This window comes from Nitratiruptor sp. YY08-10, assembly GCF_016629565.1.
Lineage (GTDB): Bacteria > Campylobacterota > Campylobacteria > Campylobacterales > Nitratiruptoraceae > Nitratiruptor.
The window spans coordinates 1-57067 of sequence record NZ_AP023057.1 but is presented as its reverse complement, the minus strand read 5'-3'; the positions used below and the strand labels follow the sequence as shown (position 1 = coordinate 57067).

Below are 57067 nucleotides of genomic sequence, written 5' to 3'. Positions count from 1 at the left end.
CTCCTCTTTTTGAAAGCGGGAGGAGAATTTTAGCGCTACCGAACCTTTTTGATCTTTTCCAACCACTCTAAAAGCCGCTTTTCATATCCGATACCGCTACTTTCGTAAATCTTGAGTGGTTTTGTCGTATACGCCTGTTCCACCCATCCTCCATAATCGTGCGGATATTTGTATCCAAGAAATTTGGGTGGTTTGAGATATTCTGGAATGGGATAGATCTCTCCATCCTCAACCATTTTCATCGCTTTGTTGATCGCTTTGTAGGCAGCATTGGATTTTGGAGAAGATGCAAGATAGATAACGCACTGGGACAAAATGATTCTTGCTTCAGGATAACCTATGTGCTTTACAGCTATCATCGTAGATGTGGCAAGATTGAGCGCATTGGGATTTGCATTGCCGATATCTTCACTGGCAAATATCACAAGCCGTCTTGCAATAAACTCCGGAGGCTCTCCACCTTCGATAAGTCTTGCTAAATAGTATAGAGCAGCATCTACATCGCTTCCACGTATACTTTTGATAAGTGCGCTTGCCAATGCATAATGGGTCTCTTGCGTACTGCTTCCTTCATGATAGCTTGTAGGCGCTAAAGAGCGAAGCAGCTCTATCGTAATATTTTGTTCAATTACAGCAGCTTTTGTCAAAAATTTCAAAAGATTTCTTGCATCACCCTGGGAGATGCGGATGAGGTACGCTTTTGCCTCTTCATCAATGAAGCACCGCTGCGTTTCACATACCCGCTTTACCAACTCTTGCAACTCCTCATCGCTTAACGGTTTAAACTCAAAAAGCATTGAGCGGGAACGGATAGCGGCAGTCAACGAAAAAAAAGGATTTTCGGTACTTGCTCCCAAAATGAGCGCCTCCTCTTTTTCCATGATTGGGAGCAAAACCTCTTGCTGATTTTTGGAAAGTCTATGGACTTCGTCGATAAACAAAATTGGCTTTATAAAACTTCCTTTATAACGCTTTACAATGTTTCGTATCTCTTCTATTTTGAGACTTGTGGCATTGAGTTCGAAGAAGTCACTCTCATACAGATTTGCGACAATTCGCGCAAGGGTAGTCTTTCCTGTACCGGGAGGTCCATAAAAGAAGGAATGGGGCAAGGCTCTTTTTTTTAAAAGTGTCAAAAAGGGGGCTTTGGGAGCAAGGAGATGTCGTTGTCCCACAAACTCATCTAAATGTTTGGGGCGGTATCTATCCATTGACTACTTTGATATAGAGGTTTCTTTGCTCTCTTGGTCCGTCAAATTCACAAAAAAATATCCCTTGCCACTCACCAAGCATCAGTTTGGCATCGACAACAGGAATACTGACGCTATTGCCGCAAAGAGCGCTTTTTAAGTGGGCATCCGCATTGGAGCCATGGGCATATCGATCGCTTTTTGGCACAAGTCGACTCATGTGCGCTAGATAGTCTCGTTGCAGATTTGGATCGACATTTTCAAACAGTAAAACACCTGTAGTCGTATGAGGTGAGTAGACGATGCAGTTGCCATTGCTCACACCACTCCGAATGACTGCTTCTTTTACAATCTCCGTGATTTCGATCATCTCCGATTTATGACTTGTTTTTATCTGAATTGTTTGCATTCAGTTCCTTTAAAAATTCTCGAAGTTTTTCATACTCTTTTTTACTCAAATATCTTGTTTTACCCGTTGGCAGGGCGTTGAGTTTGATCCAGCCATATTCCACTCTTTTTAAGTCTACCACATCTTTGCCAAAATGCGCAAAGAATCGTCTTATTTCTCTGTTTTTCCCTTCAGTCAGCGCAACTTTGAGTTTACTGAAGGTAGGGGCGTTTTTATCGATTCTATAAGCAAAAAAGGGTGCAAACTTCATAGAAGTAATGTTGCTTTTCTCATGGGCCCCGGCCGTTGCGTTCTCAAGCTCTAATCCTTCACGCATCGCCTCTTCCATTTTTGGGGTCACTTCTCCTTTGATCTTCACGTTATATACTCTTGGAATATCGCTTTCCATGAGAGCTTGGGCAATCTTTGGAGAATCTGTAAGAAGTAAAAGCCCCTCGCTTGCAAAATCGAGCCTTCCTACCGGAATATAGTGGGCAAACTTTTTAGGCAAAGAGTCATAGATCGTTTTTCGCCCCCTGTCATCCTTTTTGGTTACAAGCTCCCCTTTTGGTTTGTTGTAGACAATGACTGTATAGTCCACTTTTGGTTTTATAAGCTTGCCTTTTACAAAAACCTTATCACCCTCTTGTACATCATAAAATGGCTCTTTGACAACTTGACGATTCACTTTGACAAAGCCCTCTTGTATCAGCCTATCGGCTTCACGCCTGGAGTAGGTCGTATTGTGTGAAATATATTTATTGAGTCTCATTTGATTCCAGCCTCTACCAAATCATGAATATGAAGTACTCCTTGTACTGTACCATTTTTTGTGACAGCCAACATCTGTATCTTATGCTGCTCAATGAGTCGCAGCGCGTCACTTGCCAGCATATTTTCATCTTCGATTGCCTTCGGGTTTTTTGTGGCAAACTCAAATGCCGGAGTTTCTAGGGAAAAATGATCGCTCATCAACGCTCTTCTCAAATCACCGTCACTCAAAACTCCTACCAGTTTTCCTTCCCCATTTTTGATCAAAACATTGCCAAGTTTTCCTTCGCTCATAACAACAATAGCCTCTTTCAAAGGTGTCTTCTCATCGATGATTGGAAGATTTTCGGTTCGCATCAAATCTTTCACCTTCACATAGAGTCTTCTGCCCAAACTGCCTCCTGGATGAAAAGAGGCAAAATCTTTCACCTGAAAATTTCTCTTTTTCATCAAACATACAGCCAAAGCATCACCCAGCGCCATTGTCAGGGTTGTCGAAGCGGTAGGGGCGGCCTGCAGCGGGCATGCCTCCTTTTCAACGGCAATCGATATAAACACATCACTATAACGCCCCAAAGAGGAGTCGGGGTTTGAACTCATACCAATAAGAGGTATATCAAAACGTTTGATGTGGGGAAGTATTTTGATAAGTTCTTCGCTCTCCCCGCTGTAGCTAATAGCCAGAACGCCATCCTCTTTGCCGATCATTCCAAGATCTCCATGCAAAGCCTCTGTTGGATGGATAAAAAAGCTTGGCGTTCCGGTGGAAGCGAATGTAGCAGCAATCTTGCTGCCCACAAGGCCGCTTTTACCAACCCCGGTAACGATAAGCTTTCCTTTGATATTGTAGATCAGCTCAACCGCTTTATCGATATTGTCTGCAATTCTCTTTTGTGCATCCTGCAAAGCTTTGGATTCAATATCCAAAACCTCTTTTGCTATTTGGGCGTAAAACATATCCTTCCTCACATGATAAAAAGAGTTGGAACGATTGTCGGATATTTTTTGTATTTTCTAAAAATATGCTTTCGAACAACCTGTCGAAAATCGTTCTCCAACTTCTTCGGAGCCTCGACAAGTTCCGGTTTATTCATCAAAAACTGCTCAAGGAGCGTACTGATCTCTTTTTCGAACTCTTTATCTTTTTTATCTGCAACAAGTCCAAAACTGGAGACTTTTGGTGGCGTGATGAATTTTTTCGTATCTTTTGCGATTTGCGCCACAATGATCACAATCCCTTCTGTTGCCATTTTTTGCCTATCGATCACCACATCGCTTTCAATCTCTTCATTGAGCTGATTATCGATATAGGCTTTTCCTGTTTTGACGGTTCCTACTTTTTTCATATATTTTGGGCTCACCTCAATCTGATCTCCGTCACTCATGAGGTAGATATTGCGTTCTGGAATTCCACATTTGACAGCCGTCTCTTTATGCTTCATCAAATGATTATACTCTCCATGCACCGGCAAGAAAAATTTTGGCTTCACAAGACGCAGCATCAATTTTTGCTCCTCCTGGGCCGCGTGTCCTGAGACATGAATCTCGCTAAAATCTTGATACGCCACCGTTGCACCACATTTTTGGATAAAGTTGATAAGGCTTGAAACACTTCGTTCATTCCCCGGAATCGCTTTGGCCGAGAGAATAATCGTATCGCTTGGTTTGATTTTCACATGACGATGCTCGTTTGTCGCCATTCTATATAACGCACTCATCGACTCGCCCTGGCTTCCTGTCGTTACGATCAAAATCTCATCATCTCTATATTTGCCAAGTTCATGCGGCTCGATGAAGATATTTTGGGGCAATTTCACATAGCCAAGCTCCATAGTGATCTCTAAATTTCGCTCCATAGACCGTCCGATAATACAGACTTTTCTTCCATATTTGATGCCGTGCTCAATGGCTTGATAGACTCTGTGGATGTTGGAGGAGAAGGTACTCATCAAAACACGGCCTTTGGCCCTGGAAAAGAGCAGATCAAATGTCGGACCGACACTCGCTTCCGATTTTGTAATCCCGGGATTGTGTGAATTGGTAGAATCAGACAGAAGCAATAATACGCCTCGTTCTCCATAGTATGCAAGTCTATGCAAATCTGCCGGATATCCGTCTATCGGTGTATGATCTATTTTGAAATCTCCCGTATGGATGATAGTCCCCGCTTCCGTCGTTATTGCCAAAGAGCTTGCATCGATGATGGAATGGGTCATATGCATCCACTCTACTTCAAAATCTCCAATCTTGATCGGCTTTCTTTTTTCGATATAGCGAAAATAGCTTTTATATTTACTCATACCATGTTCATCAAATTTATTTCCAATCATTCCAAGGGGAAGGGGAGTACCGTAAATTGGAAACTGCATCTCTTTAAAAAGATAGGGTACTGCACCGATATGGTCCTCATGGGCATGAGTGATGACAATCCCTTTGATTTTGTTTTTAATCTGTCGAAGATAGGAGAAGTCCGGTACCAAAATATCCACACCATGCATATCTTCTGTTGGAAAGCTCATTCCAACATCAATTACAATAGCGCTTTTTTCCGTCTCAAAGACGGTGATATTTCCTCCAATTTCTCCAAGTCCCCCCAAAGGAGTGATTTTCACTTTGGCATTACTTTTTGTATTTACCCTAGGAGTCAAACGACTTTGCTGCATCCGTTCATTGGCAGCCAGGGCTTTTTTTATGTCTTTGTAGACACCCTGGTTGTAGTTTTGATTTCTACGCTGTTGATTTCGTTGTTGATTACCGTTTTGTTGGTTGTTTCTGGGTTGTTGCTCCATCTATCTTCTCCTTTAACATTTCATATAGCCGGTGATAGATAGATGTGTTAGCTTCATGAGGTCGAATATTGGAAGCAACACCCAGTGTCTGGAAGAGTTGTTGGAGTAGCTCCTTAGGATAGTTTTGCGCAAGATTTTTCAAAAGAGTTTTCCTGGGCTGTTTAAAAGCTATTTTCAAAAACTTCTCAAAACCCTCATCTTCCAATGAAGTATTTTTTTTGATCAAAATAACAGCCGAATCCACTTTCGGAGGAGGAGTAAAAGAGTCTGGTTTGACAACAGTAACTCTTTTGACTTCTCCCACAGAATCTGCCAGAACAGAAAGAGCCGAAAACTCTCTTTGGCCCGGTTTTGCACAAAACTTATCCGCTACCTCTTTTTGTAGCATCACCAATATATTTTTACAGTTCCGATCTCTCAAAGCTTTTAAGACAATATTGGTCGCTACATAATAGGGTAGGTTCGCTACAAGATCATACTCTACATCCACAAGATGCTGCTTCCATCGATCCAATACATCTCCGCATCGAAGTTCCAATGCACCTTTTTCAAGATATTTGTGGAACTTCTCTTGCAATAACGTACACAGATCAGGATCGATCTCAAAAGCTATCACATCTTTCTTCTTCAATAGCTCTTGCGTCAAATCACCTAATCCAGGCCCAATTTCTACCACCGCATGGTCTGTGCTGGGCATCGATTGGATGATTTTGTTGACTACGCTTTTATCTTTTAAAAAATTCTGCCCGTACTTCTTTTTTGCCGCAATTTCCAAAGATTGTATCCTATCATTGATAAAGAATGGATTAAATATAGCGCGTTTATATTAATATGTCAAATATATTTACGGATCTGTACATATTATGCCAAAATCCTTTAAGGTCTCTTTTACAGGACACTCTTCGCAATTTGGTTTTTGCGGTTTACATAGTATCTGCCCAAATGATACAAGAACTTTGTTGAGTCCTTTTTTATCTTCTTCTTTCAATATCTTTTCGAGTATTTTGTCCGTTTCTTGTGGATTTTTCGTATGCACCAATCCCCATCTGTTGCAGATACGATGCACATGGGTATCAACCGCCACATAAGATTTTCCAAAAGCGTTTTCTAGGACTATTTTAGCCGTTTTAGGCCCAACACCTTTTATGCTTGTCAGCGCTTCAAGGGTATTGGGAACATTTCCACCAAATTTTTCTATCAACTCTTTCGAAATTGTATGTATACTCTTTGCTTTTTCTCTATAAAATCCCACGGGATAGATCGCTTGTTCGATTGTTTCACGTGAAACATTAAGCATATCATATGGATTGTCTGCAATAGCAAAAAGTCTATGTGCTGCATCAAAAGTTACTTCATCTTTGGTGCGAAAACTCAAAACCGTAGATATCAAAATGGTAAACGGAGTGCGTTTGTACCTATAGCTTTGTGAAAGCCGCTTTGCGGGAGCGTCCCACTTCTTATATTCATCACGCAAGATTTTGATAATTTCTTGAAACTGCTTGAGTGTCATAAACGTAGTATAATATACAAAAACTTATAGAAGGTATATTGACAATGCAAGAATACTTTGCAAAACGTATCATTCCATGTCTCGACGTAGATAAAGGACGTGTTGTTAAGGGAGTCAATTTTGTAGGACTTAAAGATGCCGGAGATCCAGTTGAAGTTGCGAAACGCTACAATGAAGAGGGAGCTGACGAAATAACCTTTCTCGATATCACCGCAACCTATGAAGAACGGGACACTATCGTTCACATTGTCGAAGAGGTGGCAAAAGAGGTATTTATCCCCCTTACGGTCGGAGGCGGTATTCGAGAATTGGAGGATATTTATAAACTTTTGGCAGTAGGATGCGATAAAGTGAGCATCAATTCGGCTGCCGTCAAAAGACCGGAATTTGTCAATGAGGCTGCAAAGCGTTTTGGAAGTCAATGCATCGTAGTAGCAATCGACGCTAAAAGAGTAGGTGATAGTTGGCATGTTTTTACTGCTGGTGGCAGACATGACAGCGGCAAAGATGCAATCGAATGGGCAAAAGAGGTTTATAATAGAGGAGCCGGCGAGATACTGCTTACCAGTATGGATGCAGACGGAACAAAAGCGGGATATGATCTGGAACTTACACGTGCTATCAGTGATGCTGTTGAAATACCGGTCATTGCCAGCGGGGGAGCAGGAACGATGGAACATATCAAAGACGCCTTTACAAAAGGGCATGCAGATGCAGCACTTGCTGCAAGTATCTTTCACTTTAAAGAGATCGATATCATGGAGTTGAAGCAGTATCTGCAAAAGGAAGGGATACCGGTAAGATTATGATCGTATGTGCTGGAAAATCAGAAATATTCCCCTTTGCTTACCCGATAGGAGTTGGGCTTATCGAATCAAGCATCAATCTTACGCGGCTCGCTCTCTTTGACAAACCGGAGTTTTTGCTTTTTATCGGTTCTGCAGGTAGTTATGGCAAATATGACATTTTTGACATAGTCCAAAGCAGGGGAGCTTCGCAGATTGAGATCTCTTTTTGGGAAAAAAAATCATACACGCCGATAGATAATGTAATAATGAGTGAAGGATTGAATGTTTCACATGAAACAATCATCAATTCATCAAACTATATCACAACAGATAGCTCTTCTTGGAACTATTTTCAAAAAGCAGGAATCGGCTTAGAAAATATGGAGTTTTTTTCCGTTTTGCAGGTATCAAAAGAGTTTGAAATACCGGCAGCTGGTATTTTCGTCGTGACCAATTTTTGTGATACGAATGCTCATGAAGCATATAAATCGAATATACGTGAAGCTATGAACATATTGGAACGTTTTATCAAGGAGAAATTTCGAGTATGAAAAATATTTTAGATCTCACCAAAGAAGAACTGCAGCAAGAAGTAACTCCAAAATTTCGTGCAAACCAGATATATCAATGGATCTATCAAAAAGGGACCAAAGATTTTGAGAGTATGAGCAATCTTCCAAAATCGATGCGCGAAGAACTGAAAGAAAAATTCACTATCACTCCACCAAAGATCCTCAATGTAGAGGTAAGCAAAGATGGAAGCAAAAAGTATCTGTTGGGACTACAAGATGGCCATACAGTGGAAAGTGTACTGCTTCCTATGAAGAAAGAGGAGAGAGATGAAAAGGGTAATATCCTCAAAGAAGCACGCTATACTGTGTGCGTTTCAAGCCAGGTAGGATGCAAAGTGGGGTGTGAATTTTGTCTGACTGCAAAAGGTGGCTTTGTCCGCAATCTAACTCCCGGTGAAATCGTGGGACAGGTATTAACTATCCGAGAAGAGAACAATATTCCAGTAAACAGAAGAGTCAACATTGTCTATATGGGTATGGGTGAACCCTTGGATAATCTTGAAAATGTCGCAAAAGCGGTCAAAATATTTAGCGATGAGCATGGAATGAGCATCAGTCCAAGACGCCAAACAATCTCGACAAGCGGCCTCGCTCCAAAGATCAAAAAATTAGGGGAAATGAATCTTGGCGTACTCCTTGCAATCAGTCTTCATGCAGTGGATGATGATCTGCGACAAAAATTGATGCCAATCAACAAAGCGTACAATATCGAAAGTGTCATTCAAGCTGTCAGAGAATTTCCAATCGATCAAAGAAAACGAGTGATGTTTGAATATCTTATGATCAAAAATCTCAATGACGATTTAAAGGCAGCAAAAAAACTTGTCAAGCTTCTCCATGGTATAAAAGCAAAAGTGAATCTCATCTATTTCAACCCGTATCCAGGAAGCCCTTTTCAAAGACCAGAACCAAAGGACGTAGAAGCTTTTCAAAAATATCTTTTGGATCATGGCGTGCTGTGCACTATTCGGGAATCAAAAGGGCTTGATATCAGTGCAGCATGTGGACAATTAAAGGAGAAAAGTCATGGATGTACCCTTTAAAAATTATGAGCTGATAATGGCACTGATACTTATTATAGCTGTTATTTTTATGGTAGTGGCATTCGTGAAAATCACTATAGAACATGAGGAGCATAAAGATGACAATGCTTGATGATGCGATGATACTTATCATTGCTGGAACCGTTCTAGTAGGCCTTATAGGCTTCATTGTCGTTACTTTTAAAGGGAAAAAGTGAACATTGCCATTTTTGAAGCGGATACAAAGTGTCAAGAAGTTTTTCAACAGCTGGAAGCAAAAATCGATTTTTATACACAAGACATCAACCACGCAGTGCACGAGAAAAAAGCGTATGAAGCGATCAGTATCTTCGTACATTCCAAAATAGATCGGTCTGTTTTAGAACTTCTCCCCTCTCTTCACTACATCCAAACACGATCCACCGGATTTGATCATATCGATTTAGAAGAGTGCAAAAAACGAGGCATTATCGTATCCAATGTTCAAGGATATGCAGGACCTCCTGTTGCAGAATTTGCTTTTTCGCTTCTGCTCAATATATCACGAAAGACAGATATCGCTATTGCAAGAGCCAAAGAGGGCAGTTTTGTCTATAAAGATCTTTTGGGATTTGAGCTCTTTGAAAAGAGATTAGGGATCGTAGGACTTGGAACGATTGGAAAGCAAATGGCTCGAATTGCCCATGGATTTGGGATGAATATCCAAGCCTATACTCGTCATTACGATGAGGCTTTCTGCTCTCAATACAATATTGAAAAAAGCAATTATGACAAACTCCTTCAAACCAGTGATGTTGTCATGTTTGCCGTTCCTCTGACACCTCAAACCTATCATATGCTGGATATCCAAAAAGCGAAACTCCTCCAACCTCATGCGGTCGTGATCAATGTTGCAAGAGGCGAAGTGATCAGTAGAGAAGCTATTGAGTATCTTAGCGATCGTATTTACGGAATAGGGCTCGATGTATTTGAGGGAGAAAAAGAGCTCTTGAAAAATCCAACTTCCGACTTTTTACAACTCATTCAAAAATCAAATATCCGCTACACTCCCCATATGGCCTACTATACAAAAGAGGCATTGGAAAGAATTAGAAAAATATCTGTCGAAAATATGAAACGTTTTATGGAGAATAAAAAGATTTTACACCGTATAGCCTAAGACAATATAACAAAACAAAAGCGTTAAAAAATTCACGTAACCCATAAGGACGCTTTAGCGTTTGTAATTTTTAGCTCTTGAGAAGTGTCCAGAATTTGTTCTTTTGTTGAATTTATTTAGTCAAACTGGTTAAATACTCTTGTAAAAAATCTCTATTTGAGACAATTTTATATTGTGTATCCTTGTAGGTAAATTCTACTGTATGCGCATGTAGCATCAATCTTTTCGCACCTGTTGCGACAACGCGTTCTCGCTCATCCATCAGCCCATCTAAATACCGTATGGAATCTTCAGTAGTAGGGCCATATATCGGATCACCCAGTATTGGATGTTTCACGTGAAACAAATGGATGCGGATTTGATGCTGCCTCCCGGTAATCGGTATCGCCTCCACGAGAGTAAACGAGCCAAACTGTTTCAAAGGATTGATGATAGTTTTGGCATATTTGCCATTTGGATCAATTTTCACTTTGAGTTTGATTTTCGAATAGTCTCTGTTGAGCGCAATTGGCTCTTCGATCACAAGTTGCTTTTCGATATTTCCTCGCACCAATGCCAAATAACGTTTTTGGATCTGCTTATGTTCAAACATCTGCTTAAGTGCTTTTTCTGCTTCCTTGTTTGTACTGGCAAGCACAAGACCACTCGTCTCTTTGTCTATTCTATGGACAATATTTGCTTGAGGACCGTATCGATAGCGAATCTCATCGATCAATGTATAGTGTGTATTTCTATTTCTTGGATGCACCATTATCCCGCTTGGCTTGTCATAAAGTACAAAATCTTTTGTTTCAAATATCGGCTCCAATCCCTTCGTGACAGGCTCAAATACGACAACCTCCAACTCTCCCTCTACGACTGCCGATTTATCCGTTATGAGTTTTCCATTTTGATAGATTTTTCTCGTATCGATCATTTTTTGGGCTTGTGATTGTGAAATATTGAATGAACGCATCAGCAGAAGGAAAAGTTTGATTGGTTTATTAGTTTTTATTATTTTTCGAATAAACGGCAAGCTTTTCCTTTTAATCATTTCAGAAGTTTTATTTTGATAGCATTATAATAAATTTAAAGAAGCTTTTTTCATGAAAAAGGATGGCAATGGTAGAGAGATATGCGCGAAAAGAGATGGCTGAGAAGTGGACGCAACAGGCGAAATATCAGACGTGGCTCGATGTGGAGCTTGCTGCTGTCAAAGCATGGAACCGACTGGGACTCATTCCAAAAGAGGATATGGAAAAGATTTTAAAAAATGCAAAGTTTGATGTCAAAAGAATCGATGAGATTGAAAAAGAGACAAAACATGATGTCATTGCATTTTTAACAAGCGTAGCAGAGTCTTTGGGACCAGAGTCGCGCTGGGTACATTACGGAATGACAAGTTCTGATACGATTGACACAGCAGTGGCTCTTCAGATGCGAGACTCATTGAAGCTTATTATCGAAGATGTGAAGATGGTGATGGAGTCTATCAAAAAAAGAGCCTTTGAGCATAAAATGACACTAATGGTGGGACGAAGCCATGGAATCCATGGAGAGCCTATCACTTTTGGGCTCGTTTTGGCGATCTGGTATGACGAATTTGCAAGACATCTCAAAAACCTCGAAGAGACTTTAGAAGTGATAAGTGTTGGAAAAGTAAGCGGGGCCATGGGGAACTTTGCCCATGCACCAATGGAACTTGAAGAGTATGTGTGTGAAGAGTTAGGTCTGAAGCCGGCACCTGTCTCCAATCAAGTAGTTCAACGAGACAGATACGCTAGACTCTTTACCACAATGGCACTGGTCGCTTCCACTATCGAAAAGATTGCTGTCAATATTCGACATTTCCAAAGAACAGAAGTGTATGAAGCAGAGGAATATTTCAGTAAGGGGCAAAAGGGAAGCTCAGCAATGCCACACAAACGAAATCCGGTTTTGAGTGAAAACCTCACAGGTCTTGCACGTCAAATCCGCTCTATGGCAATCCCGGCACTTGAGAATGTGGCCCTTTGGCATGAGCGAGATATCAGCCACTCTTCAGTAGAACGCTTCATTCTACCAGATGGGTTTATCACCCTCGATTTTGCCTTGCATCGACTCAATAACGTTATTGCCAATCTTGTGGTCTATCCAAAAAATATGATGAAAAATCTCAATCTAACAGGTGGACTTGTCTTTAGCCAAAGAGTACTGCTTGAACTTACCAAACGAGGTGTAACACGAGAGGATGCATACAAAATCGTGCAAAGAAATGCCATGAAAGTATGGGAGCAGATCCAAGAGGGGCATGCACCAATCAATGAACGGGGAGAGAGCCTCTTTTTACAGTACCTTTTGGAAGACAAAGAGTTGACCCAAAAAATTAGCGAAGAGGAGATACGAAGCTTTTTTGATTATAGCTACTATACAAAAAACGTGGATAGAATCTTTGCACGAGTTTTTACAGAGGAGGGTTAATGATCCGCGTCGTCAAAAGAAATGGTCGAGTAGAACCCCTCGATATCACAAAAATCCAAAAATATACCAAGGCTGCCTGTGAAGGACTGGAAGGGGTAAGCCAAAGTGAACTGGAAGTTGATGCAAAAATCCAGTTTCGAGACGGTATCACCACAGAAGAGATCCAGCAGACTCTCATCCGAACGGCGGTCGACAAAATCGATGTAGATAGACCCAACTGGAGTTTTGTAGCAGCCAGGCTCTTTTTGTATGATCTCTATCACAAAGTAAGTGGGTTCACAGGGTATAAACACTTAAGAGAATATTTCGAAAAGGGCGAGAAAGAGGGAAGAATCATCCCGGGTCTCAAAGAAAAATATGATCTTGATGACCTCAATGACTATATCAAGCCTGAAAGAGACCTGCAGTTCACTTATCTTGGTATCAGAACCCTTTATGACAGATATCTTCTCAAAGACAGGAACAATCATCCAATAGAACTTCCCCAACAGCTTTTTATGGCAGTTGCTATGTTTTTGGCCCAAAATGAACTCGATTGCCAAAGCTGGGCAAAACGGTTTTACGATGTGATCAGCAAGTTTGAAGTCATGGTCGCCACACCGACTCTTTCCAATGCCAGAACCACTCGCCATCAGCTCAGCTCCTGCTATATCGGCTCAACACCGGACAATATCGAAGGGATTTTTGACAGCTACAAAGAGATGGCGCTACTGAGCAAATATGGCGGCGGTATAGGCTGGGACTGGAGCAGAGTCAGAGCGATGGGAAGCTACATCGACGGACACAAACATGCAGCCGGCGGGATCGTTCCCTTTTTGAAAATCACAAACGATATCGCTATAGCCGTTGATCAATTGGGTACCCGGAAAGGGGCGATCGCTGTTTATATCGAACCGTGGCATATGGATATCAAAGATTTTATCGATCTCAAAAAAAATAGCGGCGAGGAGCGCAGACGTGCCCATGATCTCTTTCCTGCCCTTTGGATCAATGATCTGTTTATGAAACGGGTTGCTGAAGATGGTATCTGGACACTGTTTGATCCATATGAGACAAGTGATCTTACAGAAGTGTGGGGAGAAGAGTTCGAAAAGCGCTATTTGGAATATGAAAAAAGAGACGATATCCTCAAAGAGCAGGTACGGGCAAAAGAGCTTTGGAAACTGATTCTAAGAAGCTACTTTGAGACGGGAAGTCCGTTTCTTTGTTTCAAGGACAACGCCAACAAATGCAATCCAAACGACCATGCAGGAATTATTAGAAGCTCGAATCTCTGTACGGAAATCTTTCAAAATACAGAACCGAACTACTACAAAGTCAAGATCAAATATGAAGATGGCAGCATAGAATATTACGATGAAGAGGATGAGATCCGCATTGATACGGGTATCGTAAAAAAAGCGAAAAAGATTTCAAGTATCGATTCGATCAACGGGAAAAAGGTTTTTATCGTCGAAAAAGAGAAAGTTGACGGGCTGACCGCCGTTTGTAATCTCGCCAGCGTGAACCTCAGCAAAGTCAACACGAAAGAGGATATCGAACGAGTTGTTCCTATCGCCATTCGAATGCTTGATAACGTGATTGATTTGAACTTCTACCCTTTGGAAAAAGTGAAAAAAACAAATCTTCAAACACGATCCATTGGCCTAGGTGTCATGGGCGAAGCGCAGATGTTGGCTGAGCACAAAATTGAGTGGGGAAGCGATGAGCACTTCAAAAAGATCGATGAGATTATGGAGATGATTAGTTACAATGCCATTCGATCCTCTTCCAATCTGGCAGTAGAAAAAGGAGTCTATCCACTTTTTGAAAACTCCAAATGGGCAAAAGGCATCCTTCCTATCGATACAGCCAACAAAGAGGCAAAAAAACTGACTCCCGATCGGGGAGGACTTTTCGGATATATCTATGATTGGAATGAACTCAGAGAAAAAGTAAAACGAGACGGAATGCGAAACGGCTATTTAATGGCTATCGCACCTACAAGTTCCATCTCCATTCTTACTGGTACAACACAGACAATCGAGCCGGTCTATAAAAGAAAATGGTTTGAAGAGAACCTCTCTGGGCTCATTCCCGTTGTCGTGCCAAACCTCAGCCCTGATACATGGCAATACTATACCCCGGCATACGACCTTGATCAACGCCTGCTCATCAAAGCGGCAGCTGTTCGACAAAAATGGATTGATCAGGGCCAGAGCGTTAATATCTTTATCCGGCTCGATAGAGCAAGCGGAAAATATTTGCATGAGATTTATACCCTCGCTTGGAAACTTGGACTCAAATCGACCTACTATCTAAGAAGCCAATCTCCAGAAGTTGTACAAGATGTAGCTGATAGAAGTATGGAGTGCTTAGGGTGTCAATAAGAATTATCCAAGGCGATATCACCAAACTTACAGTAGATGCTATCGTCAATGCCGCCAATCCGTCGCTTCTTGGAGGAGGGGGCGTTGATGGAGCGATTCATAGAGCAGCGGGACCAAAACTTTTGGAAGAATGCAAAACGTTAGGCGGTGCAAATCCAGGGCAGGCAAAAATCACCCACGGCTACAACTTGCCAGCCAAATGGGTGATCCACACACCGGGTCCTGTCTGGCGTGGAGGCACACATAATGAAGCTTCTATTTTGCATCGCTGCTACGAAAACTCCTTATGTATAGCCAGAAGCTATGAACTATACTCTATCGCCTTTCCATCTATTAGTACCGGCGTTTATGGGTATCCCATCGAAAAAGCGAGTCAAATAGCACTCTCTACCATTGATTGGTTCTTGAAAGAGTGTGCTTACTACGAAATGGAAGTTCTATGCGTGCTACATAACGCACACGATTACAATGTATATATCCAAACGGCAAAAGAGTTGGAAATCAACTATGAAGTGTAAAGAGAAGCTCACACCTTTTGAATATCACGTGATGTTCGAGCGTGGAACAGAGCCAGCTTTTACAAGTCCTTTGTACAGCGAAAAAAGAGAAGGGTTCTATCTATGTAAATGTTGCGAGACGCCTCTTTTTTCCTCACAAGCAAAGTTCGATTCAGGAACTGGGTGGCCAAGCTTTTATGAACCCATTGCACCTGACGTGGTAGAAGAATCTACTGATACGAGTCACGGAATGATTCGAACAGAAGTGCATTGTGCCAAATGCAAAGCACACCTGGGACACGTTTTTGAAGATGGTCCCCCTCCGACGGGCTTGCGCTTCTGTATCAACGGAGTCTGTCTGAAATTCATCCCAAATGCGTAAAGTAGTACTTATTACCGGTGCAAGCAGCGGGATAGGACTGGAGACTGCAAAACTATGCAAAAAAGAGGGCTATCAAGTTTTTGCAACTGCAAGAAAAAAGCAGGACCTTCAAAAGCTGGCCACGCTTGGCTTGGAACCAATCTATTTAGAACTAACCGATATTCAATCAATATACAATGCTATCGAAGAGGTCTTGAAAAAAAGCGAAGGCCAACTGGATATTCTCTTTAATAACGCTGCTTACGGCCAGCCTGGGGCTTTGGAGGATTTGCCTTTTGAAGCATTACAAAAACAGTTTGAAACCAATCTTTTTGGCTGGCATGCATTAACACAAAAAATCATTCCTGTTATGCGAAAACAGGGTTATGGACGAATCATTCAACATAGTTCCGTTTTGGGTCTTGTAGCTTTGAAATATCGCGGCGCATACAATGCAAGCAAATTTGCACTTGAAGGCTACACCGATACACTGCGCCTGGAACTTCAAGAAAGCGGCATAGAAGTCATCACGCTCAATACCGGACCGGTTATAAGTAATTTTCGCACCAACGCTCTTCAAAAATTTTTAGAATATATCGATGTGCAAAAGAGTCCTCACCAAAAAGCTTATGAAGCGGAACTCCAAAGAATGCAAGGTACAAACGATCCTCCATTTACTCTCACCAGTGAAGAGGCAGCAAAAATCATTGTGGATATTATGCAAACACCGCATCCCAAACCAAGATATCACATTACAAAAGCATCTTACATTTTATCAATCTTAAAAAGATTACTTCCTACATCACTACTGGATCAAATCTTGCAAAAAATTTAATAAACCCAACTTAGATAAACTCTATTAATGATTTTCATTTTAAATAGTTATAATTTGTAAAATTTTTACCAAGGAGCCTCATGAAACAGATAACATTGATGGAAAAGTATCCTTTATTTGTTTTGGAACTCAATAAAGAGGAAACAGTCCACAAAAGTGTTGACGAGATCATAAATTATCTCAAAGAGAAGATCGAAACTCATCCTGTAGCAGTATATATTGCTACATTTGATCACTATGCGCATACTACATCCCTTCAAGATGGCGAAATAGCTCCCAATATTCGAGCAGCAAAGAATATCGTCTTTTGTTTCGGAAAAGAGCTGCCAAAACCCGAAGTCATGGGTGTACGTCCAAGAAGCATCGGTGTTGCGGACTTAGGAGAGAAATTTGTCATAAGCTTTCTTGAAGCACCAAATCCGGTAGCAAACAATGCAATGGAAGAGTGGGTAAAAAGCCTAAAAAGATAAACGTTTTAAAAGTTCTTTTCAAATTCTTCAAGTGTAGAGTATATCTCTACACTCTTTAAAAAATTCTCATCAAAACAGTTCATTTTTTTATACTCTTTTCCTAGTAAAACGATCCGAATATCGGGTTTCAATCCTCCATATTTCAAGGCAGCAACCATAAAGATCTCATTGAGTGTACCGATACTCCCTTTTTGGGCTATAAAAAGTTCGCTTCCCTCAATCAAAAGCTCCAATCTCTCATACAGAGTCTTTGCCAAAATTTTTTTGGACAGATACGGATTTGGCGGACGATACCGATCGAATGCTTCCAAACCTATCCCGATACATTGACCATTAGCTTCATAGACACCTTTGCTTACCGCTTCCATAAGTCCGCCATATCCGCCACATTTCACAATAAATCCTTTTTTGGTCAAAAATCGACCAAGGGCAATTCCCTCTTCATATTCATACGTATCCCGATCCGCTTTCGATGCCCCAAACGTGGTGGCTACTTTCATAAGTTTTTCCTTAAATTTATTTTAATGCTAACTCAATATAATTAATTCCTAAATTCAGTCATATTGTAAAACATTTTCAAAATGTTTTGCAATGGGACTCAAGGAGCAGAACATGACATATCATCGAAAAAAGATCTACAACCCTGAATCACACGAAAGCGTTAATGATAGGAAAGTCTTTGGCGGCGATCCTACAGGGATTTTTGAGCTCAATAAAATCAAATACCAATGGGCGTATAATTTGTGGGAGATGATGCTTGCCAACACCTGGTTTCCAAAAGAGGTGGACATGACCCAGGATGCCAGGGATTATAAGCTTTTGACCGATGCAGAAAAACTGGCATACGACAAAGTTTTGGCTCAGCTCATTTTCATGGATAGCCTTCAAACAAATAACCTTATAGACAACGTCAACCCTTACATCACCGCTCCAGAGATCAACCTCATCCTGGTGCGCCAGGCATTTGAAGAGGCATTGCACTCCCAAAGCTATGCGGTGATGGTGGATTCTATCAGCCAAAACACCGATGAGATTTATGAACTGTGGCGAGAAGATCTGCAACTCAAACAAAAAAACGACTATATTGCACACGTTTATGAAGAGCTGGCCGCCAATCCGAGTGATGAAAATATCGTCAAAGCGATGTTTGCAAACCAGATATTGGAAGGTATCTACTTCTATAGCGGATTCACTTACATGTACACCCTCGCTCGAAGCGGGAAAATGCTTGGAAGCGCTCAGATGATTCGATTTATCCAAAGAGATGAAGTGACCCACCTACTCATTTTCCAAAACATGATCAATACCGTCAAAAAAGAGCGGCCGGAACTCTTTACAAAAGAGCTCATCGATGATGTGTACAAAATGTTTGAAGGGGCAGTGGATCTAGAAACCAGTTGGGGCAAATATATCACCCAGGGTCAAATCTTAGGTCTAACCGATGAAATCATCGAGCAATACATCAAATATCTTGCAGACGACAGGCTCAAACGAGTGGGACTAGAGCCGATGTACAATGTAGAGCACCCTATCAAATGGGTGGATGATTTTGCAAAATTCAATGATCAAAAAACAAACTTTTTTGAAGGCAATGTAACCAACTACTCGAAAGGTAGCCTCGACTTCGATGATTTTTAGTGCAATCCAGTGTCAAACAACGGCAGATTTTGATCAAAATCTCACACACCTCAAAAAACTGATCCAAAAAAGCGGCGACATCGTTGTCGCCCCTGAGGTGGTACTCACTGGATTTGCCTATGATCGATTTGAAGAGGCTGCCAAGTTTAGCCAAAAAGCTCTCGAAGAGCTTCTTCCACTTTCCAAAAATCGGATTATCTGCTACACCCAAATAGAAAAACGACAAGGCAAGTTCTACAACATCGCTAAAGTTTTATATAAAGAAAAGCTCGTTCATGAACAGCCAAAAGTGAAGCTTTTCAAATTTGGAGGTGAAACGGACTATTTTAGCGCCGGCAGCATGGATCAAATCAAGCTTTTTGAGATTGATGGCAAAAAATTTGGACTGCTTATCTGTTTTGAATTGCGTTTCATCGAAATTTGGCAACGTCTGAAAGGAGCTGATATCATCCTCGTTCCTGCTATGTGGGGAAAACTTAGAAAACGTCACTTCGAGCAGTTTACCCAAACTTTAGCTCTCATGCATCAATGTTTTGTCATAGCAAGCAACAGCGCCAATGCAGACATGGCAAAAAGTAGTGCTATCATCGATCCTTTTGGAATTCCTTATAAAGATGATAGAAAAGTACTTCTCAATAAACCGGTAGAGTTATCGGCTATCAAAAAAATGCGACGCTATATGGATATCGGATTATGAACATTGTCGAACGGATAGAACTACAAAAATGCCAAAAAATGGCAGACAACATCGATACGATCTTTCCACTCGAGCCTCCCATCAAAGAAGCCTTCGCCTCAGTTCGCAGAGAACTTTTTGTACCCCTTGGTTTCAAACATCATGCATACAAACTGGATGCCCTTCCTATTGCCGGGAACCAATGGATCAGTTCTCCTTTGACTGTTGCAAAAATGACGCAGTTTTTAGAACCAGTTGGAGCGGACAGCGTTCTTGAAATAGGATGCGGCAGCGGATATCAGGCAGCCATTTTGAGCCAAATTGTTCGAAGAGTCTTCACCGTAGAGCGAATCGAGAGGCTCGTACGTGAAGCAAAACAGCGTTTCAAAGAGCTTGGTATCACCAATATCCATGTTCGTTATGCCGACGGATTGCTTGGCTGGAGAGAGTTCGCTCCCTATGATCGTATCCTCTTTTCGGCAGCTATTGAAAGAGTGCCTCAAAATATTTTTGATCAATTGGACGACAGCGGCATCTTGATCGCGCCAATCATCAAAAAGGATCGTCAAGTTATCACCAGGTTTGATAAAGATGGAACGAAAGAGGAGCTTGATGAGTGTCTCTTTATCGATTCTAAAACGGGAGTGGAGTAAATCTATTTCAAATTCCTTAAATCTTTTGACTGGTATGATACATAAAAGCAAAAGGAGAAAATGATGGCTGAAAGAAAAAATGTAGATATGAGTAGCCAGGAATTCTTGGAGGAGTTGGAAAAAACAAAAAAATTTACCGATAAAGTGTGTCAACAATTTGGATGGGTTTACAATCCAAACGAAGAGGTGAATGAAGGTGTCACTATGGGCCTGGCAAGAAACAAGCTCATGTATGGAAAACGTTTTTGTCCATGCTTTATGGTGATTGAAGAGGATGGAAAATTTAAAAGCGCAGATGATCGCATCTGTCCTTGCAAACCGGCAATCGAAAAGGAGATTCCCGAAGAAGGAAAGTGCCATTGCGGGATATTTTGTACGCCAGAATATGCTGCCACACATAAACAATAAATTTTGCCAATTTTAAGTAATAAGTGTTACAATTTCATAACAAAATCACTCAAAGAAGGTCAAAATGGAGATAAACGATTTTGACAAACTTGGCATCAAAGATGTCAAGAAGGTCTATTACAATCCAGACTACGAAACACTTTTTCAAAAAGAGCTAGAACAGCAAGAAGGTGTCGAAACAACTCTTGGTGCAGTAGCAGTCGATACGGGAATCTTCACCGGAAGAAGCCCAAAAGACAAATATTTTGTCAAACAGCCTCCAAGCGAAAAATATATCGCATGGGGAGATATCAACCAGCCGATCTCAAAAGAGATCTTTGACGAACTTTTTGAAAAAACAAAAGAGTATCTCAGCGGTAAAGAGCTGTATGTGATGGATGCCTTCGCTGGAGCTAGCGATGATAGCAAAAAGGCGATTCGGGTCGTAACAGAGATCGCCTGGCAAGCACACTTTGTCAAAAATATGTTTATCCGGCCAACTGAAGAAGAGCTTCGAAACTTTCATCCCGATTTTACCCTCTATGTAGCAGCCAACCTCAAAAATGATCGATACAAAGAACATGGCCTCAATTCAGATGTCTTTATTATCTTCAATATCGAAGAAAATATAGCTATTATCGGTGGTACATGGTATGGGGGAGAGATCAAAAAAGGGATCTTTTCCATGATGAACTACTGGTTGCCGTTAGAGGGCAAACTCAGTATGCACTGTTCTGCAAACATCGGGGACAAGGATGATGTAGCGCTCTTCTTTGGTCTTAGCGGAACCGGAAAAACGACCCTGAGTGCCGATCCAAACAGACGTCTTATCGGTGATGACGAGCATGGATGGGACGACAATGGCGTTTTCAATTTCGAAGGTGGCTGCTATGCAAAAGTTATAGGACTCGATCCAGAAAAAGAGCCGGATATCTACGCCGCTATTAAACGAGATGCTCTTTTGGAAAATGTTGTTGTCAAAGAGAATGGTGAAGTCGATTTTGATGATTCCAGCAAAACAGAAAATACCCGTGTAAGCTATCCGATCTATCATATCTGCAAGCACAAAGAGGATCTTCAAGGGCCACATCCAAAAAATATCATCTTTTTAAGTGCCGATGCTTTTGGCGTTTTGCCTCCGGTAAGCAAGCTCACAAAAGAACAGGCGATGTACTACTTCTTAAGCGGCTACACTGCCAAAGTAGCTGGAACTGAACGGGGTATTACAGAGCCTGTAGCAACGTTTAGTGCATGTTTTGGAGAAGCATTCTTACCGCTTCATCCTACAGTATATGCAAAACTACTCGGAGAAAAGATCGATAAGCATGGCGTCAATGTCTATCTTGTCAATACCGGATGGACTGGAGGTCCATATGGAATAGGGCAGCGAATGAGTCTTCCTGCTACAAGAGCTTGTATCAATGCCATACTCAATGGTTCCATTACCCAAAGCGAATATGAGATCCTTCCAATATTCAATCTAGAAATTCCAACATACGTAGAAGGAGTCGACCCGGCAATCCTCAACCCAAGAAATACGTGGGAAGACAAAGAGGCCTATGATAGACAGCTTGAATATCTAGCAAAACTTTTTATCGACAACTTCAAACGATACGAAGGTTACGGAAACTTCGACTACTCAAAAGCTGGTCCACAGCTTTAATCCTCCGCCCTTTGGGCGAAACCACACTGCCACAGAAATCTTTAGTAATAAATTTAATTTAACAAAATATTAAATTCCATATATTTTGCTTATTTTCTTTTGTTGTATTATAATTTTACAAAATTTTATCTATAAGGAGACCTTATGGTATTTCCAAAAAGACTTGGTTGGATCCCGGGAGCGGTAGCCATTGCCCTTTTGATTTGGTTCACATTCTCCACCTTTGGAGCAGATAGACCTATCGGAGCATCTACGGCAATTGCCTATATGGGAGCATGGCTTTTTGATCTACAAAACAGCGAATATGGCAAAAAGATAGCAAATCCAGGCGCATGGGAAGTGATCTTTTTGATGGGTGTCCTTCTTGGCGGCTTTTTGACATCTGTATTTATTACAAAAACATTCAAGTTTCGTATCTTGCCGCCACTATGGAAAAAGCATAAAAACAGCTCACCTGCTTCAAGACTTTTTTGGAGTTTCATCGGCGGTTTTATGGTTGTTTTTGGTGCACGGCTAGCGGGTGGATGTACCAGCGGACACTTTTTGAGTGGAGCAAGCCAAACAGCCGTTAGTGGCCTAATCTTTGGTGGTGTTGTTATAGTTGTTTTGATAGTAACTGGTCGACTATTTTATAAAAATCTATAAGGAGAAATAATGAATTTCAACATCATAGAGTTTTTTTCCCATACAATCGATCTAGTACAAAAACAGCATCATGGATCTATTCTTACTATCTTTTTGATAGGTGTTGTCTTTGGAGTTATTATTCAGTGGAGCAGGGTAGATACATTCGACAAAATAGCTGGTTTTGCCATGCTTAAAGGTTTTAAAGTGCCTAAAATGCTCTTTTTGGCTATCGGAATCGCCAGTATAGGTCTCTATTTTATGATCAAAATGGGATGGGCACACTACCATGTGAAACCGATTATTCTAGGGGGACTCATTCTAGGTGGCATCATTTTTGGTATCGGTATGGCGATTTTGGGACTGTGCCCAGGAACGGGACCGGTTGCTGTGAGTGAAGGAAATATCGATGTACTCACTGGCCTCATTGGCGGACTTTTGGCAGGTGCACTCTTTAGCTATCTCTATCCGTCACTAAAAGCCATCATGGGGCCAAATCTTGGAAAACCTACTTTGGCACAGCTTGTCGGACATGACTGGTTTATATTCATTTATGGAGCTGCTCTCATTCTCATTGCCTTTTTGCTCCCAAGCCATGAGATTGAAGAGGAGGTTGGCGAAGTCTAAACCATAGGGCCATCGAAACGATGGCCTAGGATTTCTTGTTTTCTAAAAGGTTAGCAGAACCATTGGCGATCTGCAAAAGCTTCTCTTCTTGCTCTTGAGTTAAGTTTCCTTTTGCCACTGCCTCGATCAATTTTGAAGCAACTTGGGCCTGCAGCTCTTTTTGCTTCAACATCATCTCTTTTTCATGAATCTCTTCTTGCAATCGCAGTTTTTCCAGCTCAATGCGTTCTTTATATGCCTGATACCGTCTAAAAGCGAAGAAAAGAAAAAGAAGCAGGCCTATTCCTAAAATAAACAGATACCAAACCATTTTGGACTGGGTTTCTGCTTTCTTAGCCTCAGGAGCACTTACTACTTTCGCTTTTTCGATCTCTTTCTCTTTTTGAATTGCAACCGTCTTTTGCTTGATCTTTTCCACATCAACCGCTTTTTTATACTCCATGGAAGCGATATTCTCTTTGGTTTTTGCCTCTAGTTGAGCCTTTTTCAGCTCCAACCGCTCCTTTTTATCAAACACATAAGGATTTTGTTTTTGCATAATGACTTTTATGAACTGCTCTTTCTCGGCTTCCCCTGCCCAAAGAAAGAAAAGAGGAACAAAAAGGAGAAGTAATCGCATCTTCACTCCTATATGCCTATTGCTAAGGCATATAATACCATATCATCCGTTTGTAAAAACTCTCGTACCTCATCGTCATAATAAGCTCCAATACCGCTGCATCCAATGCCTAAATATTCACTTGCAATATAGCATCTGTGACCAATGAGTCCGGCTTTTTGATAGAGAGGCTGATAATTTTCTCCATGGCTTATAAGAAAAAATGTCACGGCACTTTGGCTCCCAAGAGCTTGCTCTAAACACAGATACCCCGCTTTCTTATGGAAATCCCCCTCCTTTACAAGCTCACTATTTTTATAGAGTCCTGGCTGAAGCCCATCTACCCGGTTGACTACATACCAGATATCCACTTTTTCATCACAGTCACTCGGGATAGGGCTTCGCATCCAAGAAAGAATAAACTCAAACTGCTCTTTTTTGATACACTTTCCTTCAAAATCTCGTATACTCCGTCGCTGCATCACCGCTTCTTCGAGTCTTTTTGGCTCAAAAGGAAACTTTGGAAAGCGAAAATTCGCTTTGCAGTTTTTCAAATAAAGCGTCTCTTTATATGCATCCTCTATCACACTGTTTTGCTCGAATGTTCTTGTGCCATCAACAAAAGGAAGTTTCATATCAAACGATTTTGCCTCTTTTTCCATCGGGATACCTACAACTGCACTACTTAAGAAAAACTCCCAGTTTTCAAATCCAAAAGCTTCATTCAAAGCTTCTTTATCGAAGTTATACAAAATATAGTAAGCTCTTTCAAACAAAAAGCTACTTGCTTCCAAAGCTCCAAGAGCATGGCCGGTATCAAGCAGACAGTAGCGGAAGGCTCTGTTTTTATATTTCCAGCTGGAACGGTAATAGATCGTAGAAAAAAGAAAAATAAAACCTTTGATTTGCCTCTTTTTTTCAAAGAATATCTCTATACCCTCATCCTCATGTAACGGATACAAAAATCTAAGGCCATTTTCGGCTACGCTAAAATGGTATATCCCATCCTCCAGCCCATCGACACCTCTAGATTGAAAATAGATCTCAACCGGATACAGGGCTCCGGCACTTGGAATGGTACGAAGATAGTATTCGACTCCAGGATAGACCTTTTTTGCATTGATACCACCTATTCGATAGATGAATGCGTGCAAAGGAGTATTCATATCTAGTGGCATAAAAGGGTTTGTTGTAGGATATATTTTGAAAGGAACGGGCTGTTTGGACCAGTCTAAATAGTTTGGGTTGCTGCGAACGCTCCAGTAGGAGTGTTTCGTCGATTCATGATAGATATTTGTCATAGCAGCTGTCCAAAAATTTGGCTGTCCTTTCAAAAAATGGCTCTTTGCATTCGTTGATCAAAACTTTATATTTCAAATAGTTTTGCCACACTTTTTTTGCATTTTCCACTCTTCCGAGCCTTCTAAGTTCCAGTGCCACAGAAGCATTGATAAAACCTTTTAAAACCAAAACATCGGCATCTTTGCTTTTTCTTCTTGGAAACCAGATCTCTTCGAGCACTTCATGTGCTTCGTAAAACTGCTCTTTTTTTATAAGATCAATAAATTCTTGCAAAGCTTTCATAAAAACCTTTTTTTCCTGTACTATAAGCAACTTTCCTTTTAGATACAATTATTTACAAGGTTACATCCCGTTTTTATGAAGGCTTTTAATGAAAGGGTAGAAGTATGCGGCAAGGAGTCTTAAACATATTTACTCGCCTGGGCATTGGACAAAAAGGGGAAGATGAAGTATTGGAGGCTATTAGAAAACTTTTGCAAGAATCATCCAATAACTATTTTCTCATACCCAAAGCCAAAATTTCCAATGGCACAAGCACCATTGAGATCGACCTCACACTGCTTCACGCAACGTTGGGCATCTTTGCGATAGAAGTAAAAAACTGGAAATCCCTTGAGTATATCTCGCCAACCAATGATCCATTTGAACAAGTATCTCTTTATAAAAATATCCTTTTGGGACATATCGAAGACAATTTGGGAAAAATCCCGATCAATGTGGAGTATAGAGTCGTTTTTCCCAATATCTCTAAGAAAGAGGGAGATATCTTCTTTCAAGAAAATCCTAAATACAAAAACTATTATAACCACACCTTCTTTCAAGAGGATCTCAATGATAGAGCGCTTTTTAAAAGATTTTTTCATGCAACCAAAAATTTGATTCCAAATAAAAAAGAGTTTTTGGCTATCGCATCGCTGCTTGTGGATAAAAAGAGTATAGAAAAGAAGAAGGAGAAGATTCTTCCGGTCATCACCCAAAATGAGATCATGTTTTTTGATTATAAACAGTTAAGCATCCTCAACAACTACACAGGTGGTTTTCGAATCATCAGAGGGGTTGCCGGAACGGGAAAAACAGTCATCTTGACAAATTTCATCATCAATAGAATCAAAAATGATCCCGATGAAAAAATCCTCGTTTTGTGCTTCAACAAACAGCTCAAGAGTGTCATTTCGAGTGCGTTCAATGAATCGGAACAAAAAAATGTAGCGCTTTTATCGCTGTTTGATCTTTTAAAAAGAATCGATTTTGACGAAGAGGCTGTCGGAATCGACGAAAAAGATTCCTTCAATGACAAGTTTGAAAAACTCAAAACCAAAGCTGCGACAAATGAATTTCAAAAGAAATTTCGCTTGCGTCTAGAAAAAAAGCCTATCGATCTCTTTCTATGCGATGAAACGCAAGATATGCCACCAAATCTGATGAGAGTGATCTACGAAGAGATCAAAGACTGCATCTTTTTTATAGACGAAGCGCAAAAATTTTACACCTACTCCATGAACTCCATCGCAGAGGTGTTCCATCATCCCAGCTTTCCAAAAATCTCCATGAAAGGGAGAGTCAAAAATTTAAAAAATGTCTACAGAACGCCCTCGAATATCTCAAAATGTGCTTTTGAGATCCTCTCCTACGATACAAAACTCAATGCATACTATAGAAAATCCCACTATCTTGATAAAAGTTTTTTGAATGATATCAACTTTTTATTAGCCGATGGGACGATCCACATAGGAGAGTATGAAGAGTTTTTAGATCTCAAAGAGTTCATTGCACAAAAAGAGTACAAAGATATCACTGTTCTTACCCATTACAAAGACAGGGCACAAAAATTGCAACACCAGTTTCAAAAAGGCGGGTTCAATCACATCAAAGTTATGACTTTTCAATCCATCAAAGGGCTGGAATCTGATTTGATCATTTTGCACAATTTGGATGAATTTTTAAAAATCGTTGATCAAAAAGAGTCAGACCTGCTTTATCGAAAACTCTATGTTCTGTTGACGAGAGCAAAAAAAGAGGTTGTCATCTCTTTGCCAAAAGAGTATCAATCTCCCTCACAGAAAGTTGAAAAAGTTCTTCACACACTCAAAAAATATGCATCTACACATATTGAAAATGAAAATAATGTAACCACGGCAAAACTGATTCCAACCATTAAAAAGTATAAAGAAGAAGCGGAGATGGTTGTCTTAGCTGCAGAACTTTTTAGTATCGTAGCAGGAATTTTTGCAGCTTAGGGGGCAATCACCACCCCCGTATTCGCATATGGCAGCTGTTGCATTGCCTTAGAAGCTGTGCGTACTTGCTGTTTTTGTATGAGTTTTTTCATACATTTTAAAAAGTTTCTAAGTTTTGCTACTTTTAGAAAGAACGATATAACCCCATATACCCGAAAGTAGTGAACCTATCAATACTGCAAGTTTATCGGCGTACTGATAGATCTGCGCATCTTCATAGGCTAAAGAATCAATAAAAAGGCTCATTGTAAATCCGATACCGGCTAGCACGGCAACTCCATAAAACTGCATCAGTGTACTCTCTTTTGGTAGTTTTGCAATTTTAAGTTTTACAGCCAAATATCCAAATCCAAAAACACCCAACTGTTTTCCGATGAATAGTCCAAGCATAATCCCCATAGGGACACTACCAAATAGCTCCGACATAGAAATATTTTGCAGATTCACTCCAGCATTGGCAAAAGCAAAAAGAGGCAAAATAAAAAAGTTCACCCATGGATGAAGTCCATGCTCCATCTGCTTCGTTAGCTCATATATTTTTCCATTTTTGTTGATTCGATAAGGAATCAAAAGTGCGAGTGCCACACCTGCCAGTGTGGCGTGCACTCCAGATTTTAAAACACTCACCCAAAGAAAAACTCCAACGAGGATATATGCTTCCTTGGAAATTACACGCATTCTATTCATGATAAATAGTATTGTTAAAGTGATGGCAGCGATCACCAAAGAGGTTAAAGATAACTTTGTCGTATAAAAAAGAGCTATCACGATAATGGCCCCAAGATCATCGACAATGGCCAATGTCATTAAGAAGACCTTGAGTGAAAAGGGGATTTTATTTCCCAACAAAGATAAGACTCCAAGAGCAAAGGCGATATCGGTAGCCGTTGGAATCGCCCATCCATTCAAAGCTTTTTCATCATGAAAATTGAGCGCAACAAAAAGTAGAGCTGGAACGACCATCCCACCTAGGGCTGCAATAGCTGGAAAAGTCATTTGAGAAATTTGCGATAGATGGCCATCCACGATCTCCCGTTTGATTTCAAGCCCCACATAAAAGAAAAAAACCGCCATCAATCCATCATTGATCCATAAAAGCAACGGTTTTGCGATATGTAGTGCACCGAAACGAATCTCCACTGGTGTATGTAAAAAACTATCATAAAAACTCGATAGTGGAGAATTCTCCAAAAAAAGAGCCAAAAGCGTAGCGATAATAAGTAAAATTCCTATAGTAGACTCTTTATGTAAAAGTGCAACCACTTTTCCTTTCATGACGATTCCTTATTGTATGAATGCTATACAAAATATTATCATATTATTATATAAATATATATTGATTTATTGATTGTTTTTTTGATACTATTTTGCCAAAGGAGCTGGGATGGAACGCTTTTTACAAACAAGTGGAGCACTCTACGACCAGACACGTATCAAAATATTACGGTTTTTACTCGAACAAGGGCCTAGTTGTGTTTGTGAATTGCAAAGCTCTTTGGATCTTGGCCAATCAAGACTCTCACGCCATCTTAAAATCTTAAAAGATGCAGGCTTTCTAACAAACAAAAGAGAGGGAAAATGGATCTATTATGATCTATCCAGAGAGCTTGATCCATTCCAACAATGCGCTTTAGAGGTTATCAAACAGTTGCCAATTGATCTGCCAAACAAAAGTAAGGAGTGCTCCATATGAAAAAGGTCTTGATTTTATGCACAGGAAACAGTTGCCGATCTATATTGGCTGAAGGGCTCATCAACAGATATTTTGAAAATGTCGAAGCCAAAAGTGCCGGCAGCAATCCAAGCGGTAAAGTCAATGAAAATGCTAAAAGAGTGCTAATAAAAGAGGGGGCCTGGAGCGATAGCTACCATTCAAAATCGATCGATGAGGTGATGGATGAGGATTTTGATCTTGTAGTGACCGTATGTGACAATGCAAAAGAGTCCTGTCCGGTTTTTCCTAAAAGAACCAAAGTCGTTCATGTTGGATTTGAAGATCCCGACGGCAAACCTTATGAAGCCTTTGAAAATTTGGCCAAAGAGATGAAACAAAGACTATTCCCTATCATACAAAAGGAGCTAACATGACAATAAAGATACTTGGAACCGGTTGTGCAAAATGTAAAGCACTGGAAGAGAATGTCAAAAAAGCAGTTGCCAAAAAAGGCATCTTTGCCCAGATCGAAAAGATTGAAGATATCAACGAGATTATAAATTATGGGGTGATGAGTACACCAGGGCTTGTGATCGATGAGAAGGTTGTGAGCACCGGTAAGCTTTTAACAGTTGATCAAATTGAAAAACTCTTAGGCTGATCATGTGGAAAAACTTCGTTGATACACTCATCTATCAATGGCTAGGGCTTTCTGGCAAATTTGCCGAAGCCTTTGACTTTTTTATCTATGATACGGTTAAGATTTTTACTCTATTGGTAGTCATTATCTTTGTCATCACACTTATTAGAAGCTACTTTCCAATTGAAAGAGTCCGAGACTATCTTGCTACAAAACACCCCTTAGTGGGGCATATATTAGCTGCACTCTTTGGAATCATTACACCCTTTTGCAGCTGTAGTGCCATTCCGCTTTTTTTAGGATTTTTGCAAGCAAGAATTCCTCTTGGAATTACTTTTAGCTATCTTATCTCAGCCCCTATGAACAATGAGATTGCTATCGCATTGCTGTTTGCTCTGTTTGGGTGGAAGATTACGGCTTTGTATATCGGATTTGGCCTTTTGGTTGCAATTGCAGCTGGAATCATCATAGGAAAAATAGATCTTGAAGATGAGATTTTGATCAAACCAAAACCGATAAATGCCGAGGCTTTCGAGGCTGAACCCCTTCCATTGAAAGATAGAGCCATAGAGGCTTGGTATCACACAATGGATCTGCTCAAAAAGATTTGGCTTTATGTAGTCATTGCTGTGGCCATTGGTGGATTTATCCATGGATATGTTCCGACTGACTTCATTGTCCAGCTTGCTGGCAAAGACGCATGGTATGCCGTACCTTTGGCGACTCTTCTTGGCGTTCCGATGTACTCCAATGCTGCCGGAGTTTTGCCTTTGATCGAAGTTTTGGTGGATAAGGGTATGAGTCTTGGAACGGCACTGAGCTTTATGATGGCCATTACAGCTCTGAGTCTACCAGAGGCAATGATTTTGAAAAAGATCATGAGCACAAAACTGCTTCTTATCTTTTTTGGCGTTGTCAGTATCGGCATTATGGTTATTGGCTATCTTTTTAATTGGATTTTGGGATGATTACAGCAATCACTCTTTTCTTGGTCGTTTTAATCCTCATAATCTGGCAACCAAAGGGGCTGCAGATTGGTACGACCGCTATGCTTGGAGCCATAGCTGCACTTTTGCTTGGCGTTGTAAGCTGGGGTGATGTGATAGAGGTTATCAGAATTGTTTGGGATGCAACGTTAGCCTTTATTGGTATCATCATTGTATCGATGGTTTTGGATGAGATCGGCTTTTTTGAGTGGGCAGCGCTGAAGATGGCAAAGCTGAGTGGCGGAAGTGGCACAAAAATGTTTATCTACTCTTTGATTCTTGGAGCAATAGTTGCCGCCCTTTTTGCCAATGACGGGGCAGCCTTGATTTTGACGCCTATTTTGCTATCAAAGATGCGAATACTAAAACTTGATCAAAAAGCGCTTTTTGCTTTTGTTATGGCTGGCGGATTTATAGGAGACAGCGCTTCCAATCCTCTTATAATCTCCAATCTCACCAATATCGTTACGGCTGACTATTTTGGTATCGGCTTTTGGGAGTATGCAAAAGCGATGTTTTTGCCAAATCTTTTCAGTATTGTTGCATCCATTTTGGTTCTTTTCGTCTATTTTCGCAAAAGTATTCCAAAAAAGGTGGATATAGCGCTGCTCAATAACCCATCAAGTGCCATCAAAAACCAAACGATGTTTATGCTCAGTTGGCTCTTTTTGGCTCTACTTCTTGTTGGCTACTTCATAGCAGATATCTACCACATTCCAGTCTCAATTTTCGCTTTGGGAGGCGCTTTGGTCTTTTTGGCGCTTGGAGCGCACTTCAAGGCTGTGAAACCTCTCATGACACTCAAAATTGCCCCTTGGCAGGTGGTATGGTTTAGTATAGGGCTTTATGTTGTGGTTTTTGGACTCAAAAACGCTGGACTCACCGATGAGTTGGCAAAGATGATTATGGCTTTGCAAGATATGAGCCAAACCCATGCAGTATACGGCACAGGATTTTTATCTGCACTTTTAAGCTCTATTATGAACAATATGCCAACAGTTATGGTGATGGATATAGCTCTGGATCAAGCAAACGCCCAGCACCTAGCCTATGCAAATATCCTTGGATGCAACCTTGGACCAAAAATGACGCCTATTGGCTCACTCGCTACACTTTTGTGGCTACATGTCTTGGCTAACAAAGGCGTAAAAATCGGCTGGGGAGAGTATATGAAAGTGGGACTAGTTATAACACCTCCCGTTTTAGCAGTAGCGCTGCTTGGCCTATTGTAAAACAGTGACTAAACAAGGCGAAACAGCTGCAAATTGTAATAGATAAAAATTTGCTCTTTGTCGAGCCTGTTTAGTCAACTCTTTAGTTTATGCTACAATTTTTCCAAATGAAAAAAAGACTCATAGTAAAAAAATTTATTAGTATTACTCTATTAGTTGCAACCCTCCTTGGAGTCTTCCATCACCACGATGACCTCAAACCCCATAACAACTGTCCTGTTTGCGTGTTGCAATCCAATATCTCAAGTGGTGACACTCCGATATCTTGCCAGATTATAGATATTGAAACAGTCCCTTTTTTGCCTGTAAGAACGCTTCTTACTCTAAAACTATCAAATAGACCCACTCTTCTAAAAGTTCGCTCTCCTCCTGCAATACTCTAAACACACATTTTTCTTTCTTTTTAAAAAATCATATATAGGGGAGTAGTATGAAAAAAATTTTATTAAGCTCTATTGCTCTTACATCTGTGCTTTTTGCCGAAACGGAAGTGGAAGATCTCAGAAAAATCGTATCTGAACAGCAAAAAGTGATTGAGCAGTTGCAAAAACGCTTGGACGCACTAGAAGCAAAAGATAAAAATCGACAACTTGAAGAGCTCAAGGCAAAAATAACACAAGCTACTAATACTTCGGCTGCATTCAACCAAACGAATTTTTTGCCGGATATCTCTTTTATTTTAAATGCTTCGGCAGTTGCAAGAGATGTGAAAAATTCAGAGTATATAGCCTATTCTATTCCTGGATTTATCGATAAAGCCGAAGAGGAAGATCTGGCATTTAACAAAAACAGAGGATTTAACTTCAACTATGCTGAACTGGCACTCCACTCGGCAGTGGATCCATATTTGGATGCATTTGCTATCTTTCATCTGCATCCCAATGAGTTTGAGATAGAAGAGGCGTTTGTAACAACAAGAAGCCTGCCATATAATCTTAGAGTGAAAGCCGGAAAATTCAGAAGTGACTTTGGTCGCATCAACGCAAAACATCAACACAGCTGGCACTTTGATACCCAGCCACTTGTTTATAAAGCAATGCTGGGAACTGGTGGTATCAACGATGCTGGTATTCAGCTGCAGTGGATAGCTCCGACTGATACGTATCTCATGTTTGGAATTGAGGCTATGCAAGGAAGCAATGAGAGAAGCTTTGGATATGGTGAAAAAAACAGTCTCTATGTCGGTTATATCAAAACGAGTATAGATGTAAGTGATACAACTCTCTTGGCAGGAGCCAGCATCGCCCATGGGAAAAATGTAGAGAACAAAGAGACAGATATCTATGGTCTGGATCTGACTACCAGAACCTATCTCGATGCCTACAGCTTTTTGACATGGCAAAGTGAAGCTTTATGGCGCCATAAAGAAGATGACACAACACAAGCCGGTCTTTATACACAGCTTGTCTATCAGATCAACCGAAACTACAGCTGTGGCGTTCGATACGATACACTCTTTAAAAATAGCGCCAATCAACCGGATGATCTTGATCGTTATACCGCAATGATAGAGTATAAACCCTTTGAGATGTCTCGTCTTCGGCTCCAATATAGCTATGATCGGTCCAAAATGATTGGTGGTGTCAGAAAAGATATTAATGAAGTAATCTTTTCGATCAACATCGAAGCTGGCGCTCACGACGCACATGCATTTTAAAGGATACATAATGAGAAAAATAGTTTTAATACTTTTAATTCTTACAGGAGTCTTTGCAAAAATACATGTAATAGCAACCTATGGCTATCTTGGTGAAATTGTTAAAAGAGTGGGGGGCAAATATGTCAAAGTAAACGTATTGGCCACTCCTAAATACGATCCACACTTTGTCGTTCCGAAACCCTCATTGATAGGAAAACTGAGCCGAGCCGATATGCTTGTTATCAATGGAGCCGGACTTGAAATCGGCTGGCTTCCACCGCTCTTGACAAGCGCGAATAACGGCAAAATAAATCCGGGTCGTCTTGGATTTGTCGATGCCAGCCAGGTTATAGAGCTCATCAATAAACCAAAAGCAGTCTCCAGAGCTTATGGCGATATCCACCCTCAAGGCAACCCGCACTTCAATACGGACCCGCACAATATGATCCCGATTGCGATGCTAGTAGCATCTAGACTGCAAAAGATTGATCCACTCCATGCTAAAGAGTATGATAAAAATCTTGCCTCCTTTTTACAACACTGGAAAAGTTTTTTACAAGAGTATGACGCAAAAATGGCTCCATGCAAAGGATTAAAAATTGTACAGTATCATCAGCTTTACAACTATTTTCTCAATCGCTACAAAATTGTGAGCGTTGGAACCATTGAACCTCTACCTGGCATCGCTCCAAGCTCGAAACATACCTTAAAACTCATTGCTCTTATGAAGCAAGAAAATGTTACAACCATTTTGCAAGACCCATACCACGAAAAAAAGACAGCTAGCTACATTGCAGCAAAAACGGGAGCAAGAGTTGTTATACTTCCTCACGATATAGGTGCAGTGCCCGGTGCCGATAGTTTGGAAAACTTCTACCTCCTCTATGAGAAAAGATTATGTCAGCGTTAACCATTCTTTGGCCGGCCTTTGTGCTGGCCATTTTGCTCGTTTTTATTCACGCCATTTTTGGGATAGAGATTATTAAACGAGGAGTTATATTTACTGACCTTGCTATTGGGCAGATTGCTGCTATCGGAATGGCCATAAGCGTAGCCTTTTTGAATGGAGCCTACCAAACCCCTCTTGTATTTCTTTTCGCACTCGGTGCAGGTATAATCATAGCGATTGCTACGAAAAAAGTAGCCTTTATTGAAGCATTTATCGCTCTTTTATACGCCCTTGGAATCTCGTCTATTATGCTGATTCTAGCCCAAAGCAGCGAGGGAATGGAGCTGTTTAACAAAATGAGTGCTACCGATATTTTGTTTACTATGCCAAAGGATTTAGGCAAAGCCGCTTTGATATATACTTCTGTAGCCCTTGTGATGTTTTTTGTCTATCCTAAATTTACAGGTCTACCAAAAGAGATTCTTTTTTTTTCGATGCTGGCCATCACAGTCACCTCATCGGTACAAAATGCAGGAGTTTTAGTGGTTTTTGCTTTGCTTATCGCTCCGGCATACGCAGCAATGGTTCAAAAAAAGGTACCAAAACTTCTTTTTGCCTGGGCTTTTGGCACTCTTGCAACTATTGTAGCCTTGCTTTTTTCATATTTTTTGGATCTACCAACAGGCTATGCCATTATCTTTTGCGTTGTTCTTTTTTCACTCATTTTTGTCATAGTGCGCTCGATAGATACAGCAAAAAAGTTTGATTTGTAAAACTTTTTTAGTTTATGCTCTTTCGTAATTGCTTTTTGACATTCTCAGCCACTCGAAAGGCGTTTGCATAAATGGTCCAGGTATAAGGAATGCTTCCGCCAGTTGGCATAAAAGAAGCATCACTGATGTAGAGGTTCTCTAGATCCCATGATCTGCAAGTCGGATCGAGAACAGAATGTCTAGGATCATTTCCAAATCGGCATCCACCTGCCACCAGGTTGGTGGGTGGATCATCGCTCAAAAAGTAGTAGAGCGATGTTGCACCCATTTTTTTCAGTACTTCTATCCCTTTTTTTCCTAAAAAGTTTGCAACTTCTCTGTTTCTTGGATGGGCATCCAGATAGATAGCTGCAACGTTGATCCCCCATCTATCTTTCAAACCCGGTTCTATGCCAATTTGGCAACGATCGGTAGGTAGCCAGTCATTGAACACTTCAAACTGTATTACCCGCTCATTGTTGATCTTCTCCAATCGTTTCGCCAACTGCGCACCCCAAAGAGGCTTGTTGCCATTCCACATTCTATTTTGCGCCTGCATGATGATATTGCTATGTTCAAACAGAAAATCGATCACTCCTCCCTTTTGCCGCCGATTACCCTTCTCATACACATACCACTCTTTCAAGTTTCTATTCAAAAAGAGAGCTCTATTTTGAAGTTCTGTAAAGAGATCTTCATGCATCATCTCTTTTTTCATCACTCCTCCGCCAACCCCACCTGCACTGAAAATGAGGTTTTTCCCAAGGTGGGATGAGCTGTTGGCAAGGCCATCTGGAAAGTATCTATTTTTTGAATTGAAAAGCAGTCTAACCGTCTCAATAGGTGAAAGCGCCAAAACGAAGATTGAGGCATGAATTTTATGTGATTTTCTCTTTTGATCAAAATAGTACAGCGTATGCACTCTTTTTGCATCGCTATCAAGCTTATACGCAAAAGAGTTATCTAAAATCTTCACATCTTGCAGCATAGCCTCTCGTGAACTAGATTTTGCACCGCTGCTGCAGCCATAACTTCCACAAAATCCCGAATAGACGCAGCTGTTTCTATCTCCTTTAGGTAAAGAGAGAATAGCCCTGGGAGTTTTCACGGGACAAATCTCTAACTTTCTACATGCTTCATCAAACCATTGTGCAGCGATATTCTCTTTCAAAGGAGGATAGGGCAGTCCCTCTCCACTGACTCCTACAACATGAGCAACTTTATCATAATAAGGTTTCAAATCCTCATATGCTATGGGCCAATCCTCGATATTTGCTCCCTCTAAGGCACCAAATTCCGTTTTTAACCGAAAATCGATAGGCTGCATCTTGTGAAAATATCCACTCATAAAATTGGTAGCACCTCCCACAAGGCTTCCGTTATTGAAACTCCATCCACACTCTTTGCCAACATAACGCTTACCATTTTGATAGATGACATGAAACTCTTCATCGATATTGCTTCGGTATATCCCTCTTCGAAGCGCGATCTCATCTTTACTGAAATCTTCTCTTTTGATATATGGACCTTTTTCTACTACCACCACATCAAATCCAGCTTGCTGTAAAACATAGGCTATGGGAGCTCCTCCGGCACCACTGCCTACAATGCACACATCAACTTCCACGATATATCCTCTTTGGTCTTGGAAATCCTGGTGTAAAACCGACTCTTTCCCATCCCATCCCTTTAGGATTTATGCCATAGATCGGATCACCCAGTGTTGCTTCCAGAAGTAAAGTTGTGTAATGAGTTATCATCTCTTTGCCCCAGTCATGCTCAAGGAGCTCTTCGAGTAGGTATTGTTGCTCATTCTTTGCAAGGGCATCAAAACTTTTTCTCTTTTTTTCTATAGAAAATGTATTGAGCCAAAGAAGAGATTTTTTCAAAAATTTTCGTTTTTGATTATTTAATGTAGGATGTGTAAAAATAAAATAGATGATATAGTTATGTGCAGCGTCTTGTAGTTGTTTGTCAGAATATGGAATGAGAATTTCAACAAGCGCTTGAAGTATCTTTTTTTGATCCGAAGCCAATAGTGTTGAGACTGGAACAAAAAAAGAGGCGCCACAGAGTATTAAAAAGGCTCTTCTTTTTTCCATCGATCTTTTTAATCTATTTTTTATCGCATATAGGACACTTCATCATTTTTTGATCTTTCATCTGCATAGACTCTTGTTTCATTTGCTTCATACGTGCTTTACACTCTTTCATCATCTTTTTCATCTTTTCCATACATTCACATTTTGCCATCATCATTTTTTTCATAGGCATATTCATACTTTGTGGTTTCATATTCATCATACCATCACCACATTTATTCATATTTTTCGTACTATTTTTTTCTTGCATCTTCTGCATCATTCCAGAATTACACTTATGCATTCCATTTTTATTCATCATCTCATTTTTATCCATCATTTTGCTTTCACTCTTTGGCATCATTCCAGAGCCACACTTCATTTCGCTCGCTTGCAAACCCATCATTCCTATCAAAGCCATTGCAGCTACAAATATCGTCACTCGTCTCATAACATCTCCTTTGGTTTTATTCCCAATACTATACGAAATAGAGTGTGCAATTTTCGTGTAAACATAGTACATGCTATAATTTTTGAAAAAAGAGGGAGGGGATGTGAAAAAGATAGTTCTTCTTTTCGCTTTTCTAACCGCTCTTTTAGCAAAAGAGCAGCTTTTGATCTTTGCAGGAAGTGCTAGTAAACCTGCAACTGAGGAAGCTGCCAAAGCCTTCGAGAAAAAAACGGGAGTGCATATAGATATCATCTTTGGCGGCAGCGGTTTTGTTCTGTCTCAAATGCAGCTTACAAAGCAAGGAGATCTCTACTTTCCTGGCAGTTCAGACTATATGGAGATAGCTAAAAAAAAGGGACTTGTGAATCCCAAAAGCGAAAAAATCGTAGTCTATTTGGTCTCAGCTATCAATGTGCAAAAAGGAAATCCCAAACATATTCACTCTCTCAAAGATCTGACAAAACCTGGCATTAAAGTAGCCATTGCTAACCCACAGGGAGTCTGTGTTGGAGCATACGCCATTGAGATATTAGAAAAAAACTTTACTCCAGAGCAAAAAAAGCAGTTTCGAAACAATCTTGTAGGCTATACTGGCTCTTGCGCTAAAACAGCAAATGCTATTGCACTCAAACAGGCTGATGCGGTGATTGGATGGAGAGTGTTTCACTACTGGAACCCTAAAAAAATCGAAACAATCCCTTTAAAACCCAGTGAAATTGTCCGTATAGGTTATATCCCTATTGCCATTTCCAAATATAGCCGCCATCCAAAACTAGCCCAAAAGTTTATCGACTTTCTAACTTCGCAAGAAGGGCAAAAGATTTTTGCAAAATACCACTATTTTGCAACCATCAAGCAAGCACAGCAATATATCGGTGCAAAAAAACCGGTAGGAGGCAAATACAAAGTACCTCAGGAGTGGATGCAGCGGTGAGACATATATCAGTCAGTTTTGCCATTTTTCTACTTTTTGTATATGGTGGTTTAATTGCTTCGATTTTCTATTTTTTCAGTCCTGCCGATTTTATGGAATACCTCCATTCTGACAGGATTCTTTTTGCCATTAAAACCTCTTTAGCAGCAGCAACACTCGCTACACTCTTGGCTCTTCTTATTGCAATACCGGCAGGTTTTGCTCTTTCTCGTCACAAATTTTTTGGGAAAAACATAACAGATACTATCCTTGAGTTCCCTATGGTTGTCTCTCCTGCAGCCCTTGGAGCCATTGTACTTATCTTTTTCAATAATCCTTTAGGGGAGTGGATACAAAATAATCTTATAACATTTATTTTTAGTTTCAGTGGCATTGTTCTGGCTCAATTTTTAACTGTCGTTGGCGTTGCGACCCGCTTTGCAAAAGCGGCGTTTGACGAGGTGGATACAGAGTTTGAAAATACGGCAAATACTCTTGGAGCAAACCCTTTGTATACCTTTTTTACTATCACTTTACCTTTGGCAAAAAGAGGACTAATTGCAGGAATGATTCTTAGCTGGGCAAAAGCACTTGGTGAGTTTGGAGCTACCCTCACAATTGCAGGAACGATGCCTTTTCGTACGGAGACACTGCCCATTTCTATCTATCTGCATCTTGAAATGGCAGATATCAAAGGTACAGTGACAATCATTCTGATACTTCTATCCTTTGGTCTTGGAGCACTCTTTCTTACAAGAATGCTCCTACAAAGGTTGCAAAGGTGATCGCTCTTCACAATATACATGCAACGATGGGCTCATTCACTCTCGAAGGGATTAATCTTTCAGTGCCTACTTCTTCCCATGCTCTTCTTGGTCCATCTGGAGCCGGGAAAAGCACCCTTTTGAAATTGATTCTCGGGCTAATTCATCCTCAATCTGGAAAAATCTATTTTGATCAAAAAGATATCACTGCACTCAAACCCTATGAAAGAAATTTTGGTTATGTTCCACAGCATTTGGCCCTTTTCCCCCATATGAATGTACATGAAAACATCCTGTATGGCATTAAAGCACAAAAAAAAGATGTCGATAAAAAGTTTCTCGATGAGTTGCTCACTTTGAGCCGTCTTGAACCACTGCTTCATCGATATCCATCCACCTTAAGCGGAGGGGAACGTCAAAGGGTGGCCCTTCTTAGAGCCCTCGCTATTCAACCAAAACTTCTTGTATTGGATGAACCATTTAGTGCTTTGGATATAACATTGAAGCAAGAGCTTTGGATGTTTTTGAAAAGGGTGCAAAAAGAGTTTTCTATTCCTACTCTTTTTATAACACACGATTTGGACGAAGCCTATTTTTTGGCCGATTCCGTCTCTGTGATGATCAATGGGAAAATTGAACAAACAGGTACAAAAGAGGAGGTTTTTTCTCATCCGAAAACAGTTTCTGTCGCAAAATATCTTGGATATAAAAATATCTTCAAAGCCTATACGAAAGATGGGGTTCTTTACATCCCTTCGTTGCAAACATCCTTTCAAACCAATATACGATGCGAAAAAGAGTGTGATATCCTCATTGTACCCGAAAAGATCTTGTTGCAACCTTCTTCAAAAAACTCCCTTCATGGATCAATAGAGTGGCTACAGTTCAAAGAGCATTTTCTTGGCATTTTTAAAACAGAAAATGGCGCATATGTATATATCAAAAGCAAAGAAAAAATCGATACCAACTCTATATCCGTTCCACCTTCCGCATTTATCAAACTGCATTAATTATAATTTTTATTTAAATTAAAAAATATCTTTTTGCGCTATATTTATTATAGTTTTTTATTTTTAGGATCTATCATGAACGATCGGGTCATCAGCGCTACACATGGATTTAAATCAGCGACGGGAAGTGATACTCATCTTTTTGTTTTTATTCTCATATTAGCCGGTATCTTATTTATTGTCATTGGAGGAACTCTTTTTTTCTCCCAAAAAGAGAGAAGAGAGAAGTTCAAACGTTTCTTTCAACGGCTTCAAAAAGCACGTGTAACCCATTCTGATGGGAAAAAACTATTTCATTATATGGATAAAAAATTTCATGGTCACCACTTTCTCTTTTTCAAAGAGGAAAAAATTGCCAAAAAGGCAACCAAAGCAACGGGAGTCAAAGGAGAATTTAGCGTATTTTTTCCTGAGCTAAATCAAAAAATTAAAAAGGATACGAAAAAAGGATATATGAAAAAATAGCATCAGGCCAAAGGGCCTGAGAATTATTTCGACTCTTTATAGCAGAACCACCAATCGTAGCAACTATACTCTTCGGTTCGTTTCTTCGCTGTTTCACAATCAGTAGCAGGCGGGATGATAACCTTATCGCCAATGAGTTCATTTTCCGGCCAGTTAGCAGGTGTTGCAACACCTTCGGCATCACTTTTTTGAAGTGCTTTAACAGCCCGTACAATTTCAGGAATGTTTCGACCAATCTCTTGTGGATAGTAAAGAATTGTTCTCACAATACCTTCAGGATCGATGATAAAGACTGCTCGAACAGTGTTGGTTCCTTTATTTGGATGGATCATGCCAATTTTTGCTGCCAATGTATCTGTTGCAGCTATAATTGGAAATTCGATTTCTACATCAAGTCTTTCCTTAATCCACTCAACCCATTTAATATGGCTAAATACTTGGTCAATTGACAAACCAATAAGCTGCGCACCAATTGCGTCGAAATCTTTTTTATGCTTTTGAAAACTGACAAATTCAGTTGTACATACTGGTGTAAAGTCTGCAGGGTGACTAAACAGTACTGTCCATTTTCCTTTCAAATCATCTGGTAAACTCATTGGTCCATGTGTTGTTTGGACATTGATTGATGGAAACTTGTCTCCAAGTAATGGCATTCCCATGCTCCCCTCCTTCTTATTTATATTTACTTTTTGTAAAATCTCATCGATTACCTCATCCAAAGAGCGCTTTTCTGCTTTTGCTTTTTCTTTGAGTTCATCGATACTCTCACTTACAAGGTTCATCACCTTTTTGACAACATCCACTTGAGAATCCAATATCTCTTGCAGCTTTTCATTGAATCCCATATTTTCCTCCTTTATGGGATATTTGTAATAATAGTTTACATCTTTTTACTTAATTTTTCTGCGACTTTTGTTGCATTTTAGCCGTTGAGGATTTCAACGGCTTCAAGCATCTTTAGACCTGCTTCATTGACGCTGTTTTTGCCTAAAAATTTTGCTTCTCTTGCAGCCACATAAGCCTTTTCAAAACTCTCTTTACTCAGACCACTTCGATTAATCGCCTCTTTGATATTTTCTGGCATTATACGTACCTTTTGCTCTTTCACATACATGCTTCCAGTCTCAGCAATCGCTTTGACAACCCGGTAAATTGTAGGATTGACAGGGGCCCCAAATCCTTCAGGTACTCCACTCAACGCCTCATCCATCATTTTTCCATACTCAGTCTCAATGATATGTCCGTCAGGCAAGATTTCGATAAATCCTTTTGCTTCGAGTTTATCAATGGCTTCTTTTCGATGCAAATACTCATCTTCATGTAAAGTCTTATCTAAAATATCTTCACAAGATACGCCATGGTCCGGAATCATTTTAAAAATATCCATCTCATATCGACTCATGAAAGGAAGTTTTTCGCTATTTGCAAGCTCTTCATACAATAAGCCCGAACTACTTGGCTCGTAAGTCCCAAGAATTCTCTCTTTTCTTGCTTCTTCTACCCACTCTCTGTTTGGTGAGCTAAAGATTTTATTGGAGATTGTTAAAGTTTTCACACTCCAAGAGTGGATACTTCGCTCATCGCTTTGATCTTCAATCACTCTTTGACCGTTTTCACTCACATAATAAACCGCTCTTCCTTTGCTATCGACTCCTTCAGTAATGAGTCCAAAACCTTCTAGATTGTAAAGATATTCTCTTAAATCAAAATTTTCTTCAAACCATTTCACCATATCTTTGGCTTCACCAAATTTTTTGGCAATCTCTTGCTTTTTCTTTGGCATCTCATCAAGTCGTCTGCCATACTTTTCAAGAATTTTTTTGTATTCTCTTACTTTTCTATCCACTAGCTCTTTTTTGATCTCATCAAAGTTTGCTGTCTCTTCAGGATTGGAAGTGTACTTCTCTTTCCAGATACGATCGATAGTCTTGAGTGTTTCAACTTCTTCTTTTTCAATTGCAAAAGAGCGGAGTGGTTTTTCTGTTTTGTCTTTAAAGATTCGATAGACCTCTAATGCTTTTTCTCCAGCTTTTGTCAATGTATCCACATCGCTTACATATCCCAACGCTTCAAGCTGAAGGAGTGTATCCACATCCACATCTTCTCCATCGGCTACCAAAGCGATTGACTCCAAAATAGAAAGATCCAAAACACTTCCCTCATTTGCCCATCCGCCAAGCGTTAACGTCTCTTTGACAGCCTGTCCAAGCTCAGTAAAGGTAAAGAAGTCTCCATGAGGCACTGAATATGCAATAAGTCTCATCGCTTCAAGCAAATCTTTACTGTTTCCTTCAATTGGCAAATAGTGTGCATCTGTTGGTCCCATTGGAGATTTTCTGATATACTCAGCCAACTTCGCATCAATAACAAGTTCTGGCTCAGTGATAGAGTAGGCGTTAAATAGATCAAGTGCTGCTTGCGTGAGCTCTCCATTTTTTGCAAATCCTCTTTTTTCAAGCTCCTCATTACTAACTTTTGTTGTTTTGTTTTTGCCTTTGATTGCAGCATCGATCATTGCTATCACTTCAGAGCTAACCCATTTGAAGCTCTCTTTCCACGCATCTATCTTTTCTATCTCATTTTCCACATCTGCCAATATTTGAGCTATGATCGAACCGCTATATGTAAGCTCTATTTTTGCAGGAATTGGAAATCGAACAAGACCAGAAAGATTGAGCTCTTCCACAGCCTCTTGATTCAACTTTTCTACATTGATTATTTTATCATCACTCCTATGAAGAGCTAACAATATTTTAGCTGCCTCTTTTTTTATAACCATACTATTCTCCTTTGGATTTTTTATAAAGTTTATTGGGAATATCGTACATTTTCAGCAACAAATGTAGCAAAACAGTGAAAGGGGCAAACCCCTTTCCAATGAAGATTAAGAGTTGTCGTCTTCCAGTTTTTTGATTTGGGAGCTCATCGTAAGAAGAATGATTCCATCAAAGAAAAGGCTGATTCCAACAAAAAGACCCACTAAAAACAGTGAACTAAACGGCCAACCGATTAAAAAGATCACGCCTATAACAATTGACAAAATTCCATTAAGCAAAATAAGCCACCAATACTTATTCTCTCCCTTCATCTGTCCAGACAAAGCAAAAGAGGCAAAACCATCCATAAAAAAGTAGATGGCCAAAATGATTCCAAGTGCTGCAACTCCAGGAAGTGGAAAGAAAATAACGAGTGCTCCTGTTAAAAAGTAAATAAAGGCTTTAAGCCATCCAAGCCAGTCCTTTTTATCTGTCTGCCATGTATGATATCCAATGGTAATCCCACTGAATATAAATAAAAAAGCAACGAAATAGGCTGTCGTCAAACTCATGATAGCGGGAAAGAAAATTCCCACTAATCCTAAAAGCAGAAAGATCACTCCAGCAATTTTGGAGTGCTTTTCAAAATTTTTCAGTAGCTCTTTGTTATCGAGCATATTTTGATAACCAACCATAACAGCCTCCTATAATGTCAAATCCATGACACCTTTTGCTTTTTCAATAAGCTCATGTGTCACTGTTCTGTTTTCTTCATCCAGTTTTTTCATGATTCTTGCCAAAACAAGTGTCAAACCACCTACAATCTCAGGAAGGCTCTTTTCAAGCTCCGCTTCCAACTCCAAAAGAGGAGGATAGGTTGCAAGACGCTCCAAAATATCTTTCAGCTCTATCTCTTGTTCCAGTTTTTTAAACTCATTGATCGTCTCTTCCAAGCCTTTTGTTATAGGAAGATCATATTTCCATATAACATCTCTATTATTGTATTTTGCCGCTTTTTGTCCCATTAAAAGCAAATCATACAGTTTTTGCTCCACAATATCTGTTACCTCTTTTGCATGTCCCTTTTTGATATCTAGACTCGCACCTCTTCGAAACAGTTCCTCTAAATGATGAAATCCTACTACTGCCATGGTTTTCTCCTTTATTTATTGATTTTTTTCACAGCTTTTTCTTTAAACTCTTTGAGTTTTTCCAAGAGTTCTTCAAACAGCTTCTCAGCTTTGTTTTTTCCTTTCACCTCTTTTTCTACTTTTGCGATCATATCCTCCAACATCTTGTATGTTGTATCAGAATCGCTTGTGTATCCAAGAGCTTCGGCTTTTTTCAAATCCCTTTTTGCCTCATCAAGCATTTCAAGCGCTTTTTTCTTATCTTTTTTCGCTACATCTTTCGCCACTTCCACTAAATGAATCGCTTGTAAAAGTGGAATAGGTGTGACAACATCCACCTCAACAAATGTTGCGAGTGCTTGATTGAGCACATTTTTTGCTTCATTGATTCTGTTTTCATGCAAAAATTTAGCAGCTAATTTCAATGCCGCTGGATAGGAAGCTAATGGAAGATTGACAACTTTTAACACAATTTCGCTTCGTAACGTATCGAGAATCGCTCGTGCTTCTTGGATTTTATTTTGCGCTAACAACGCCTTTGCACTAATAATCGCAGTTTTGATATCTTGCAGGGTCCCTGGAAAATCGACAACTTCGATTGCACTGTCGATTGGAATAAGTGCCGGAGCGTTGGGAGCACTCAGTACTACTTCAAGCTTTCCAATCGCATCTTCAAGATCTTTGATAGCCTTGTCTTTATTTCCTTTTTCCAGCTCTGCGAGTACTTTATTGGTCAATGCAACTGCATCAACAGCCTCTTGTACTATTTTGAGCTCTTTTTGCTCTTTTTTGACTTCTGTTTTTGCTTGCGCGACAGCTTTGTTTGATTCAGCTTTACTTGCAACAGAAGCAAAAGCACCACTGACTAACAGTGAAGCAGCTGCAAAACTCACGAAGAGTTTTTTCATTTCAACCTCCTTTATATTTTTGGTTGAAATGATTTTAATACGATTATAGAAAATTATCTGCTACTTCAGTTGCAATCGATCAATCAGTTTTGCAATGTTGTTGAGCTTGATTTTCTTTCTCTCCACTTCCAAACTGCCATCTTTCTTTAACTCTTGTATATGCCTATTCACTACATGGCGCACAGTTCCTATCAAAGAAGCCAACTCTTCGTGAGGAAGATCGTGGATGAGTTTGAGTTTCGCAGTGGATGGATCGAAATTTTTTAGAAGAAGTTTGATAAACCTGGATGAGGTATCCAAAAGGCTTAAATCTGTAGCAAGTTCTTCAAGATTTCGCATCTCGTTGGCAACATAGCGGAAAAAAAGTTTCCGAAAATCCTTGTTACTATCGATCCACTCTCGCACTTTATCGATTGGAATACGAAGGGCTTTGGTGTCTTCATACGCTTGGGTGACAACTTCATGAGGTTTGTCATCCATCAAAACAACCACATCAAACATATCACCACGGCTTAAAATCTTGATTGTCTGTTCTTTAGAAGTTTCAAAATTGAACTGATACACCTTTATACGACCTTCTATGATAAAATAGAAATAACGCATCGTATCATCACTATTCATTGCCGGCATGTTTTTATAAAATTCAACGATTTTGCCGTATCGATTGATATCGTCGATAATGAAATTTGGAACTGCGGAAAAAAGTTCTATATTGTAAGCGTTTCTATCCATCAAAACTCCAATCCAAAACTTCCAAAAGATCCCATAGTGGGATTGGTATAGCCAAACTTGGCAGCCCAGCTTTGCAGCATCAAAATATCATTTTTCGGATCAATCCCCTGTGGACAGACTATCGTACAGTTACCACAAAGTGTACAGTCCCAGATTCCGTTTTGCACCACTGCATCGATATGCTCTTTTTTTGCCTCTTCTCTTGCATCCACAACGTATCGATATGCCCTTGTCAAGGCAAAAGGACCCAAAAAGGAGTCATTGGTCTCATAGACAGGACAACTACTATAACAGCTTTGGCACAAAATGCAATCACTTTGTCTCTCAATCTTTTCTATTTCACGCTCATCGATCTCTTTTTGTTGCATTGCAAGAGGATAGGCTTTTGCGGATATAAGTCTTTTCAGAGGTTTTTCCATATCTGTTACTAGATCTCGAATAACGTCACTATTTTTGAGTGGCTCAACAAAATCACCATCATTTGGCTTATATTCGCATGCAAGCACCTCTTTCCCGTTCACTCGTACTGCACAACTGCCACACACTCCGCTTCGACACATACAAGAAAACGTAAGCGTTCTGTCTTTCTCTTTTTTTATGTATTCCAAACTCTCCAGAAGTGTCAAATCTTTTGGAATTTCATACTCCATATCGATTGATGGTGGCTCGAATTGTGGATGATATCTTTGTACCTTTATCTTCATACAGACTTCTTTTCTCGTTATTATGCAATGATATAAATAATTATAGTGCAAATTGATTACAATTATATTAAGAAAATAGATGGAGAGAAAAATGGGCGAACCTTCTTTAAAACGTGCAGTTACACTTCCTTATCTCATCTTTTATGGGGCTGGGAACATTATAGGTGCCGGAATATATGTTCTTATTGGTAAAATTGCCCAAATCAGTGGCTATTATGCACCTTTTTCATTTATACTTGCTTGTTTTGCAGTTCTATTTACGGCACTTTGCTACGCAGAACTTGCGGCCCGTTATCCTTATGCATCCGCAGAAGCGTATTATCTGGAGCGGGCATTTTCTTTACCAAAAATTTCCACTGTTGTGGGTTTCATTATCATCATAACAGGCATTCTTTCCTCTTCTGCCATAATCAGTGGATTTTATGGGTATCTTAAACCGTTACACGATATTGGAGAATTTACAACAGAATTTTTGATACTACTTTTTTTAACTGGCATTGCGATATGGGGTATCAAAGAGTCTGTAATGTTGACTACACTTTTTACCCTTATCGAAATTTTTGGTCTTTTATTGATTATTTTTTACGGTTTTGTATCGATAGATATAGAAAACATAGATTTTAAGCGCTACATTCCGCCTCTAGATTTTGATGTTTGGATTCATATTGCACTAGGAAGTTTTTTAGCATTTTATGCATTTATCGGTTTTGAGGATATTGTCAAACTCTCTGAAGAGGCGGTAGATGTCCAAAAAACTATACCAAGAGCGATTATTATTACTCTTATTCTTGTAACACTCCTCTATATTCTTGTCGCTTTTATAAGTGTTACCACATTGGATCCCCAATCTCTTGGAGAAAGTGATGCTCCATTGGATGAAGTATTCAAAAAACTTACGGGAGATAAATATCACATTCTAAGTATTATTGCACTCTTTGCTATTGTGAATGGAGTACTTGTACAGATCATTATGGTCTCAAGAATGCTCTACGGATTAGCAAAACAAAAAGCATTGCCAAGGTTTCTAGCAACTATACATCCATATACACGTACACCTATATACGCAACGATCATCACAGGACTACTCATACTTCTTTTTGCCTATTTTATAGATCTTGTAAAACTTGCAGAGCTTACCAGCTATGGCATCTTTATCGTTTTTATACTTATTAACATAACACTCATTAAAATCAAGAAAAAAGAGCCAAACTTTTCTGGATTTCAAATTTCTCTATTTATACCTTATATTGCTATTTTTATTAATGCAACACTACTGTTACTTAAACTCTTTTGGGATCTTTTGAAAATCGGCACATAAAACGCCATCTTCTTTCCAAATAATTGTATGGGCCAAAAACTTCCCATCATCTCTATTTGGATAATCTTTTCGATAATGGGCGCCTCGACTCTCACATCTTTGGATGGCTCCGACCAAAACAGCTTCGCTGAGTTCCACAATATTTCCATACTCCAAAAATCGAATAAGTTCTGTGTTGTAAAGCGGGCTTTTATCTTTGATGCCCATAAAGGCAAGCTCTCTTTGATGCTGACGAATGACAGATAAAACTCCCTTTAAAGGCAACTCTTCCCTCACTATCCCACAATTATGATACATGATCTTACTGAGCATCTCCTGGCGTTCAAAAAAATCTATCTGGTTTGGAAGAGCAAAAACTGCTTGTATAAAGTTTTGATCAATTTTTGTCCGTTCATACTCTTTTTCCTCTACGTTGTTTTGCACCGATGCAGCATTTTTTCCTGCCAATCGGCCAAGAACAATAATCTCCAGTAACGAGTTTCCGCCAAGTCTATTGGCTCCATGGAGTTTTGCATTACTGCATTCTCCAACAGCAAAAAGATTTTTAATCGATGTTTGAAGATTTCCATCCACATCAATTCCACCCATTGTATAGTGTGCAGCCGGTTTGATAGGGATTGGCTCTTTAACAGGATCAACACCTTCATAAATGATAGCCAACTTTCTTTCTTGAGGAAGATTTTTTTCAATAAACTCTTCTCCCAAATGACGAATATCCAAAAAAACCTCATTTCCTTTTTCGATCTCTTCATAGATAGCACGGGAAAGTTTGTCTCTTGTGGTCAGTTCATCAGTAAAACGCTCGCCATGTTGGTTAATCAGTTTTCCTCCAGCACCACGTGCAGCTTCACTGATTAAAATGGAGCTTTTTTTCAAGGCAGTGGGATGAAACTGAATAAATTCAAGATCACTCAGTTTTGCACCAGCTCGCATCGCAGCCGCTACACCCTCGCCATAGGATCCAACGCCGTTCGTGCTAAAGTTTTCATAAATCTTGGCATATCCACCAGTTGCCAAAATAACCGATTTTGCCAAAATCTGTTTTACCCGGGAGGTTTTAATATCCAAAAAAGTGGCACCCTTACAGACACCATCCTCTTCAATGATATTGAGCAAAAAGTGTTCATGTAAAAATGAAATACCAGCTTTCAATGCATTGTCATAAAGTGTATGTACAATCTTGAGGCCAGTATAATCTTGTGCATAGCACGCTCGTGGATACCGGGCGCCACCAAGTTTTCGCTGTGCTATTGCTGTACCATCTCTATCAAAAGGCATTCCTATAGAATCGAGCCAATGAATAATTTTAGAAGCTTCAATGCATACATACTCCACCACATTTGGATCGGCTAGTCCCTCGGAAGAAGAAAGGGTATCTTCAATGTGCGATTCAACGGAATCTGGCGCACGTAAAGCTGCGTTAATCCCTCCTTGGGCCATGGATGTCTGTGCCTGAGTTGGAAGATTTTTGGTTACAACCAATACCTCTTTTCCAAGCTCTTTTGCCATTAGAGCAGCACTAAGACCAGCTCCACCACTGCCTATTACCAAAATATCAACCATTTTTGACCTTCTCAATCTCTTCACTGTCGATTTCAATGATAGTATGGACATTGCCCCTTGGATTGAAATCGGCTACAAGACGCATATATTTTGGCTTCAGTTTATTATAGAGAGTATCGAAAATCTCGTTTGTGCTATCTTCATGGGAGATATAGCGATCCCGAAAAGAGTTGATATAGAGCTTGAGAGCTTTAAGCTCTACCACATATCCGTCCGGAATATATTCCAGATGCATCGTGGCATAATCAGGATACCCGCTTCTTGGACAAAGACAGCTAAATTCTGGCAGCGTAATTTTTATCCTATACGGTTTATCATGTTTATTGGGCCATACTTCCAAATCTTTTTGAGGATCAAACTCTTTTATCTCTTTCTCACCATATCGCATGTTTTTCTCCTATAAACTCTTTCAATATTTTATATTCCATCAATGGAGCGACTGCATATCCTTGAATATAGTCTACTCCGAGAAGTTCAACTTTTTGAGCAATCTCTTTTTTATCAATAAACGGCAAAACAGTTTGTACATCAAGCACATGCAACATATCGATCCAATATGTAAGAATTGTTCGATGCCTTTGTTCATCTAGTTTTTTTGTATACATCTTATCAAAAAAAACAAAATCTATTGCTATGTTTTGAAGGTATTCCATAGAAGTTCCCGAAGTACCGAAATGATTGAAAGCGAGGAAAAAATTTCTCTTTTTATACCATTGAACAATCTTTTTGGAAAAATAGGTATCTTTATACAAAGATGTTTCATGAAATTGGATAACAAACTCACAGGTACTCTTTTGTTGCAATCTTTCAAAAAGCTTGAAAAACTCGAAAGCAAATCGCTTGTTACGAAGAGAAAAAGGTGAGATAGGAAAACAAAAAAAGAGATGTTGCGAAGGGGAATCATTGGAAATTGTTTCTAGCAACTTTTCTGTAAGTACAAGATCAAACCGATTTTCAAGGCCAAGCCTGTTGATGATGGGATAAAATTGGCTTGGATGGATAATGGATCCGTTTTCATCTTTGAGTTTTATGATCGTTTGTATAAGATCATACCGTTTTGTATGACAATTGAATGCCGGTTGAAAAAGCAGTTCCAACTTTTTTTGATCAATTGCTCTTTTGATCTGCTGCTCAAGTTTTAAAATATCTTTTCTCTTTTTTAAGTGTCGCTCTCTCTTTTCTCCGATACAGTTGTTTTGACAATAGTAGATATCCTCATATAGTCCATCTACAATCTGTTTAAAAGTGAGGTGGTCTTTTTGTATATAACTTCCAAGGAGTTTGATTTGAATATTGTCTAAAAACATATTATCACAAGAGTCCAGAAACTCTTTTACATTGGTTTCAATATTCTCGCTGTTTGGTACAACCAGTAAAAAATCGCCGGCTTTGATACGTCCTATCGGTATCTCTTTGTAATATTTGGAAAAAAACGAATCTAAAAGATACGCAAATTTGCGAAGAATTGTATCTCCGTTCTCGATCCCATACCGCTCGTTGATCTCTTTGATATTATCAATAGAAATCAAAACGATATAGCTCTTTTCATCACTCTTTTCAACAAGTTTTTTTATATAGTTTCTGTTAAAAGTCTGAGAGATATCATCAACTATTTTTTCTCTGATTTGGGAAAAAAGCATTAAAAAGATATAGTAGACAGCTGCTATGGTCCCCAAAAAGATGATGAAAAGATCGTACCATACAGAACGTTTTTCAAAAACAACAACAAAAAAAAGAAGTCCAAAAAGAAAGAGGATAGGGAATGCTACACGAATAGAAAAGAGAAGCTTTTTCTTTCTATCCTCTTTTTGTGCATACACTTATACATCCAGATGCTTCACGTCTTTTGCGTGCTCTTCGATATATTTTTTTCTTGGCTCCACCTCATCACCCATAAAGAGACTAAAAACGTCACTGGCATGCTCTGCATTCTCTACAGTAACTCGAAGAAGCCTTCTATTCTCAGGATCCATCGTCGTTTCCCAAAGCTGTTCTGGATTCATCTCTCCAAGACCTTTATAGCGCTGAATATAGGCTCCCTTTTTGGCATTTCTTTCAACTTTTTCCAAAATCTCCATCAAATCTTTCTCTTTCAGCTCTTCAGGAACTCTATCTTCGATTTTTTCAAAAATATAGACACCCTCTACAAAATAGGGATTTGTAAAGAGTTCATCATCGATAACAATCTCTTCAAGTCCATCTTCTGTTTGCACATACAGATGAATCTTTTCTTCATCAACATGCTTATTGAGTATGTTATAGTTTTTTTGTTCTAAAAACGTTTCAATTTTTTGATAAAGTTCACTGTTATCCAATGCTGCCAAATCTCGATTTTCGATGAGGTAACGAACCACTTCGATCAAAGAGTAGCGTTTTTCTAAGTCTTTGAGTACCATTCTATAGTGCGCTACCAGTTTTAAAAAGTCTATAAGATCATACCTTCCGATGTTTACTTCACTGAGTAAGACATCGACACCGTTTTCGATCAAAAACTGATTGAGCTCCGTATCATCCTTGAGATAGACCTCTTTTTTACCCTTTTTATATCGATACAACGGAGGCTGGGCCATATAGAGATACCCTTTTTCTACAATAGGGTACAAAAACCTAAAAAAGAATGTAAGAAGCAGTGTTTGGATATGGCTTCCATCGACATCGGCATCAGTCATAATAATGATCTTGTGGTATCTCAGTTTATTTTCGTCAAACTCTTCTCCGATACCACATCCAAGAGCTGTGATGATATTTTTGATCTCTTCAGATTTTAATATCTTGTCAAGCCTCGCTTTTTCCACATTTAAGATCTTTCCCTTTAGAGGCAAAATAGCTTGGAAAACGCGGTCTCGCCCCTGTTTTGCACTTCCTCCCGCACTGTCACCCTCAACCAAAAAGAGTTCACTTATAGTTGGATCTTTACTTTGGCAATCTGCCAGTTTTCCTGGCAGTGTCCCCACACTCATACTATCTTTTCTACGAACCAGCTCTCTGGCTTTTTTGGCAGCTTCTCTTCCTCTTGCAGCCGCCAACGCTTTGTTCATGATGGCTTTGGCATCGAGAGGATTTTCCTCAAAATATTTGGTCAGTTTTTCATAGGTGAGTTTTTGTGTAATAGGCCGTACATAGGAAGAACCGAGTTTTCCTTTTGTCTGTCCTTCAAACTGCGGCTCAGGAACTTTGACTGAAATGACGGCTACCAGACCCTCTCGTACATCTTCACCGGTAATTTTGACATTTTTCTCTTTTGCATTAGCATTTTGTGCGATATAGTTGGAAATGGCTCTGGTAAGACCCGCCCGAAAACCGCTCTCATGGGTTCCGCCTTCGGGAGTTCGGATGTTGTTGACAAAACTAAAAACTTTTTCGTCAAATCCACTATTGTACAATAGAGCGATATCCACCTCTACATCATCCACTTTGTCGTGAAAATAGATGGTTTTTGTCAGTGCCTCTTTTGTATTGAGATCTTCGACAAACTGCCTCAAACCGCCTTCAAAATGGTATACCTCTTTTGTATTGACTCTTTCATCTTTGAAAGTGATAGTGATATTTGGATTGAGATAGGCAAGCTCTTTAAATCGTCTGGAAAGAATGTCAAATTTGAACTCAGTTGTTTCAAAAATCTCCTCATCTGGCCAAAACTCGATGGTTGTCCCTGTCTGTCTCGTTTCACCGATAGCTACCAGATCGGTAATTGGAACACCTCTTTCAAACTCTTGACGCCATATCTTCCCATCTCGTTTGATGGTCATAATAAGCTTTTTCGATAAAGCGTTCACAACACTGACACCCACACCGTGCAAACCGCCGCTTACTTTGTAGGCACTGTCGCCTCCAAATTTCCCACCGGCATGCAAAACGGTCAAAACAACAGTAGCGGCTGGAATCTTTTCTGTTGGATGGATATCAACCGGGATGCCCCGTCCGTTGTCGCTAATACGGGCACTTCCCTCTTTGGTCAAAGTAATGTCGATTTTGTTGCAGTATCCCGCCATCGCTTCATCAATGGCGTTGTCTACCACTTCGTAAATAAGATGGTGAAGTCCCTTGACACTGGTATCTCCAATATACATACCAGGTCGTTTTCGAACAGCTTCAAGACCTTTTAAAACCTTGATTTTTTCAGCACCATATTGCTGTTTTTCCATTATACCTCTCCGGATTTTGGGGCTTTTCGCCCCTTATAAATTATTCTATTATATCTTTTTTTCGTTTAAATTACGATTGGCATGACGATAGTGATGAAGTTGTTTTCTTTGAGTTCAAATGGAAGATCGCTGTCGTTGATACCCATAATAAATTGGTCTGAATCGATATGGGCAAGAAAATCGAGGATATATTTGCTATTGACGGCCATGACGAATTTTTCTTCAAAAGGTGTAGCTACTTCGATCTCTGTTTGTGCTTCGATATTTTCTTCACTTAAACTTCTAAAGATGATACGATCTTTTAAAAATGTGAGTTTGAGTTCGTTGGAAATGATGGTAATCTGTTTGATTGCTTCTATCATACTCTCTTTTGGGAGGGTCATTTCATAGTTGAGAGATTTTGGAATGATGCGTTCGTAGTCTGGAAATTTCCCATTGATCAATTTTGTAAAGAAAAGATAGTTTTCGTTTTTGATGATAAGATAGGTTTCATCATAAAACATACTGATATCATCTAAAAAGAGCTTTTGAATCTCGTTGATTGCTTTTTTGGGAATGATAAGATTGAAAGCTTTTTCCATAGATTGTTCGAGTGTCACTAAAGCGAGTCTTCTTGTATCGGTGGCGACAAAATTGATTTTGTCTTCTTTGATATCGATAAGAGCACCATTAAGTTCAAATTTTGGGTTGTTTGTATCTATAGCCGGGGCAATCTTTTTGAGTGAAGCTATAAATTCTCCACCTTTGATATCGATTTTTGGCAGATTGTCGATATCGGGAAATTTTGGAAAGGACTCGGCATCAAACATTGGCAGCTTAAACCGGGAATGTCCTTGCGAGATATGCAGTGTATTCTCTTTTGTTTCTAATGTTATGAGATCCTCTTTGAGTATTCGTATGATATCAAGCAGTTTTTTACCGTTTGCAGTGGCAAGTCCCGGTTTGATACAGGTAAAATCTTCCAGTGATGTTTTGAGTCCCGTTTCGTAGTCGGTTGCTTTTAGGATGAGTTGTTCATTTGCTTCTATGTAAACATGAGAGGTGATTTGACTGATGTCTTTTTTTTCCAGGAAAGGTTGCAATTGGGTAAGAACTTGTTCGAAGAGGGATTTACGGATCTCGATTTTCATACTTTTCTCCAATTTTAGGATTTTTTAATATTTTATATTTTGTTATGTTAAATTTTCCTTTTATTTTTTAAAATTCTTTAGAATCAGTAGTATTGCGGTGTGTTTTTGTGAAAAACGAAAGACAACAACAGTGTGAAGGGATTTTTTTCTGTTTTTGCTTTTTTGATTTCATCACATTTTTTCACTGTTGCTGCTTCTTATTTTATGGGCAAGTTCATCGATTTTTAGTTTGAAATTGGCATCTTTTTCGATCATCTCTTTGACCTTTTTCATAGCATGGCTGACCGAGGTATGGTCTTTCATGCCAAAAAATTGTGCGAGTGCTGGCATAGAGTTTGGTGTGAGAGTCCGTGCAAGATAGATGACGATGCGTCTAGCATTAACGATTTGGCGGCTTCTGGATTTACTTTTGATTTCGCTTGGTTTAATGTTGAGATCACTTGCTACTGCATCTACGATGTCTTTGAGCGTAATATTTTTTTGCTGCTCTTTTTTCAGTTCCCCTAAAACATTTTTTGCCAAATCCAGAGTAATTTTTTGGTTTACAAGTGACGAGTAGGCATTGAGTTTAATGATGACACCTTCGATCTCTCGGATATTGCTATCCATATGTGAGGCGATATAGTTTATGATTTCATCGTCAAGATTGATTCCGTCAAGTTCACATTTTTTCTTAATAATGGCGATTTTTGTTTCAAGTTCTGGGGGCTGAATGTCGGCAATGAGACCCCATTCAAATCGGCTTTTAAGTCTATCTTCAAGACCTGCGATTTTTTTGGGGTGCTGATCGCTGGTCAAAACGATCTGTTTTTTGTCGTTATGCAGTTCGTTGAAAGTGTGGAAAAACTCCTCTTGCGTTCGCTCTTTTCCACTTAAAAACTGCACATCGTCAATAAGCAGGATATCACATTGTCGATATTTTTCGCGAAATCGCTCGATCGTTTTGTTGCGAAGATGATAGGTGAAATCGTTCATAAATTGCTCAATAGTAGCATAGATGACCACTTTTTCTTTTTTTATATTGAAATTTCCAATGGCGTGCAAAAGGTGGGTTTTGCCAAGTCCGACACCTCCATAAATAAAAAGCGGATTGTATGCTTTTCCGGGTTTTTCTGCAACACTAAGAGCAGCGGTATAGGCAAACTGGTTGGAACTTCCTACAACAAAATTTTCAAAAGTATAGGTAGGATTGATTTTTGTGCTTGTAGTGGATGGTGTATGCTCTTTTACTTCTTGCGTTGTTACTTTTTTTGTTGCTGTTTTTTGGTTGGATGTGACGATTTCAACACTGGTTTCGATGCCAGTTTGCAGTTCAAAAAGTTGTGCAATTTTTTCTTTATATTTGGTTTTTACCCAATTGGCGACAAAAAGATTTGGTGCTTTGTAGACTGCAATATCCGCTTTGGAAGCATCTTCATCGAAAGATAACTGTTTGATATATCTTTCATACTCTATTTTTGGTATCTCTTCTTTGAGCATTTGGAGGACTTTGTCGCCAAGCATTGCTATCCTTTGTGAATATGTGAAAAATGAATATGTGAATTATTTGAAATTGTAACGAAAAAATTCGCTTTTTTGGCTAAAATATGGGCATATTGACTATGTGAATAGATGTGAAAATTATGTGAAAATAGTTTTTT

At 39.7% G+C, this 57067-nt stretch carries 60 protein-coding genes and 1 pseudogene; 32 read left to right on the top strand and 29 right to left on the bottom strand.

Translation table 11 applies throughout. The features are described from left to right. Positions 1-35: 35 nt before the first annotated feature. The 7 genes from JG735_RS00300 to nth all read right to left on the bottom strand — a co-directional run bounded on the left by JG735_RS00300 (position 36) and on the right by nth (position 6648). A complete protein-coding gene (locus tag JG735_RS00300) occupies positions 36-1211 on the bottom strand; it encodes a replication-associated recombination protein A (RefSeq protein WP_201334891.1) in 1176 nt (391 codons plus the stop codon). Continuing rightward, positions 1204-1599 carry a secondary thiamine-phosphate synthase enzyme YjbQ gene (locus tag JG735_RS00295; protein ID WP_201334890.1) on the bottom strand — a complete coding sequence of 132 codons (396 nt, stop codon included), beginning with the start codon at positions 1597-1599 and terminating at the stop codon, positions 1204-1206. Before JG735_RS00295 ends, JG735_RS00300 begins: the two co-directional genes overlap by 8 nt. Next, the gene (locus JG735_RS00290) at positions 1568-2350 is read right to left on the bottom strand and encodes a pseudouridine synthase (protein WP_201334889.1); all 783 of its coding nucleotides are present in this window, start codon (positions 2348-2350) and stop codon (positions 1568-1570) included. Before JG735_RS00290 ends, JG735_RS00295 begins: the two co-directional genes overlap by 32 nt. Beyond that, positions 2347-3306 (bottom strand): SIS domain-containing protein, encoded by a 960-nt coding sequence (locus tag JG735_RS00285; protein ID WP_201334888.1) that lies wholly within the window; start codon positions 3304-3306, stop codon positions 2347-2349. Before JG735_RS00285 ends, JG735_RS00290 begins: the two co-directional genes overlap by 4 nt. A gap of 8 nt (positions 3307-3314) precedes the next feature. Next, positions 3315-5138, bottom strand: a complete 1824-nt coding sequence (locus tag JG735_RS00280; protein ID WP_201334887.1) for a ribonuclease J — start codon at positions 5136-5138, stop codon at positions 3315-3317. Further along, positions 5101-5913, bottom strand: a complete 813-nt coding sequence (gene rsmA / locus JG735_RS00275; RefSeq protein WP_201334886.1) for a 16S rRNA (adenine(1518)-N(6)/adenine(1519)-N(6))-dimethyltransferase RsmA — start codon at positions 5911-5913, stop codon at positions 5101-5103. The genes JG735_RS00280 and rsmA overlap by 38 nt, the downstream gene beginning before the upstream one ends. Positions 5914-5982: 69 nt before the next feature. Further along, positions 5983-6648 (bottom strand): endonuclease III, encoded by a 666-nt coding sequence (gene nth / locus JG735_RS00270; RefSeq protein WP_201334885.1) that lies wholly within the window; start codon positions 6646-6648, stop codon positions 5983-5985. A 44-nt stretch (positions 6649-6692) separates the two neighbouring features. Here nth and hisF point away from each other — a divergent pair, with 44 nt between their 5' ends. From hisF to JG735_RS00250, 5 genes are all read left to right on the top strand, one after another. Then, positions 6693-7457 (top strand): imidazole glycerol phosphate synthase subunit HisF, encoded by a 765-nt coding sequence (hisF, locus tag JG735_RS00265; protein ID WP_201334884.1) that lies wholly within the window; start codon positions 6693-6695, stop codon positions 7455-7457. Further along, the gene (locus JG735_RS00260; protein ID WP_201334883.1) at positions 7454-7987 is read left to right on the top strand and encodes a purine-nucleoside phosphorylase; all 534 of its coding nucleotides are present in this window, start codon (positions 7454-7456) and stop codon (positions 7985-7987) included. The genes hisF and JG735_RS00260 overlap by 4 nt, the downstream gene beginning before the upstream one ends. Next, positions 7984-9051 (top strand): 23S rRNA (adenine(2503)-C(2))-methyltransferase RlmN, encoded by a 1068-nt coding sequence (gene rlmN / locus JG735_RS00255; protein WP_201334882.1) that lies wholly within the window; start codon positions 7984-7986, stop codon positions 9049-9051. Before JG735_RS00260 ends, rlmN begins: the two co-directional genes overlap by 4 nt. Continuing rightward, on the top strand, positions 9035-9163 hold the full coding sequence (locus tag JG735_RS09835; RefSeq protein WP_255529345.1) for a hypothetical protein: 129 nt from the start codon (positions 9035-9037) through the stop codon (positions 9161-9163). The genes rlmN and JG735_RS09835 overlap by 17 nt, the downstream gene beginning before the upstream one ends. 81 nt (positions 9164-9244) lie before the next feature. After that, positions 9245-10189: an NAD(P)-dependent oxidoreductase gene (locus tag JG735_RS00250; protein ID WP_201334881.1), complete on the top strand. Its 945-nt coding sequence runs from the start codon at positions 9245-9247 to the stop codon at positions 10187-10189. Between the two features lie 112 nt (positions 10190-10301). Here the strand turns inward: JG735_RS00250 and JG735_RS00245 are convergent, their stop codons facing one another. After that, positions 10302-11204, bottom strand: coding sequence for an RluA family pseudouridine synthase (locus JG735_RS00245; protein WP_201334880.1), 903 nt, complete (start codon positions 11202-11204; stop codon positions 10302-10304). A gap of 86 nt (positions 11205-11290) precedes the next feature. Between JG735_RS00245 and purB the strand changes: the two genes are divergently transcribed. From purB to JG735_RS00215, 6 genes are all read left to right on the top strand, one after another. After that, a complete protein-coding gene (purB, locus tag JG735_RS00240; protein WP_201334879.1) occupies positions 11291-12628 on the top strand; it encodes an adenylosuccinate lyase in 1338 nt (445 codons plus the stop codon). After that, on the top strand, positions 12628-14997 hold the full coding sequence (locus JG735_RS00235) for a ribonucleoside-diphosphate reductase subunit alpha (RefSeq protein ID WP_201334878.1): 2370 nt from the start codon (positions 12628-12630) through the stop codon (positions 14995-14997). Before purB ends, JG735_RS00235 begins: the two co-directional genes overlap by 1 nt. After that, a complete protein-coding gene (locus JG735_RS00230; protein ID WP_201334877.1) occupies positions 14988-15515 on the top strand; it encodes an O-acetyl-ADP-ribose deacetylase in 528 nt (175 codons plus the stop codon). The genes JG735_RS00235 and JG735_RS00230 overlap by 10 nt, the downstream gene beginning before the upstream one ends. Next, a complete protein-coding gene (msrB, locus tag JG735_RS00225) occupies positions 15466-15876 on the top strand; it encodes a peptide-methionine (R)-S-oxide reductase MsrB (RefSeq protein ID WP_201334876.1) in 411 nt (136 codons plus the stop codon). Before JG735_RS00230 ends, msrB begins: the two co-directional genes overlap by 50 nt. Continuing rightward, entirely contained in the window at positions 15869-16690 is an 822-nt protein-coding gene (locus tag JG735_RS00220; RefSeq protein WP_201334875.1) for an SDR family NAD(P)-dependent oxidoreductase, read from the top strand. Before msrB ends, JG735_RS00220 begins: the two co-directional genes overlap by 8 nt. A gap of 80 nt (positions 16691-16770) precedes the next feature. Beyond that, positions 16771-17160 carry a DUF6858 family protein gene (locus JG735_RS00215; RefSeq protein WP_201334874.1) on the top strand — a complete coding sequence of 130 codons (390 nt, stop codon included), beginning with the start codon at positions 16771-16773 and terminating at the stop codon, positions 17158-17160. 5 nt (positions 17161-17165) lie between these two features. Here the strand turns inward: JG735_RS00215 and JG735_RS00210 are convergent, their stop codons facing one another. After that, entirely contained in the window at positions 17166-17660 is a 495-nt protein-coding gene (locus JG735_RS00210) for an LOG family protein (protein ID WP_201334873.1), read from the bottom strand. Between the two features lie 112 nt (positions 17661-17772). On the opposite strand from JG735_RS00210, the gene JG735_RS00205 reads away from it, so the two are divergent. The 7 genes and pseudogenes from JG735_RS00205 to JG735_RS00175 all read left to right on the top strand — a co-directional run bounded on the left by JG735_RS00205 (position 17773) and on the right by JG735_RS00175 (position 23428). Further along, positions 17773-18798: a ribonucleotide-diphosphate reductase subunit beta gene (locus tag JG735_RS00205; RefSeq protein ID WP_201334872.1), complete on the top strand. Its 1026-nt coding sequence runs from the start codon at positions 17773-17775 to the stop codon at positions 18796-18798. After that, the gene (locus JG735_RS00200) at positions 18788-19495 is read left to right on the top strand and encodes a carbon-nitrogen hydrolase family protein (protein WP_201334871.1); all 708 of its coding nucleotides are present in this window, start codon (positions 18788-18790) and stop codon (positions 19493-19495) included. Before JG735_RS00205 ends, JG735_RS00200 begins: the two co-directional genes overlap by 11 nt. Next, the gene (locus tag JG735_RS00195; protein ID WP_201334870.1) at positions 19492-20127 is read left to right on the top strand and encodes a protein-L-isoaspartate(D-aspartate) O-methyltransferase; all 636 of its coding nucleotides are present in this window, start codon (positions 19492-19494) and stop codon (positions 20125-20127) included. Before JG735_RS00200 ends, JG735_RS00195 begins: the two co-directional genes overlap by 4 nt. 63 nt (positions 20128-20190) lie before the next feature. Further along, positions 20191-20529, top strand: a pseudogene (locus JG735_RS00190) (ferredoxin-thioredoxin reductase catalytic domain-containing protein); the annotation flags it as partial. 70 nt (positions 20530-20599) lie between these two features. Continuing rightward, positions 20600-22177, top strand: a complete 1578-nt coding sequence (gene pckA, locus JG735_RS00185; protein ID WP_201334868.1) for a phosphoenolpyruvate carboxykinase (ATP) — start codon at positions 20600-20602, stop codon at positions 22175-22177. 144 nt (positions 22178-22321) lie between these two features. Then, a complete protein-coding gene (locus JG735_RS00180) occupies positions 22322-22822 on the top strand; it encodes a YeeE/YedE thiosulfate transporter family protein (protein ID WP_201334867.1) in 501 nt (166 codons plus the stop codon). Positions 22823-22831: 9 nt separating this feature from the next. Next, positions 22832-23428 (top strand): YeeE/YedE thiosulfate transporter family protein, encoded by a 597-nt coding sequence (locus JG735_RS00175; protein ID WP_201334866.1) that lies wholly within the window; start codon positions 22832-22834, stop codon positions 23426-23428. 25 nt (positions 23429-23453) lie between these two features. Here JG735_RS00175 and JG735_RS00170 read toward each other — a convergent pair whose 3' ends face one another. Genes JG735_RS00170 through JG735_RS00160 form a run of 3 tightly spaced genes read right to left on the bottom strand, consistent with a single transcriptional unit; the run spans position 23454 to position 25640 of the window. Further along, on the bottom strand, positions 23454-24047 hold the full coding sequence (locus JG735_RS00170; RefSeq protein ID WP_201334865.1) for a hypothetical protein: 594 nt from the start codon (positions 24045-24047) through the stop codon (positions 23454-23456). A gap of 8 nt (positions 24048-24055) precedes the next feature. Continuing rightward, a complete protein-coding gene (locus JG735_RS00165) occupies positions 24056-25327 on the bottom strand; it encodes a SagB family peptide dehydrogenase (RefSeq protein ID WP_201334864.1) in 1272 nt (423 codons plus the stop codon). Then, the gene (locus JG735_RS00160; RefSeq protein ID WP_201334863.1) at positions 25308-25640 is read right to left on the bottom strand and encodes a DUF309 domain-containing protein; all 333 of its coding nucleotides are present in this window, start codon (positions 25638-25640) and stop codon (positions 25308-25310) included. The genes JG735_RS00165 and JG735_RS00160 overlap by 20 nt, the downstream gene beginning before the upstream one ends. Before the next feature lie 74 nt (positions 25641-25714). Between JG735_RS00160 and JG735_RS00155 the strand changes: the two genes are divergently transcribed. Next, a complete protein-coding gene (locus tag JG735_RS00155; RefSeq protein ID WP_201334862.1) occupies positions 25715-27565 on the top strand; it encodes an NERD domain-containing protein in 1851 nt (616 codons plus the stop codon). Between the two features lie 108 nt (positions 27566-27673). Here the strand turns inward: JG735_RS00155 and nhaA are convergent, their stop codons facing one another. Next, complete coding sequence (nhaA, locus tag JG735_RS00150) at positions 27674-28840, bottom strand: Na+/H+ antiporter NhaA (protein ID WP_201334861.1); 1167 nt, start codon at positions 28838-28840, stop codon at positions 27674-27676. Positions 28841-28949: 109 nt separating this feature from the next. Between nhaA and JG735_RS00145 the strand changes: the two genes are divergently transcribed. From JG735_RS00145 to JG735_RS00110, 8 genes are all read left to right on the top strand, one after another. Further along, the gene (locus JG735_RS00145) at positions 28950-29258 is read left to right on the top strand and encodes a helix-turn-helix transcriptional regulator (protein WP_201334860.1); all 309 of its coding nucleotides are present in this window, start codon (positions 28950-28952) and stop codon (positions 29256-29258) included. After that, positions 29255-29653, top strand: coding sequence for an arsenate reductase ArsC (locus JG735_RS00140; protein ID WP_201334859.1), 399 nt, complete (start codon positions 29255-29257; stop codon positions 29651-29653). Before JG735_RS00145 ends, JG735_RS00140 begins: the two co-directional genes overlap by 4 nt. After that, positions 29650-29880 carry a thioredoxin family protein gene (locus JG735_RS00135; RefSeq protein ID WP_201334858.1) on the top strand — a complete coding sequence of 77 codons (231 nt, stop codon included), beginning with the start codon at positions 29650-29652 and terminating at the stop codon, positions 29878-29880. The genes JG735_RS00140 and JG735_RS00135 overlap by 4 nt, the downstream gene beginning before the upstream one ends. 2 nt (positions 29881-29882) lie before the next feature. Then, complete coding sequence (locus JG735_RS00130) at positions 29883-30827, top strand: permease (RefSeq protein WP_201334857.1); 945 nt, start codon at positions 29883-29885, stop codon at positions 30825-30827. Beyond that, entirely contained in the window at positions 30824-32077 is a 1254-nt protein-coding gene (locus tag JG735_RS00125; protein WP_201334856.1) for an arsenic transporter, read from the top strand. The genes JG735_RS00130 and JG735_RS00125 overlap by 4 nt, the downstream gene beginning before the upstream one ends. A gap of 430 nt (positions 32078-32507) precedes the next feature. After that, positions 32508-33734 carry a hypothetical protein gene (locus JG735_RS00120; protein ID WP_201334855.1) on the top strand — a complete coding sequence of 409 codons (1227 nt, stop codon included), beginning with the start codon at positions 32508-32510 and terminating at the stop codon, positions 33732-33734. Between the two features lie 10 nt (positions 33735-33744). Continuing rightward, the gene (locus tag JG735_RS00115) at positions 33745-34626 is read left to right on the top strand and encodes a metal ABC transporter solute-binding protein, Zn/Mn family (RefSeq protein WP_201334854.1); all 882 of its coding nucleotides are present in this window, start codon (positions 33745-33747) and stop codon (positions 34624-34626) included. After that, entirely contained in the window at positions 34614-35378 is a 765-nt protein-coding gene (locus JG735_RS00110; protein WP_201334853.1) for a metal ABC transporter permease, read from the top strand. Before JG735_RS00115 ends, JG735_RS00110 begins: the two co-directional genes overlap by 13 nt. 7 nt (positions 35379-35385) lie before the next feature. Here the strand turns inward: JG735_RS00110 and JG735_RS00105 are convergent, their stop codons facing one another. From JG735_RS00105 to JG735_RS00095, 3 genes are read right to left on the bottom strand one after another with little or no spacing between them, the layout of a single operon-like run. Then, positions 35386-36984: a GMC oxidoreductase gene (locus JG735_RS00105; protein ID WP_201334852.1), complete on the bottom strand. Its 1599-nt coding sequence runs from the start codon at positions 36982-36984 to the stop codon at positions 35386-35388. Beyond that, on the bottom strand, positions 36974-37459 hold the full coding sequence (locus JG735_RS00100; protein ID WP_201334851.1) for a gluconate 2-dehydrogenase subunit 3 family protein: 486 nt from the start codon (positions 37457-37459) through the stop codon (positions 36974-36976). The genes JG735_RS00105 and JG735_RS00100 overlap by 11 nt, the downstream gene beginning before the upstream one ends. 13 nt (positions 37460-37472) lie before the next feature. Beyond that, entirely contained in the window at positions 37473-37889 is a 417-nt protein-coding gene (locus tag JG735_RS00095; protein WP_201334850.1) for a hypothetical protein, read from the bottom strand. 103 nt (positions 37890-37992) lie between these two features. On the opposite strand from JG735_RS00095, the gene modA reads away from it, so the two are divergent. The 4 genes from modA (at position 37993) to JG735_RS00075 (ending at position 41041) form a co-directional block, all read left to right on the top strand. After that, a complete protein-coding gene (gene modA, locus JG735_RS00090) occupies positions 37993-38823 on the top strand; it encodes a molybdate ABC transporter substrate-binding protein (protein WP_236584033.1) in 831 nt (276 codons plus the stop codon). Beyond that, positions 38820-39587, top strand: coding sequence for an ABC transporter permease (locus JG735_RS00085; RefSeq protein ID WP_236584032.1), 768 nt, complete (start codon positions 38820-38822; stop codon positions 39585-39587). The genes modA and JG735_RS00085 overlap by 4 nt, the downstream gene beginning before the upstream one ends. Continuing rightward, positions 39584-40576: an ABC transporter ATP-binding protein gene (locus JG735_RS00080; protein ID WP_201334847.1), complete on the top strand. Its 993-nt coding sequence runs from the start codon at positions 39584-39586 to the stop codon at positions 40574-40576. The genes JG735_RS00085 and JG735_RS00080 overlap by 4 nt, the downstream gene beginning before the upstream one ends. A 75-nt stretch (positions 40577-40651) precedes the next feature. Then, a complete protein-coding gene (locus JG735_RS00075; protein ID WP_201334846.1) occupies positions 40652-41041 on the top strand; it encodes a hypothetical protein in 390 nt (129 codons plus the stop codon). Positions 41042-41064: 23 nt separating this feature from the next. Here the strand turns inward: JG735_RS00075 and JG735_RS00070 are convergent, their stop codons facing one another. The 7 genes from JG735_RS00070 to JG735_RS00040 all read right to left on the bottom strand — a co-directional run bounded on the left by JG735_RS00070 (position 41065) and on the right by JG735_RS00040 (position 47271). After that, a complete protein-coding gene (locus tag JG735_RS00070) occupies positions 41065-41886 on the bottom strand; it encodes a peroxiredoxin (protein WP_201334845.1) in 822 nt (273 codons plus the stop codon). 77 nt (positions 41887-41963) lie between these two features. Beyond that, positions 41964-43820 (bottom strand): DUF505 domain-containing protein, encoded by a 1857-nt coding sequence (locus JG735_RS00065; RefSeq protein ID WP_201334844.1) that lies wholly within the window; start codon positions 43818-43820, stop codon positions 41964-41966. 105 nt (positions 43821-43925) lie between these two features. Further along, the gene (locus JG735_RS00060) at positions 43926-44492 is read right to left on the bottom strand and encodes an HdeD family acid-resistance protein (RefSeq protein WP_201334843.1); all 567 of its coding nucleotides are present in this window, start codon (positions 44490-44492) and stop codon (positions 43926-43928) included. 9 nt (positions 44493-44501) lie between these two features. Beyond that, positions 44502-44948, bottom strand: a complete 447-nt coding sequence (locus JG735_RS00055) for a DUF1931 family protein (protein ID WP_201334842.1) — start codon at positions 44946-44948, stop codon at positions 44502-44504. Between the two features lie 11 nt (positions 44949-44959). Further along, positions 44960-45835 carry a YfdX family protein gene (locus JG735_RS00050; protein ID WP_201334841.1) on the bottom strand — a complete coding sequence of 292 codons (876 nt, stop codon included), beginning with the start codon at positions 45833-45835 and terminating at the stop codon, positions 44960-44962. Positions 45836-45895: 60 nt separating this feature from the next. Further along, a complete protein-coding gene (locus tag JG735_RS00045; RefSeq protein WP_011979555.1) occupies positions 45896-46567 on the bottom strand; it encodes a Crp/Fnr family transcriptional regulator in 672 nt (223 codons plus the stop codon). Then, entirely contained in the window at positions 46567-47271 is a 705-nt protein-coding gene (locus tag JG735_RS00040) for a succinate dehydrogenase/fumarate reductase iron-sulfur subunit (protein ID WP_201334840.1), read from the bottom strand. Before JG735_RS00040 ends, JG735_RS00045 begins: the two co-directional genes overlap by 1 nt. Before the next feature lie 79 nt (positions 47272-47350). Between JG735_RS00040 and JG735_RS00035 the strand changes: the two genes are divergently transcribed. Next, entirely contained in the window at positions 47351-48589 is a 1239-nt protein-coding gene (locus JG735_RS00035) for an APC family permease (RefSeq protein WP_201334839.1), read from the top strand. On the opposite strand, the gene JG735_RS00030 is transcribed toward JG735_RS00035, so the two are convergent. The 6 genes from JG735_RS00030 to dnaA all read right to left on the bottom strand — a co-directional run bounded on the left by JG735_RS00030 (position 48548) and on the right by dnaA (position 56930). Then, positions 48548-50152: an FAD-dependent oxidoreductase gene (locus JG735_RS00030; RefSeq protein WP_201334838.1), complete on the bottom strand. Its 1605-nt coding sequence runs from the start codon at positions 50150-50152 to the stop codon at positions 48548-48550. The two genes, JG735_RS00035 and JG735_RS00030, sit on opposite strands and share 42 nt — an antisense overlap. Then, a complete protein-coding gene (gene queF, locus JG735_RS00025) occupies positions 50145-50540 on the bottom strand; it encodes a preQ(1) synthase (RefSeq protein WP_201334837.1) in 396 nt (131 codons plus the stop codon). The genes JG735_RS00030 and queF overlap by 8 nt, the downstream gene beginning before the upstream one ends. Beyond that, a complete protein-coding gene (locus JG735_RS00020; RefSeq protein ID WP_201334836.1) occupies positions 50527-51972 on the bottom strand; it encodes a GGDEF domain-containing protein in 1446 nt (481 codons plus the stop codon). The genes queF and JG735_RS00020 overlap by 14 nt, the downstream gene beginning before the upstream one ends. Continuing rightward, complete coding sequence (gene gyrB, locus JG735_RS00015; protein WP_201334835.1) at positions 51973-54297, bottom strand: DNA topoisomerase (ATP-hydrolyzing) subunit B; 2325 nt, start codon at positions 54295-54297, stop codon at positions 51973-51975. It lies immediately after the preceding gene. A 65-nt stretch (positions 54298-54362) separates the two neighbouring features. After that, a complete protein-coding gene (dnaN, locus tag JG735_RS00010; protein WP_201334834.1) occupies positions 54363-55427 on the bottom strand; it encodes a DNA polymerase III subunit beta in 1065 nt (354 codons plus the stop codon). A 171-nt stretch (positions 55428-55598) separates the two neighbouring features. After that, positions 55599-56930 carry a chromosomal replication initiator protein DnaA gene (dnaA, locus tag JG735_RS00005; RefSeq protein ID WP_201334833.1) on the bottom strand — a complete coding sequence of 444 codons (1332 nt, stop codon included), beginning with the start codon at positions 56928-56930 and terminating at the stop codon, positions 55599-55601. Positions 56931-57067 lie beyond the last annotated feature (137 nt).

What these genes read in the sequence shown, in the direction of transcription:
- JG735_RS00300 (WP_201334891.1), bottom strand. Translation starts at nt 1,211, where the DNA reads ATGGATAGATACCGCCCCAAACATTTAGATGAGTTTGTGGGACAACGA.
- JG735_RS00295 (WP_201334890.1), bottom strand. Translation starts at nt 1,599, where the DNA reads ATGCAAACAATTCAGATAAAAACAAGTCATAAATCGGAGATGATCGAA.
- JG735_RS00290 (WP_201334889.1), bottom strand. Translation starts at nt 2,350, where the DNA reads ATGAGACTCAATAAATATATTTCACACAATACGACCTACTCCAGGCGT.
- JG735_RS00285 (WP_201334888.1), bottom strand. Translation starts at nt 3,306, where the DNA reads ATGTTTTACGCCCAAATAGCAAAAGAGGTTTTGGATATTGAATCCAAA.
- JG735_RS00280 (WP_201334887.1), bottom strand. Translation starts at nt 5,138, where the DNA reads ATGGAGCAACAACCCAGAAACAACCAACAAAACGGTAATCAACAACGA.
- nth (WP_201334885.1), bottom strand. Translation starts at nt 6,648, where the DNA reads ATGACACTCAAGCAGTTTCAAGAAATTATCAAAATCTTGCGTGATGAA.
- hisF (WP_201334884.1), top strand. Translation starts at nt 6,693, where the DNA reads ATGCAAGAATACTTTGCAAAACGTATCATTCCATGTCTCGACGTAGAT.
- JG735_RS00260 (WP_201334883.1), top strand. Translation starts at nt 7,454, where the DNA reads ATGATCGTATGTGCTGGAAAATCAGAAATATTCCCCTTTGCTTACCCG.
- rlmN (WP_201334882.1), top strand. Translation starts at nt 7,984, where the DNA reads ATGAAAAATATTTTAGATCTCACCAAAGAAGAACTGCAGCAAGAAGTA.
- JG735_RS09835 (WP_255529345.1), top strand. Translation starts at nt 9,035, where the DNA reads ATGGATGTACCCTTTAAAAATTATGAGCTGATAATGGCACTGATACTT.
- purB (WP_201334879.1), top strand. Translation starts at nt 11,291, where the DNA reads ATGGTAGAGAGATATGCGCGAAAAGAGATGGCTGAGAAGTGGACGCAA.
- JG735_RS00235 (WP_201334878.1), top strand. Translation starts at nt 12,628, where the DNA reads ATGATCCGCGTCGTCAAAAGAAATGGTCGAGTAGAACCCCTCGATATC.
- msrB (WP_201334876.1), top strand. Translation starts at nt 15,466, where the DNA reads ATGTATATATCCAAACGGCAAAAGAGTTGGAAATCAACTATGAAGTGT.
- JG735_RS00220 (WP_201334875.1), top strand. Translation starts at nt 15,869, where the DNA reads ATGCGTAAAGTAGTACTTATTACCGGTGCAAGCAGCGGGATAGGACTG.
- JG735_RS00215 (WP_201334874.1), top strand. Translation starts at nt 16,771, where the DNA reads ATGAAACAGATAACATTGATGGAAAAGTATCCTTTATTTGTTTTGGAA.
- JG735_RS00210 (WP_201334873.1), bottom strand. Translation starts at nt 17,660, where the DNA reads ATGAAAGTAGCCACCACGTTTGGGGCATCGAAAGCGGATCGGGATACG.
- JG735_RS00205 (WP_201334872.1), top strand. Translation starts at nt 17,773, where the DNA reads ATGACATATCATCGAAAAAAGATCTACAACCCTGAATCACACGAAAGC.
- JG735_RS00200 (WP_201334871.1), top strand. Translation starts at nt 18,788, where the DNA reads ATGATTTTTAGTGCAATCCAGTGTCAAACAACGGCAGATTTTGATCAA.
- JG735_RS00195 (WP_201334870.1), top strand. Translation starts at nt 19,492, where the DNA reads ATGAACATTGTCGAACGGATAGAACTACAAAAATGCCAAAAAATGGCA.
- pckA (WP_201334868.1), top strand. Translation starts at nt 20,600, where the DNA reads ATGGAGATAAACGATTTTGACAAACTTGGCATCAAAGATGTCAAGAAG.
- JG735_RS00180 (WP_201334867.1), top strand. Translation starts at nt 22,322, where the DNA reads ATGGTATTTCCAAAAAGACTTGGTTGGATCCCGGGAGCGGTAGCCATT.
- JG735_RS00175 (WP_201334866.1), top strand. Translation starts at nt 22,832, where the DNA reads ATGAATTTCAACATCATAGAGTTTTTTTCCCATACAATCGATCTAGTA.
- JG735_RS00170 (WP_201334865.1), bottom strand. Translation starts at nt 24,047, where the DNA reads ATGCGATTACTTCTCCTTTTTGTTCCTCTTTTCTTTCTTTGGGCAGGG.
- JG735_RS00165 (WP_201334864.1), bottom strand. Translation starts at nt 25,327, where the DNA reads ATGACAAATATCTATCATGAATCGACGAAACACTCCTACTGGAGCGTT.
- JG735_RS00155 (WP_201334862.1), top strand. Translation starts at nt 25,715, where the DNA reads ATGCGGCAAGGAGTCTTAAACATATTTACTCGCCTGGGCATTGGACAA.
- nhaA (WP_201334861.1), bottom strand. Translation starts at nt 28,840, where the DNA reads ATGAAAGGAAAAGTGGTTGCACTTTTACATAAAGAGTCTACTATAGGA.
- JG735_RS00145 (WP_201334860.1), top strand. Translation starts at nt 28,950, where the DNA reads ATGGAACGCTTTTTACAAACAAGTGGAGCACTCTACGACCAGACACGT.
- JG735_RS00140 (WP_201334859.1), top strand. Translation starts at nt 29,255, where the DNA reads ATGAAAAAGGTCTTGATTTTATGCACAGGAAACAGTTGCCGATCTATA.
- JG735_RS00135 (WP_201334858.1), top strand. Translation starts at nt 29,650, where the DNA reads ATGACAATAAAGATACTTGGAACCGGTTGTGCAAAATGTAAAGCACTG.
- JG735_RS00130 (WP_201334857.1), top strand. Translation starts at nt 29,883, where the DNA reads ATGTGGAAAAACTTCGTTGATACACTCATCTATCAATGGCTAGGGCTT.
- JG735_RS00125 (WP_201334856.1), top strand. Translation starts at nt 30,824, where the DNA reads ATGATTACAGCAATCACTCTTTTCTTGGTCGTTTTAATCCTCATAATC.
- JG735_RS00120 (WP_201334855.1), top strand. Translation starts at nt 32,508, where the DNA reads ATGAAAAAAATTTTATTAAGCTCTATTGCTCTTACATCTGTGCTTTTT.
- JG735_RS00115 (WP_201334854.1), top strand. Translation starts at nt 33,745, where the DNA reads ATGAGAAAAATAGTTTTAATACTTTTAATTCTTACAGGAGTCTTTGCA.
- JG735_RS00110 (WP_201334853.1), top strand. Translation starts at nt 34,614, where the DNA reads ATGTCAGCGTTAACCATTCTTTGGCCGGCCTTTGTGCTGGCCATTTTG.
- JG735_RS00100 (WP_201334851.1), bottom strand. Translation starts at nt 37,459, where the DNA reads ATGGAAAAAAGAAGAGCCTTTTTAATACTCTGTGGCGCCTCTTTTTTT.
- JG735_RS00095 (WP_201334850.1), bottom strand. Translation starts at nt 37,889, where the DNA reads ATGAGACGAGTGACGATATTTGTAGCTGCAATGGCTTTGATAGGAATG.
- JG735_RS00075 (WP_201334846.1), top strand. Translation starts at nt 40,652, where the DNA reads ATGAACGATCGGGTCATCAGCGCTACACATGGATTTAAATCAGCGACG.
- JG735_RS00070 (WP_201334845.1), bottom strand. Translation starts at nt 41,886, where the DNA reads ATGGGATTCAATGAAAAGCTGCAAGAGATATTGGATTCTCAAGTGGAT.
- JG735_RS00065 (WP_201334844.1), bottom strand. Translation starts at nt 43,820, where the DNA reads ATGGTTATAAAAAAAGAGGCAGCTAAAATATTGTTAGCTCTTCATAGG.
- JG735_RS00060 (WP_201334843.1), bottom strand. Translation starts at nt 44,492, where the DNA reads ATGGTTGGTTATCAAAATATGCTCGATAACAAAGAGCTACTGAAAAAT.
- JG735_RS00055 (WP_201334842.1), bottom strand. Translation starts at nt 44,948, where the DNA reads ATGGCAGTAGTAGGATTTCATCATTTAGAGGAACTGTTTCGAAGAGGT.
- JG735_RS00050 (WP_201334841.1), bottom strand. Translation starts at nt 45,835, where the DNA reads ATGAAAAAACTCTTCGTGAGTTTTGCAGCTGCTTCACTGTTAGTCAGT.
- JG735_RS00045 (WP_011979555.1), bottom strand. Translation starts at nt 46,567, where the DNA reads ATGGATAGAAACGCTTACAATATAGAACTTTTTTCCGCAGTTCCAAAT.
- JG735_RS00040 (WP_201334840.1), bottom strand. Translation starts at nt 47,271, where the DNA reads ATGAAGATAAAGGTACAAAGATATCATCCACAATTCGAGCCACCATCA.
- JG735_RS00035 (WP_201334839.1), top strand. Translation starts at nt 47,351, where the DNA reads ATGGAGAGAAAAATGGGCGAACCTTCTTTAAAACGTGCAGTTACACTT.
- JG735_RS00030 (WP_201334838.1), bottom strand. Translation starts at nt 50,152, where the DNA reads ATGGTTGATATTTTGGTAATAGGCAGTGGTGGAGCTGGTCTTAGTGCT.
- queF (WP_201334837.1), bottom strand. Translation starts at nt 50,540, where the DNA reads ATGCGATATGGTGAGAAAGAGATAAAAGAGTTTGATCCTCAAAAAGAT.
- gyrB (WP_201334835.1), bottom strand. Translation starts at nt 54,297, where the DNA reads ATGGAAAAACAGCAATATGGTGCTGAAAAAATCAAGGTTTTAAAAGGT.
- dnaN (WP_201334834.1), bottom strand. Translation starts at nt 55,427, where the DNA reads ATGAAAATCGAGATCCGTAAATCCCTCTTCGAACAAGTTCTTACCCAA.
- dnaA (WP_201334833.1), bottom strand. Translation starts at nt 56,930, where the DNA reads ATGCTTGGCGACAAAGTCCTCCAAATGCTCAAAGAAGAGATACCAAAA.